The 53021-nt window shown below is 63.1% G+C and carries 64 protein-coding genes and 1 riboswitch (2 of these 65 only partly in view); of the genes, 39 read left to right on the top strand and 25 right to left on the bottom strand.

Annotated features, from left to right (window positions below; translation table 11 throughout):
* The 5 genes from glpK to U3648_RS06725 all read right to left on the bottom strand — a co-directional run.
* A protein-coding gene (glpK, locus tag U3648_RS06745; RefSeq protein WP_420858476.1) for a glycerol kinase GlpK crosses the window boundary here: on the bottom strand, positions 1-533 show its 5' end (the start). The gene continues 952 nt to the left of window position 1, outside the view; the window shows 533 of its 1485 coding nt (coding positions 1-533); its start codon is at positions 531-533; its stop codon lies off the left edge, out of view.
* 83 nt (positions 534-616) lie between these two features.
* A complete protein-coding gene (locus U3648_RS06740) occupies positions 617-1555 on the bottom strand; it encodes a phosphatidate cytidylyltransferase (RefSeq protein ID WP_420858475.1) in 939 nt (312 codons plus the stop codon).
* Positions 1552-2205: a lysophospholipid acyltransferase family protein gene (locus tag U3648_RS06735; RefSeq protein ID WP_420858474.1), complete on the bottom strand. Its 654-nt coding sequence runs from the start codon at positions 2203-2205 to the stop codon at positions 1552-1554. The genes U3648_RS06740 and U3648_RS06735 overlap by 4 nt, the downstream gene beginning before the upstream one ends.
* Positions 2206-2279: 74 nt before the next feature.
* Entirely contained in the window at positions 2280-2567 is a 288-nt protein-coding gene (locus tag U3648_RS06730; protein ID WP_420858473.1) for a hypothetical protein, read from the bottom strand.
* Between the two features lie 12 nt (positions 2568-2579).
* Positions 2580-3263 (bottom strand): PspA/IM30 family protein, encoded by a 684-nt coding sequence (locus U3648_RS06725; RefSeq protein WP_420858472.1) that lies wholly within the window; start codon positions 3261-3263, stop codon positions 2580-2582.
* A gap of 248 nt (positions 3264-3511) precedes the next feature.
* On the opposite strand from U3648_RS06725, the gene U3648_RS06720 reads away from it, so the two are divergent.
* The gene (locus U3648_RS06720; protein ID WP_420858471.1) at positions 3512-3868 is read left to right on the top strand and encodes a hypothetical protein; all 357 of its coding nucleotides are present in this window, start codon (positions 3512-3514) and stop codon (positions 3866-3868) included.
* A 94-nt stretch (positions 3869-3962) separates the two neighbouring features.
* On the opposite strand, the gene U3648_RS06715 is transcribed toward U3648_RS06720, so the two are convergent.
* Together U3648_RS06715 and U3648_RS06710 are read right to left on the bottom strand one after the other, a co-directional pair.
* Positions 3963-4553: a TetR/AcrR family transcriptional regulator gene (locus tag U3648_RS06715; protein WP_129682893.1), complete on the bottom strand. Its 591-nt coding sequence runs from the start codon at positions 4551-4553 to the stop codon at positions 3963-3965.
* A 67-nt stretch (positions 4554-4620) separates the two neighbouring features.
* On the bottom strand, positions 4621-5850 hold the full coding sequence (locus tag U3648_RS06710; protein WP_420858470.1) for a mandelate racemase/muconate lactonizing enzyme family protein: 1230 nt from the start codon (positions 5848-5850) through the stop codon (positions 4621-4623).
* A 28-nt stretch (positions 5851-5878) separates the two neighbouring features.
* Between U3648_RS06710 and U3648_RS06705 the strand changes: the two genes are divergently transcribed.
* The gene (locus tag U3648_RS06705) at positions 5879-6307 is read left to right on the top strand and encodes a GNAT family N-acetyltransferase (RefSeq protein ID WP_420858469.1); all 429 of its coding nucleotides are present in this window, start codon (positions 5879-5881) and stop codon (positions 6305-6307) included.
* A gap of 2 nt (positions 6308-6309) precedes the next feature.
* Here U3648_RS06705 and U3648_RS06700 read toward each other — a convergent pair whose 3' ends face one another.
* From U3648_RS06700 to U3648_RS06665, 8 genes are all read right to left on the bottom strand, one after another.
* A complete protein-coding gene (locus tag U3648_RS06700; protein ID WP_420858468.1) occupies positions 6310-7398 on the bottom strand; it encodes an alcohol dehydrogenase catalytic domain-containing protein in 1089 nt (362 codons plus the stop codon).
* Positions 7399-7496: 98 nt separating this feature from the next.
* Positions 7497-8708, bottom strand: coding sequence for a TCR/Tet family MFS transporter (locus tag U3648_RS06695; protein ID WP_420858467.1), 1212 nt, complete (start codon positions 8706-8708; stop codon positions 7497-7499).
* 75 nt (positions 8709-8783) lie between these two features.
* Positions 8784-9491 (bottom strand): alpha/beta fold hydrolase, encoded by a 708-nt coding sequence (locus U3648_RS06690; protein ID WP_420858466.1) that lies wholly within the window; start codon positions 9489-9491, stop codon positions 8784-8786.
* On the bottom strand, positions 9484-10284 hold the full coding sequence (pcaD, locus tag U3648_RS06685; RefSeq protein ID WP_420858465.1) for a 3-oxoadipate enol-lactonase: 801 nt from the start codon (positions 10282-10284) through the stop codon (positions 9484-9486). Before pcaD ends, U3648_RS06690 begins: the two co-directional genes overlap by 8 nt.
* Positions 10277-11482: an endonuclease/exonuclease/phosphatase family protein gene (locus U3648_RS06680; RefSeq protein WP_420858464.1), complete on the bottom strand. Its 1206-nt coding sequence runs from the start codon at positions 11480-11482 to the stop codon at positions 10277-10279. The genes pcaD and U3648_RS06680 overlap by 8 nt, the downstream gene beginning before the upstream one ends.
* Positions 11483-11557: 75 nt before the next feature.
* Positions 11558-12529, bottom strand: coding sequence for a threonine ammonia-lyase (locus tag U3648_RS06675; protein WP_420858463.1), 972 nt, complete (start codon positions 12527-12529; stop codon positions 11558-11560).
* The gene (locus U3648_RS06670; RefSeq protein ID WP_420858462.1) at positions 12526-13347 is read right to left on the bottom strand and encodes an alpha/beta fold hydrolase; all 822 of its coding nucleotides are present in this window, start codon (positions 13345-13347) and stop codon (positions 12526-12528) included. Before U3648_RS06670 ends, U3648_RS06675 begins: the two co-directional genes overlap by 4 nt.
* Positions 13347-14024 (bottom strand): haloacid dehalogenase type II, encoded by a 678-nt coding sequence (locus U3648_RS06665; RefSeq protein ID WP_420858460.1) that lies wholly within the window; start codon positions 14022-14024, stop codon positions 13347-13349. The genes U3648_RS06670 and U3648_RS06665 overlap by 1 nt, the downstream gene beginning before the upstream one ends.
* 172 nt (positions 14025-14196) lie before the next feature.
* On the opposite strand from U3648_RS06665, the gene U3648_RS06660 reads away from it, so the two are divergent.
* Positions 14197-14631, top strand: a complete 435-nt coding sequence (locus U3648_RS06660; RefSeq protein ID WP_420858459.1) for an FKBP-type peptidyl-prolyl cis-trans isomerase — start codon at positions 14197-14199, stop codon at positions 14629-14631.
* A gap of 215 nt (positions 14632-14846) precedes the next feature.
* On the opposite strand, the gene U3648_RS06655 is transcribed toward U3648_RS06660, so the two are convergent.
* The 4 genes from U3648_RS06655 to fabA all read right to left on the bottom strand — a co-directional run bounded on the left by U3648_RS06655 (position 14847) and on the right by fabA (position 18217).
* Positions 14847-15647, bottom strand: coding sequence for an enoyl-ACP reductase FabI (locus U3648_RS06655; protein ID WP_129682916.1), 801 nt, complete (start codon positions 15645-15647; stop codon positions 14847-14849).
* Between the two features lie 128 nt (positions 15648-15775).
* Positions 15776-17005 carry a beta-ketoacyl-ACP synthase I gene (gene fabB / locus U3648_RS06650; RefSeq protein ID WP_420858458.1) on the bottom strand — a complete coding sequence of 410 codons (1230 nt, stop codon included), beginning with the start codon at positions 17003-17005 and terminating at the stop codon, positions 15776-15778.
* Positions 17006-17127: 122 nt separating this feature from the next.
* On the bottom strand, positions 17128-17703 hold the full coding sequence (locus tag U3648_RS06645) for a YdeI/OmpD-associated family protein (RefSeq protein ID WP_420858457.1): 576 nt from the start codon (positions 17701-17703) through the stop codon (positions 17128-17130).
* A gap of 4 nt (positions 17704-17707) precedes the next feature.
* Entirely contained in the window at positions 17708-18217 is a 510-nt protein-coding gene (fabA, locus tag U3648_RS06640) for a bifunctional 3-hydroxydecanoyl-ACP dehydratase/trans-2-decenoyl-ACP isomerase (protein ID WP_129683707.1), read from the bottom strand.
* Between the two features lie 166 nt (positions 18218-18383).
* Here fabA and irrA point away from each other — a divergent pair, with 166 nt between their 5' ends.
* Positions 18384-18809, top strand: a complete 426-nt coding sequence (gene irrA / locus U3648_RS06635; protein ID WP_420858456.1) for an iron response transcriptional regulator IrrA — start codon at positions 18384-18386, stop codon at positions 18807-18809.
* A gap of 93 nt (positions 18810-18902) precedes the next feature.
* Complete coding sequence (locus U3648_RS06630; protein ID WP_420858455.1) at positions 18903-19460, top strand: REP-associated tyrosine transposase; 558 nt, start codon at positions 18903-18905, stop codon at positions 19458-19460.
* 22 nt (positions 19461-19482) lie between these two features.
* Here the strand turns inward: U3648_RS06630 and U3648_RS06625 are convergent, their stop codons facing one another.
* Positions 19483-20361, bottom strand: a complete 879-nt coding sequence (locus U3648_RS06625) for a hypothetical protein (protein WP_420858454.1) — start codon at positions 20359-20361, stop codon at positions 19483-19485.
* 130 nt (positions 20362-20491) lie between these two features.
* On the opposite strand from U3648_RS06625, the gene miaB reads away from it, so the two are divergent.
* The 10 genes from miaB (at position 20492) to U3648_RS06575 (ending at position 29255) form a co-directional block, all read left to right on the top strand.
* Positions 20492-21829 carry a tRNA (N6-isopentenyl adenosine(37)-C2)-methylthiotransferase MiaB gene (miaB, locus tag U3648_RS06620; protein ID WP_420858453.1) on the top strand — a complete coding sequence of 446 codons (1338 nt, stop codon included), beginning with the start codon at positions 20492-20494 and terminating at the stop codon, positions 21827-21829.
* 234 nt (positions 21830-22063) lie between these two features.
* A complete protein-coding gene (locus U3648_RS06615) occupies positions 22064-22621 on the top strand; it encodes an OmpA family protein (RefSeq protein WP_420858452.1) in 558 nt (185 codons plus the stop codon).
* Between the two features lie 11 nt (positions 22622-22632).
* Positions 22633-22932 carry a hypothetical protein gene (locus U3648_RS06610; RefSeq protein ID WP_420858451.1) on the top strand — a complete coding sequence of 100 codons (300 nt, stop codon included), beginning with the start codon at positions 22633-22635 and terminating at the stop codon, positions 22930-22932.
* Positions 22933-23084: 152 nt separating this feature from the next.
* On the top strand, positions 23085-24107 hold the full coding sequence (locus tag U3648_RS06605) for a PhoH family protein (RefSeq protein WP_420858450.1): 1023 nt from the start codon (positions 23085-23087) through the stop codon (positions 24105-24107).
* Complete coding sequence (gene ybeY / locus U3648_RS06600; RefSeq protein WP_420858449.1) at positions 24104-24613, top strand: rRNA maturation RNase YbeY; 510 nt, start codon at positions 24104-24106, stop codon at positions 24611-24613. Before U3648_RS06605 ends, ybeY begins: the two co-directional genes overlap by 4 nt.
* Before the next feature lie 40 nt (positions 24614-24653).
* The gene (locus tag U3648_RS06595) at positions 24654-25562 is read left to right on the top strand and encodes a hemolysin family protein (RefSeq protein ID WP_420858448.1); all 909 of its coding nucleotides are present in this window, start codon (positions 24654-24656) and stop codon (positions 25560-25562) included.
* A complete protein-coding gene (lnt, locus tag U3648_RS06590) occupies positions 25549-27045 on the top strand; it encodes an apolipoprotein N-acyltransferase (RefSeq protein ID WP_420858447.1) in 1497 nt (498 codons plus the stop codon). The genes U3648_RS06595 and lnt overlap by 14 nt, the downstream gene beginning before the upstream one ends.
* A gap of 19 nt (positions 27046-27064) precedes the next feature.
* Positions 27065-27113, top strand: a riboswitch (SAM-SAH riboswitch).
* A gap of 5 nt (positions 27114-27118) precedes the next feature.
* Positions 27119-28300: a methionine adenosyltransferase gene (gene metK / locus U3648_RS06585; protein ID WP_420858446.1), complete on the top strand. Its 1182-nt coding sequence runs from the start codon at positions 27119-27121 to the stop codon at positions 28298-28300.
* 169 nt (positions 28301-28469) lie between these two features.
* Positions 28470-28802, top strand: a complete 333-nt coding sequence (locus U3648_RS06580) for a hypothetical protein (RefSeq protein WP_420858445.1) — start codon at positions 28470-28472, stop codon at positions 28800-28802.
* Positions 28803-28859: 57 nt separating this feature from the next.
* On the top strand, positions 28860-29255 hold the full coding sequence (locus U3648_RS06575) for a GFA family protein (RefSeq protein WP_420858444.1): 396 nt from the start codon (positions 28860-28862) through the stop codon (positions 29253-29255).
* Between the two features lie 35 nt (positions 29256-29290).
* Here the strand turns inward: U3648_RS06575 and U3648_RS06570 are convergent, their stop codons facing one another.
* Complete coding sequence (locus tag U3648_RS06570; protein ID WP_420858443.1) at positions 29291-29734, bottom strand: DoxX family protein; 444 nt, start codon at positions 29732-29734, stop codon at positions 29291-29293.
* A gap of 158 nt (positions 29735-29892) precedes the next feature.
* Between U3648_RS06570 and trmB the strand changes: the two genes are divergently transcribed.
* From trmB to cmk, 3 genes are all read left to right on the top strand, one after another.
* The gene (gene trmB, locus U3648_RS06565; protein WP_420858442.1) at positions 29893-30612 is read left to right on the top strand and encodes a tRNA (guanosine(46)-N7)-methyltransferase TrmB; all 720 of its coding nucleotides are present in this window, start codon (positions 29893-29895) and stop codon (positions 30610-30612) included.
* A 93-nt stretch (positions 30613-30705) separates the two neighbouring features.
* On the top strand, positions 30706-32058 hold the full coding sequence (gene aroA, locus U3648_RS06560) for a 3-phosphoshikimate 1-carboxyvinyltransferase (protein WP_420858441.1): 1353 nt from the start codon (positions 30706-30708) through the stop codon (positions 32056-32058).
* 121 nt (positions 32059-32179) lie between these two features.
* Positions 32180-32788, top strand: a complete 609-nt coding sequence (gene cmk / locus U3648_RS06555; RefSeq protein WP_420858440.1) for a (d)CMP kinase — start codon at positions 32180-32182, stop codon at positions 32786-32788.
* On the opposite strand, the gene U3648_RS06550 is transcribed toward cmk, so the two are convergent.
* Positions 32778-33677: a LysR family transcriptional regulator gene (locus tag U3648_RS06550; RefSeq protein ID WP_420858439.1), complete on the bottom strand. Its 900-nt coding sequence runs from the start codon at positions 33675-33677 to the stop codon at positions 32778-32780. The two genes, cmk and U3648_RS06550, sit on opposite strands and share 11 nt — an antisense overlap.
* Positions 33678-33766: 89 nt before the next feature.
* On the opposite strand from U3648_RS06550, the gene U3648_RS06545 reads away from it, so the two are divergent.
* From U3648_RS06545 to U3648_RS06510, 8 genes are all read left to right on the top strand, one after another.
* Entirely contained in the window at positions 33767-34186 is a 420-nt protein-coding gene (locus U3648_RS06545; protein ID WP_420858438.1) for a DUF6326 family protein, read from the top strand.
* A gap of 205 nt (positions 34187-34391) precedes the next feature.
* Positions 34392-36071 (top strand): 30S ribosomal protein S1, encoded by a 1680-nt coding sequence (gene rpsA / locus U3648_RS06540; protein WP_420858437.1) that lies wholly within the window; start codon positions 34392-34394, stop codon positions 36069-36071.
* A 293-nt stretch (positions 36072-36364) separates the two neighbouring features.
* The gene (gene ihfB, locus U3648_RS06535) at positions 36365-36646 is read left to right on the top strand and encodes an integration host factor subunit beta (protein ID WP_420858436.1); all 282 of its coding nucleotides are present in this window, start codon (positions 36365-36367) and stop codon (positions 36644-36646) included.
* Positions 36647-36656: 10 nt separating this feature from the next.
* Positions 36657-36998: a lipopolysaccharide assembly protein LapA domain-containing protein gene (locus tag U3648_RS06530; protein ID WP_420858435.1), complete on the top strand. Its 342-nt coding sequence runs from the start codon at positions 36657-36659 to the stop codon at positions 36996-36998.
* On the top strand, positions 36998-37642 hold the full coding sequence (locus tag U3648_RS06525; protein ID WP_420858434.1) for a phosphoribosylanthranilate isomerase: 645 nt from the start codon (positions 36998-37000) through the stop codon (positions 37640-37642). The genes U3648_RS06530 and U3648_RS06525 overlap by 1 nt, the downstream gene beginning before the upstream one ends.
* An 87-nt stretch (positions 37643-37729) precedes the next feature.
* Positions 37730-38977, top strand: coding sequence for a tryptophan synthase subunit beta (trpB, locus tag U3648_RS06520; RefSeq protein WP_420858433.1), 1248 nt, complete (start codon positions 37730-37732; stop codon positions 38975-38977).
* 258 nt (positions 38978-39235) lie between these two features.
* Complete coding sequence (locus U3648_RS06515) at positions 39236-39697, top strand: hypothetical protein (RefSeq protein WP_420858432.1); 462 nt, start codon at positions 39236-39238, stop codon at positions 39695-39697.
* A gap of 73 nt (positions 39698-39770) precedes the next feature.
* Entirely contained in the window at positions 39771-40265 is a 495-nt protein-coding gene (locus tag U3648_RS06510; RefSeq protein ID WP_420858431.1) for a helix-turn-helix transcriptional regulator, read from the top strand.
* Between the two features lie 93 nt (positions 40266-40358).
* Here the strand turns inward: U3648_RS06510 and U3648_RS06505 are convergent, their stop codons facing one another.
* The 3 genes from U3648_RS06505 to pth all read right to left on the bottom strand — a co-directional run bounded on the left by U3648_RS06505 (position 40359) and on the right by pth (position 42691).
* Positions 40359-40733 carry a DUF2237 family protein gene (locus U3648_RS06505; protein WP_420858430.1) on the bottom strand — a complete coding sequence of 125 codons (375 nt, stop codon included), beginning with the start codon at positions 40731-40733 and terminating at the stop codon, positions 40359-40361.
* Between the two features lie 7 nt (positions 40734-40740).
* Positions 40741-41907, bottom strand: coding sequence for a serine hydrolase domain-containing protein (locus tag U3648_RS06500; RefSeq protein WP_420858429.1), 1167 nt, complete (start codon positions 41905-41907; stop codon positions 40741-40743).
* Positions 41908-41986: 79 nt separating this feature from the next.
* Positions 41987-42691: an aminoacyl-tRNA hydrolase gene (pth, locus tag U3648_RS06495; protein ID WP_420858428.1), complete on the bottom strand. Its 705-nt coding sequence runs from the start codon at positions 42689-42691 to the stop codon at positions 41987-41989.
* 118 nt (positions 42692-42809) lie between these two features.
* Here pth and U3648_RS06490 point away from each other — a divergent pair, with 118 nt between their 5' ends.
* From U3648_RS06490 to U3648_RS06430, 13 genes are all read left to right on the top strand, one after another.
* Complete coding sequence (locus tag U3648_RS06490) at positions 42810-44054, top strand: MFS transporter (protein WP_420858427.1); 1245 nt, start codon at positions 42810-42812, stop codon at positions 44052-44054.
* A gap of 76 nt (positions 44055-44130) precedes the next feature.
* Positions 44131-44598: an NUDIX hydrolase gene (locus U3648_RS06485; protein ID WP_420858426.1), complete on the top strand. Its 468-nt coding sequence runs from the start codon at positions 44131-44133 to the stop codon at positions 44596-44598.
* 65 nt (positions 44599-44663) lie between these two features.
* Positions 44664-45071: a DUF1178 family protein gene (locus U3648_RS06480; RefSeq protein WP_420858425.1), complete on the top strand. Its 408-nt coding sequence runs from the start codon at positions 44664-44666 to the stop codon at positions 45069-45071.
* The gene (locus U3648_RS06475; RefSeq protein WP_420858424.1) at positions 45071-45715 is read left to right on the top strand and encodes an SDR family NAD(P)-dependent oxidoreductase; all 645 of its coding nucleotides are present in this window, start codon (positions 45071-45073) and stop codon (positions 45713-45715) included. The genes U3648_RS06480 and U3648_RS06475 overlap by 1 nt, the downstream gene beginning before the upstream one ends.
* Before the next feature lie 101 nt (positions 45716-45816).
* Complete coding sequence (locus U3648_RS06470) at positions 45817-47076, top strand: aspartate kinase (RefSeq protein WP_420858423.1); 1260 nt, start codon at positions 45817-45819, stop codon at positions 47074-47076.
* Positions 47077-47191: 115 nt separating this feature from the next.
* Positions 47192-47680 carry a DUF3291 domain-containing protein gene (locus U3648_RS06465; RefSeq protein WP_420858422.1) on the top strand — a complete coding sequence of 163 codons (489 nt, stop codon included), beginning with the start codon at positions 47192-47194 and terminating at the stop codon, positions 47678-47680.
* A gap of 132 nt (positions 47681-47812) precedes the next feature.
* The gene (locus U3648_RS06460; protein WP_129682978.1) at positions 47813-48223 is read left to right on the top strand and encodes a DUF5333 domain-containing protein; all 411 of its coding nucleotides are present in this window, start codon (positions 47813-47815) and stop codon (positions 48221-48223) included.
* A 185-nt stretch (positions 48224-48408) separates the two neighbouring features.
* Entirely contained in the window at positions 48409-50427 is a 2019-nt protein-coding gene (gene nuoG / locus U3648_RS06455; protein WP_420858421.1) for an NADH-quinone oxidoreductase subunit NuoG, read from the top strand.
* A gap of 3 nt (positions 50428-50430) precedes the next feature.
* Complete coding sequence (locus U3648_RS06450; protein ID WP_420858420.1) at positions 50431-50826, top strand: hypothetical protein; 396 nt, start codon at positions 50431-50433, stop codon at positions 50824-50826.
* Positions 50827-50837: 11 nt separating this feature from the next.
* Complete coding sequence (nuoH, locus tag U3648_RS06445) at positions 50838-51878, top strand: NADH-quinone oxidoreductase subunit NuoH (RefSeq protein WP_420858419.1); 1041 nt, start codon at positions 50838-50840, stop codon at positions 51876-51878.
* A 3-nt stretch (positions 51879-51881) separates the two neighbouring features.
* Positions 51882-52376, top strand: coding sequence for an NADH-quinone oxidoreductase subunit NuoI (gene nuoI / locus U3648_RS06440; RefSeq protein ID WP_129682986.1), 495 nt, complete (start codon positions 51882-51884; stop codon positions 52374-52376).
* Entirely contained in the window at positions 52373-52771 is a 399-nt protein-coding gene (locus U3648_RS06435; RefSeq protein WP_420858418.1) for a carboxymuconolactone decarboxylase family protein, read from the top strand. Before nuoI ends, U3648_RS06435 begins: the two co-directional genes overlap by 4 nt.
* Positions 52768-53021: the beginning of an NADH-quinone oxidoreductase subunit J gene (locus U3648_RS06430; protein WP_420858417.1), read on the top strand. It continues 355 nt past the right edge of the window; the window shows 254 of its 609 coding nt (coding positions 1-254); it begins with the start codon at positions 52768-52770; the stop codon falls past the right edge of the window. Before U3648_RS06435 ends, U3648_RS06430 begins: the two co-directional genes overlap by 4 nt.

Raw genomic sequence — 53021 nt, 5'->3', positions numbered from 1 at the left:
ACATGGGCCGCCCCGCCGGTCAGCTTCCAGATCAGCCAGGTGTCGACAGTGCCGAACAGTAACTCGCCCCGCCGAGCCCTGTCACGCGCGCCTTCGACATAATCGAGAATCCATTTCAGCTTCGTCCCCGAGAAATAGGGATCAGCCAGAAGCCCGGTCTTGGCGGTGATAGCCTTGTTGTGGCCCGCCTCCCGCAGCTCGGCACAAAAGGCCGAGGTGCGCCGGTCTTGCCAGACGATTGCACGGTAGATCGGTTTGCCGGTCGCACGGTCCCAGACCAGCGTGGTTTCGCGCTGGTTGGTAATGCCGATGGCGGCAATGTCGGCAGGGGACAGCCCGGCCTTTTCAATCGCCGCACGGCAGGTGCCCGCGGTGCTGGCCCAGATTTCTTCGGGGTCGTGTTCGACCCAGCCGCTGTCGGGGAAATGCTGGGTGAATTCCTCCTGCGCACTGGCGCTGATCCGCATGTCCCTGTCGAACACGATCGCACGGCTGGATGTGGTCCCCTGGTCGATGGCAAGGATATGGGTCATGCGGGCCTCCGGGATGTCAGTGTTAGCGCAAAACAGGCCGAAAGCGGCGATAAGTCAAGGGCGGTGCCCCGGCAGCCTGCGGATCAGGTCCAGATCAGGTGCGACAGGTGGTAAAAGATCGGCGCGGCGAAGATCACGCTGTCCAGCTGGTCGATCAGCCCGCCCTGTCCTGGGATCAGGTGCGACCAGTCCTTGACGCCGCGGTCCCGCTTGATTGCCGCGAAGACGATATTGCCCGCCATGCCCGATGCCGAAGCCGCCGCCGCCATGCCAACGGCCCCCCAAAGCCCGAAGGGGGTGATCCAGTTCAGCAGGGCGCCAAGGATCACGGCGGTGCCGATCCCGGCCAATGCCCCCTCAAGGGTCTTTGGGCTGATGCCGGGTGCAATCCGCCGGTTGCCGAACCGCCGGCCAAAGTAGATGTCGACCAGATCGCCCGCCTGAACCACGATCACCAGAAAGGCGATCAACAGAACCTCGCGCCCGCCATAACCGTCGATGTTCAGCGTCATCAGCGCCGGAACGTGGCTCAGGCAATAGACGGCGATCATCAGCCCCCATTGGGTTTCGGCCACCCGCATCAGGAACCGGTCGGAATTGCCCCGCAGGGCCGAAATGACGGGCAGGAGAAGGAAGGCATAGACCGGCACAAAGACGGTGAACAGCCCGGCCCAGCCAAAGCCAACGAAGATGAACTGCAGCGGCAGCACCACGAAGAACCCCAGTGCCAGCGCCCAATGATCGGCCCGCGATTTCGTGGTCAGCGTCAGGAATTCGCGCAGGGCGGCAAAACCCGCCACGGCGAACAACAGGCTGACCCCGGTCATCCCCAGCAAGAGCGCCAGCGACAGAAGGATCACCATGGCCCACCAGCTTTGGACCCGCGTCATATAGGTTTCGACCATGACACTGGTGCGCCCCTGCGGCATGCGCAGCCGGGCGGCATCGCCGATCATGGTCATCACGATCAGCACTCCGAAAGCGCCGAGCGTCAGAAGGATCAGTTCGCCGGTCGTGCTCATTCCCGGTCCTCCGGTCTTGCATCAAGAAGCGCCTGTGCCGCGCGGGCAAGAAAGGCATCTTTTTCTTCGTCCGAACCAACGTGGATGGGGGTGCCGAAGGTGACGGTGCAGATCAGCGGCAGCGGCACGACCTCTCCTTTCGGCATGATGTTGTTGAGGTTGGCAACCCACGTGGGCACAAGGTCCACATCGGGGCGTAGCCGCCCGATGTTGTACAGCCCCGCCTTGAACGGCAGCAGGGGGTCGTCGCCCATGTTGCGGTTGCCCTCGGGAAAGATGATCAGGCTCGCGCCCTCGTCAATGGCGGCGATGATCTTGTCCATTGGCTTGTCGTCCACCTCTGGCCGCCGGTCGATCAGGACACAGTTGAACACCTCGGGCCCGATGAAGGCCCGCAGCGGGGTCTTGAGCCAGTAATCGGCGGCGGCCACGGGGCGGGTCTGGCGGCGCAGGGCAGGGGGCAGGACCGACCAGATCATCGGCATGTCGCCGTTTGAGACGTGATTGGCGAAATAGACCCGCTGGCGCGGAACCGGTTCGATGCCTTTCCAGTCGGCGCGGACGGCTGTTGTCAGCCGGGCGAACAGGCGGATGGAATGCCCGACAATGCGGGCGGCGATCCGGCGAAGGGTGGGGTTCTGCGTAGCCATGGGGAAACCTTGGCCCGTCCGGGCCGCCAAGAAAAGGGAAAAGGGGCCGGAGTTCCCCGGCCCCTAGTCTTGGGTCAGACGTCCTCGTCGCGGCCGACATAGTCGGAGAGCAGCTTCTCGTTCCGGGCATCTTCCAGCCGCTGCAGGCGGTCTTCGGACAGGCGTTCATCAAAGCGGTACTTCACGAAGTTCACAAGGCTGAGGGTCAGAAGCAGGATGCCGATCCCCCAGTAGCCCTTGGTCGACAGCGGCACGTCCGGCGACATGTAGAGGGACAGGCCCAGCATGCCGTAGGCGACGATGACGCCCACAAGGTTGAAGTTCATGATGACGGAGTTTTCGTTGCGGGTTGCGTTGAACATGGGATGTCCTCCTTACTTCTTCGTTTTCGCCTTGAGGCGGTTCAGAACGTCATTGGCGGTGGTGCGGTCCGAAGGGCCAAACCCTTCGTCGGCCATCCGGTCGACCAAAGTGTCGCTCGACAGGTCACGGTCGATCTCTCGCAGGATCTCGGACTGTTCGAACGGGTCGTCGCGGCCGAGCACGCGGGAAATCAGTTCCTCTGCCTCGTCCACGGCGGCCGATTGGCCGATGGTGGTGTTCAGCCGGGTCTGGATCTGCTGTTCGCGGCGGACCGCGCGGGCCTGAATCGCGCCCTGCTTCAGGTCGATGATCCGGCGGTGACCGGCTTCGATCGACGATCGCAGGCGCAGGATCTTGTGATCCAGCCGGTCCAGCGTGCCATCGCGGATGGTGCGTTCGTTTTCCATCGTGGCGATGGCGCGGGCGGCTTCCTCGGCCATGTCGTCACGCCCGGCCTCAAGCGCTTCTTCAGCGCGGCGGGTCAGATCCTTGATCCGGGTATTCAGTGTGTCGCGCTGTTTCTGTTCTGCGCGCTGGCGCTGGATCAGGGTGGCCAGCGTCGCCTTGGCGGCCTTCAGACTGGCCTCGGCCTCGCGGATCTTCTGGTCGATCAACTCGATGGCAAAGGCATCGCGGACCCGGTCTTCGGCCCGTGCATTCGCCCCGTTGATCAGGGTTGCAAGTGTCTTGAACATCGTCGCGTCCTTTCGTGAACATCGTTCATAGAGTGGACATAAGAGCGTTGCGCGATTCGTTCAAGGGGAAAATGAACAGCGTTCACAATATCCGTGCGAGGGTTATTCCCGGCGGATCACGGGATCGTATCTAAACCCTGCGTTCGCTACGAAAGAAGCGATCAGCGGCTACGAGCTCTGAATTTATTGTAAGAATGAGTCGACCCCATTGCCGTAGACGGTCTCCGGGATGCAAAATGAGGAAAGCGATGGCCTACGAAGTCCATATCGAACGAAAGACTGGTCAGCCAATAAACCTAGATGAATGGGTGAAAGCGGTCGGGAGCGTTGAAAGTGTTCGGTTGAGTAAGGCCGCGACTACTGTCGTGATCAATCCAGCAACTGGTGAACAGATATCCAACCCACAAATGAAAGGAATGGCCGAACTTTTTGACCTTGGCGGCCAATCTTGGATCGCGATGTTCAGTTGGTTTGATGGGAGGATTTCAGCCCGTGCTTCGCGCGACTTTGATATATTCGAAAGCCACCAAAGATCAGTGATGCGTGCTTTGGCTTCGCAGCTCGGCGCCCAGATTGTAGGTGATGAAGGCGAGATTTACGAATAGGCGAACAGTAGATTGCGCGTGCCCTCCAAGCCAACATTCGCTTCGTCCCGCTAACCGGTCGTTGGCCTAGTTGCAGCGAAAGCTGCTCGGTCCGTCAGGCCGTCATCCGTTCTAGGATCAGCGTGATCATCCGGTCGATCTGTTCCGGGGGAACCCCGGCGCTGGCTTCGTCCAGTCCAAGGGCAACGATCCCGTGGACGGATGAAAACAGCGCACGGGCCAGAAGGTGCCGGTCGTCCACGGCCAGATCTGTGAACAGCACGGCCAGCGGCGCGTCGATATAGGCAAACAGCCGCGCCATCTCGGCCAGATACCAGTCCGGCGCGCTTTGTCCGGCGGGGCGGTCGATATCGAACATGGCCCGCCATGCCGGGCGGTTGGCCTCGGCAAACCGGTGGTAGCCCCGCGACATGGCGATCAGTTGCGCCACGGGTTCGGCGGGGGCCTCTGCCAGCGCCTCGGACACGGTGAGGCCCAGCCGGCGGAAGGTTCGTGCGTTCACCTCCAGAACGAGGTCATTGAGATCGCCAAAGACATTATAGATCGCGCCCAGGGCACAGCCTGCCTCTTTCGCAAGGTCGCGGGCCTTCAGCGCCCCAATCCCGTCCTGACGGATCACCCGCTCGGCGATGTCGATCAGTGTCTCGCGCAGTGCCGCGCGGCGTTCTTCGGTCTTGCGTGCCATGGCTGTCCCTAGTTTTGAACTGCGTTCAATTCTAGGGTCCGCGCCGGGAAAAGGGAATAGGCGCCGGTCAGGCTTTGACCGGCGCGCCCCCTTCGAACACGTTCTCCTCGTGATAACTGACCGGGGCCTGCTGCGCCTCTAGATGCAGGCCATAACCGGTGAACGGATTGGCGCGGGCCAGATCCTCGTCCACCTCGATCCCCAGCCCGGGCGCATCCGGGACGGTGATATAGCCCCCTTCCACCCGGATCGTGTCGCGGATCAGCGCGGCGTGGAAATCGGTTTCGATGGTTTCGGCCAGCAGGATATTCGGGATCGCGGCGGCAAGCTGCACGTTTGCGGCCCATTCGATGGGACCGGCATAAAGATGCGGGGCCATCTGCGCATTCCATGCCTCGGCCAGAACAGCGATTTTGCGGGTTTCCCAGATGCCGCCGGACCGGCCAAGGGCGGGCTGCAGGATTTGGACGCCGGACCGCAGCGCCTCGGCAAATTCACGGGTGGTGGTCAGCCGTTCGCCGGTGGCGACAGGGATCGTTACCGCCTCGGCCACCTTCTGCATCTCGCGCAGGGTGTCGGGCGGGATAGGTTCTTCGTACCAGAGCGGCGAATAGGGGGCGATGGCCGCGCCCATGCGGATCGCGCCGCCGGTCGAAAACTGGCCATGGGTGCCGAACAACAGGTCGGCCTTGTCGCCAACGGCGCCCCGGATCGCCTCGCAGAACTCGATCGACCGGCTGATGTCGCGCATCGACGGCATGTGACCCGACCGGATGGTATAGGGGCCCGCCGGGTCGAATTTCACCGCCGTATAGCCCTTGTCAACCATGTCGGCAGCGCTTTCGGCGGCCATTTGTGCATCGACCCAGAAGGCGGGCAGGCTGTGGGTTTTGCGGGTCGGGTAAAGATAGGTATAGGCGCGGATGCGGTCATTGACCCGTCCGCCGATCAGCGCATGCACCGGGCGGTCCCGGTCCTTGCCCAGAATGTCCCAGCAGGCGATCTCAAGCCCCGACCACGCGCCGATCACCGTCAGGTCCGGCCGCTGTGTGAAGCCCGAGGAATAGACCCGCCGGAACATCAGTTCGACATTTTCCGGGTTCTCGCCAGCCATATGCCGTTCGAATACGTCGCGGATGACATGGGTCATCGCATCCGGCCCAACCGAGGAGGCATAGCATTCGCCCCAGCCGATGACCCCGGTATCGGTCGTGACCTTCACAAGGATCCAGTATCGCCCGCCCCAGCCGGGTGCCGGGGGCGAGGTGACGATGATATCGAGATCAGCTAGTTTCATGGTGACGTCCTTTGGAATTGAGGCCCCGATGGAAATCAGGACATTGCACCCCGACGACCTTGACCTTTTGCTGAATGTGCGGCCGGGTCTGTTCGACAATCCCGTCGATCCGCCACAGGCCCGCGCCTTTTTGGGCAGCGATCTTCACCGCATGGTCGTGGCGATCAAGGGGGGCGATATCGTGGGTTTTGCCAGCGGCACCGTCCTGCTGCACCCCGACAAGGCCCCGTCGATGTTCATCAACGAGGTTGGGACCCGCGAAGAATTTCAGCGGCAGGGCATCGCGACGGCCGTGACCACGGCGCTGATCGACGCGGCGCGGGCGATGGGCTGTGATGGGGTCTGGCTGGGCACGGAGCCGGACAACGATCCGGCCCTCGCCCTGTATCGCAAGCTGAAGGGAACCGAACAGACCATTGCCGGTTTCGCCTGGGATGGTGCCTTTGACCCCGACTGACATCAGCCCGTGAACACAATCACGTTGCGCTTGGCCGATCCGGACTTGGTGTCCTCGATCGCCTCGTTGATCTGGTCAAGGCTCCAGCAGCCGGACACCAGTTCATCCAGCTTCAACCGTCCCTGTTCATACAAGTCGACCATCCACGGAATGTCCCGTTTGATCACCGCGTCGCCCATTTTCGACCCGACCATCGCCTGACCGGCGGCGGCGAAATTGGCGGCCTCGTAGTGACTTTCGGCCCCAGTCGCGGGCATGCCAACCATGATGACCTTGCCGCCCTTGGCGATATAGCGCGGCGCGGCGTCATAGGCCGGGGCGGCGCCCACAGTTACCAGAACCGCATCGGCCCCACGGCCCATCCCATCCTTGGCCAAGCGCCAGGGTTCCGGGTCTGTCGCCAGCACCGTATCGGTCGCGCCGAAATCACGAGCGATGGCAAGCTTCTCTTCAGACATGTCAACGGCGACGATCCGGCGGGCCCCGGCGATCCGCGCACCCTGAATCGCGTTCAGGCCAACGCCGCCCGCGCCGATGACCACCACATCCTGACCGGCGCGCAGGGCGGCGGCATTCACCACGGCCCCGACGCCCGTGATTACGCCGCAGGCCAGAAGCGACGCGGCGACAAGGTCCATGCTGTCGGGCAGGCGCACGACCTGGCTTTGGTCCACGACTACCTTTTCGGCAAAACCGCCGGTCGCCATGGCCTGATGCAGCTTGCCGCCGTCTGTGGTTTTCAGCGGTCCGTGGTCGCCATCATAGGCGGTGTCGCAGATCGTCGGTTTGCCCGACGAACAGGGTGCACAGGTGCCGCAGGACCGGATCAAGGTCACGACGACCGGATCGCCAACCTTGATCCCGCTGACACCCCCGCCGACCGCGCTGACGTGTCCCGCCGCCTCGTGCCCGTAGACCGCCGGAAGCGACCCGCCCCATGCCCCCGAGGCATAGGTGATGTCCGAATGGCAGATCGCGCAGGCGGCAAGGGTCACTTCGACCTCGCCCGCGATGGGCGCCCGAAGCTCCACGTTTTCCACCACGAGCGGTTTGCCGAATTCGTGGCAAACCGCCGCCTTTACCTGTGCCATGCGCCTCTCCCTTGTTCCGCATTTCGGCGCAGGGTGCGCCGATGGCCCTGAGTCGCGCAAGCCCCTGAAACGACAGGCGACGTCGCGGAGGGGACAGGTCAGGCGGGTTGGGTCTGTGGCCTGTCCGCAAGGAAGATCGCGATGCTGCCCGCGACCAGTGCCGCCGACAGAAGAAAGGGTGCGCCGGGCAGGTAGAAGGGGGCGCCGCCGCTGGTGAAATACCAGAAGATCTGCGTCATCAGGAGCGGCGCAATGATCATGCCCACCGCGTTGATCGACGCGAGCGTGCCCTGCAATTCGCCCTGTTGATCGTCGGGCGCGGTGCGCGACATGATCCCTTGCAGCGCCGGGCCAGCGATGGACCCAAGCGCGGTGATCGGGGTCATCGCCAACGCGATCCAGCCGTTTTCAAGGAAACCCAGCGCGACAAAGGCGACCACGTCCAGCCCCAGCCCAAGAACCACGGTCTTGCGTTCCCCCAGCCGGGCGATGATCGGTCGGATCAGCACGGCCTGAACGATCGCAGTAGAAATCCCAAAGACGCCAAGTGACACTCCGATCATCCCCTCCGACCAGCCAAACCGCTCTATCCCGAAAAAGGCCCAGACCGCCGGGTAGACGAAAAACGCGATGCCATAGACAAACGTGATCAACATCAGCCGCTTCAACCCCGGAAGCTTGCCGATATGTTTGAACGCGCCCATCGGGTTTGCGCGCCGCCAGCTAAAGGGGCGGCGGATCGCGTCGGTCACGGTTTCGGGCAGCACCAGCCAGCCGAACACCATATTCGCCGCTGCCAGAACCGCCGCCGCATAGAAGGGCGCGCGGATGTCCCAATTGGCCAGTAGCCCGCCGATGACCGGTCCAAAAACGAACCCAAGTCCGAAGGCCGCGCCGACAAGACCGAAATTGGCAGCCCTTTCTTCGGGTTTCGAGATATCGGCCATAAAAGCGTTCGCGGTCGAATGGGTCGCCGCCGTGATCCCGCCAATCACCCGCCCGATCAGCAACAGCCAGATGGTCCAGGCCACGGCCATCAGGACATAATCGAGCGCCATGAAGAACAGCGAGGTCAGCAGGACAACCCGCCGCCCGTAGCGGTCGGACAGGCTGCCCACGGTGGGGCCGAACAGGAATTGCATGACGGCAAAGGCCGTTGCCAGAACCCCGCCCCAGATCGCGGCATTGCCCACGTCGCCGCCGTGCACCTCTTGAATCAATTTCGGCATGGCTGGAATGATCAGGCTGACCCCCATGGAATCCATCACAACCGTGATCAGGATAAAGGCAATCGCATAGCGGTTGTTCATGGGTCACTCGCACGAGGGTGGCAAAGGCCCTCCCGATCTAAACCGGTTGGTTCGTTTTGCAACCCTCTTGCTGAGTCAGTCCCGCGCGAACCGGTCCAGGATCGCAGCCAGCCCGTCGGGGTCCGACAGGAAGGGCGAATGCGATGTCTGCATCTCTGTCACCGTTTCGGGCGGCCAGTCTTCGGTCATAGTGACCTGAAACTCCGGCGGGATCGTCTGGTCATTCATGCAGCGGATATAGCGGCGGGGCAGGGCGGGGGAATGGCGCAGGTCCACCACGGTTTCCTGTGGCGCGATGGGCTGCGGGCGCAGCTTTGACACGGCCCAAGCCGCAAGCGTTTCATCCATGTCATTGTAGAACTTCGACGCGGCCTTGGCCGGGTCCACGGTAAAGGCAATTCGCCCTGCATCCACGCTGACAGCGTCCATCAGCGGCTGGCTGGGCGCTGAACGCCGCCGGTCGGCAAGGGTCATCCCCGGGACCGGCACATAGGCACAAAGGTAGATCAGCCGGTCGATCCGGTCCGGCACCAGTTCTGCCGCCGCGGTTATCGCATAGCCCCCGGCGGAATGACCGACCAGCACTTCGCCGCCCCTTACGGCGTCGGCGACGGCCTGTGCGTAGCTCGCCAGTGTCACCTGATCATGCGGCGTCGGGTCATCGCCCGCGCCCGGCAGGTCGATGGCGCGGGCGCTGTGTCCCAGCCGTTCCAGCGCTGGAACTACGCGATCCCAGCACCACGCGCCATGGCCCGAGCCGTGCACCAGAAGAAAGTCAGACATGGCCGATCTCTTTCAAAAATCCCGTCAGCAGGGCGGCATAGGCAACGGGGTCTTCGATGCAGGGCACGTGCCCGACCCGCCGCATCAATTCAAACCGCGATCCGGGGATCAGCTCCACAGTCTCGCGGACAAGGTCGGGCGGGGTCGACCCGTCCTCGGACCCGGCGATGCCAAGGGTCGGCAGGCGCAGCCCGCTGGTGGGGGTGTAGAAATCCGTGCCCGCGATGGCGGCGGCGCAGCCGATGTAACCCTCTGCCGGGCAGGCGGCCAGATGGGCACGCCACGGCAGATGCTTGCCTGCCGCGCGGAAGTCGCGGGAAAACCACCGCTCCATCGTCGCATCGGCCAGCGCCTCGACACCGCCCGTGCGGACCGCCTCGGTCCGGTCGCGCCATTGGGCGGGCGACCCGATTTTCGCGGCCGTGTTGGACAGGACCAGCGCCCGGATCATGTCCAGTCGCTTGACCGCAAGCCCCTGCGCAATCATCCCACCAATGGACAGGCCGACAAAGGTACAGTTGCGCACCGCGTGGTAATCGCAGACCGCCTCGGCATCAGAGACAAGCGCCCCCATGGTGTAGGGGGCAGGTGGCACATCCGACCGGCCATGCCCGCGCTTGTCATAGCGGATGATCCGCAGACCGGCGGGCAGGGCGGCCACCACCCCGTCCCAGATCGACAGATCGGTGCCTAGCGAATTGGCAAAGACCACTGTCGGCGCTGCGGGGTCCGAAACCCCATCGACCCGGCTGAACAGGCGGACGCCTGCCCGGTCAACAAAGGTTTCAGTCATCCGCGCCGATCCGCATATGGGCCACGATCTGCCCGTGGTCTGACGCGAGCTTGTTATACGGGGCCTCTGGATGCGACCCGTCGGTCAGGTGATCGTTCAGCACGCTGAAATACTCCATCTCGCCGATCCGTTTCTTGTAATCGGGGTGGAAATGCCGCGACAGGTAGATCTGGTCAATCGATTCAAAGACCCCACCGAAGGCCGAGGTAAAGACCATGTCGCGCAAAGATTTCCGCACGAACAGCTTTTCCGCCGAATGCAGGCGGACCCGTTCGACCATCTCGGTGATCCGTTTGTTTTCGTCCTTGGAATAGCGGTCCGAATAATCCTTGGCATCGTGGCGCAGCATCCAGCTGTAGTTCTTGAACGGCACCTCTCCGGCAATGATTTCCGAGCTGACCGCATGTTCGCCATCGTTGAAATCGCCCATGACCACCACCGGATGGCCCGCGTCCAGTTCTTCGATGATCGCCTCGCGCAGCACCCAGGCTTCGGCCATGCGGCGCAGGCCCGCCCGCAGGCTGCCCATCGCGCGGCCCAGCGGGTCATAGCGGGTCAGCACCTCTTCCGGGGCGAATTCTGCCCCTTTCGGTTTGATGTATTCGCCCAGCTTGGATTTCAGGTGGCAGTTGAAGACGGTAATGACCTCTCCGCCGACGGGAATACGCACCTTCAGGATCGGACGGGACAGGCGGTGCAGACGGAACATGCCGCTGTCGCCATCTTCCAGCCCGCGCAAGGGTTGGAAGGGGATTTCCAGCGGGTCGGGCAGGTCCTGCAGGATCTGCGGGTCTTCGGCGAATCCGAACCGGGACAGGATCGCAACGCCGGGACGCCGCTGGCCCGGTTCGCCGTCGGCGGCATTGGGGGCAAAGGCCAGCGCCGCGCCTGAATAAGGGGTATAGGCCAGTTTCCGGAAGATCGCCTTGCGGTGATACCGCTTGGAGGCGTCGGGGATATTGGCGCTGTTGGCGGCGATGCCGCGCGCGTCCGCTTCGGCAACCACATCGCGCAGCGCCTCTTCCTCGAATATCTCCTGAAGGCCGACGATATCGGCGTCCATCGTCAGCACCTGATCCGCCAACCAATCCTTTTTCCACGCGTATTCCTCGGGCGTGTAGGTCTGGAATTCGTAGTATTCCTTGTCCGGGCCAATCAGGTTTTTGACGTTGAAACTGGCAATCGTGAAACGGGTCATGGGCTGTCCTTCCGGGCGCTATCGCCGCGAATGGTGGGGCGGGGTCGGGGGGATGTCAAATCGCCCCCACACCCATCAGCCGTAGTCGCGCAGCACCCCGGCAAAGAGGTCGGCATCGACATTGCCGCCTGACGCGGTGCAGATGACCGCGTCGCCCTCGATCTGGTCACCGTGGTAAAGGGCGGCGGCAAGCGCCACCGCGCCGCCTGGTTCGATCACTACCCGCAGGTGGTTAAAGGCGGCAGCCATGGCGCGGCGGCAGTCCTCCTCGGGCACGGCGATCCCTGGCCCGCACAGCCGCTGCATGATCGGGAATGTTAGGTCGCCGGGGCGGGGGGTGATGATCGCGTCGCAGATCGACCCGGATTTGCGGGCATTGGTCTGGACCGTGCCGGTCGCAAGCGAGCATTTCACATCGTCGAACCCTTCCGGTTCAACCGGGCGGACGCGCAGGCCGGGCGCATCCGCCGCGCAGGCCAGCGCGATGCCGGAGGTCAGCCCGCCACCGCCGCAGCACACGAGCACATCGGCGGTGTCGATCCCCAGCGCCTTGGCATCCTCGGCAATCTCAAGCCCCGTGGTTCCCTGCCCGGCGATCACCTGCGGTTCGTCAAAGGGTTTGATCAGGGTCAGGCCGCGTTCGGCGGACAGGGCCGCGCCGATCTCGTCCCGGTCCTCGGTCTCGCGGTCGTACAGAACCACCTCGGCCCCCAGACCGCGGGTGTTTTCGATTTTCACTTTGGGCGCGTCGGCGGGCATGATGATCACGGCAGGCGCCCCCATTGCGCAGGCAGCACGGGCCACGCCCTGCGCATGGTTGCCGCTGGAAAAGGCGATGACGCCTGATTTGCGCTGATCGTCCGACAGGGCGGACACGGCGGACCAGCCGCCCCTAAACTTGAAGCTGCCGGTATGTTGCAGGCATTCAGGCTTCAGAAGCACGCGGCGGCCCGCGATCTCATCCAGAAACGGCGAGGACAAAAGCGGCGTGCGCAGGGCATGGCCCTTCAGACGACCGGCAGCGGCGCGGATCATGTCGATGTTCATTGCATCTCCTCCAGCCAGCGATGCAGCGCGGCGACGGATTCGGGTTCGTCCAGAAAGGGCACATGGCCCCGGTCGGGCACGTCGGCCCGGATCAGGCCGGGGTGCCGGCGGGCCATTTCATCGGCGGTTTTGACCGACAGAAGATCCGAATTCGCACCCCTGATCAGGGCCAGCGGCAGGCCGTCGAAGGCATCGAACAGTGGCCACAGGTCCGGCGGGGTTGTGTCAAAGGCCGCAAGAACCGGACCGCGCAGGGCTGGGTCATAGCGGATGACAAGCCCCTTGTCGGTTTCCTCGTAATGCTGCGCGACCTCTTGCAGCCAGCGCGACATCGGCACGTTCTTGAAATGCACCCAGTTGCGGTCTCGGAACTCTGCCGCCTCGGCATAGGTATTTTGCGCCGGGTTGCGGCCGACGTAGTCCTTGATGACCGACAGGCCCCGGTTTTCGATCACCGGGCCGATGTCGTTAAGGGCGACGCCAAGCAGCCGGTCCTTGGCGATCATCGCCAACACCATGGAAATCAGCCCCCCGCGCGAGGTGCCAAGGATCGCGGCCTTTTCCACGCCCAGATGGTCCAGCAGCGCCAGCGCATCCTGCGCTTCTTGCGGGACGGTATAGGTGGCGGGATCGGCCCAGTCAGACCGGCCCCGTCCGCGATAGTCCATGCGGATCAGGCGAACGCCGGGCAGATGCGGCGCGACATGGTCGAAATCGGTGGTGTTGCGGGTCAGCCCGGGGAGGGCAAGCACGGGCAGGCCGCTGCCTGCCTCCTCGTAATACAGGCGGGTGCCGTCGGCGGCGGTGATATGGGGCATCAGATCAGGTCCGGAATCTCGGTCAGGTCGCGCAGGATGCGATGCGGACTGGCCCACAGCCGGTCGGCGGGCAGACCCGCCCGGTTGACCCAGATGGTCGCGAACCCGTATCCGGCGGCCCCGGACACGTCCCAGCCGTTCGACGACACGAAGAGGACCTTGTCCTGCGTTTCGCCGTAATGGTCGAAGACCAGATCATAGACCGCACGGTGCGGCTTGAAGACGCCCACCTCTTCGACCGACAGCACATCGTCCAGCCACTGGCCGATCCCGGCGGACCGGACGGCGGAAACCAGCATCGTGGGCGAACCGTTCGACAGGATCGCGATGTTCATGCCCTTCGCCTTCAGCGCCTCCAGCATGGCGGGCACCTCGGGGTAGGCGGGAAGTTCCTTGTAAACGGCCAAGAGCCGGGCGCGCAGGGCGTTGTCATGCAGCCCCGCCGCATCCATCGCCCAGTCCAGCCCATCCTGCGTGACCTGCCAGAAATCGATATGACGGTCGGCAATGGACCGCAGCCAGCTGTATTCCAGCTGCTTGGCGCGCCAATCGGCCGACAATTTCGGCCAGACCTCGGCCAATTTGTCCTGTCCGGGTTCCTCGGCAACCTGCCGGGCGGCGGCGTTGACGTCGAACAAAGTGCCATAGGCATCGAAGATGCAGGTGGTGATCGTCATGGTGCCCCCGGAAATTTTCTGTTGTTGTCGCAGGTTGGCACGGGACAGGGCGGTTTGGGAAGGCCCGTTTGCATTCCGGGGCAACGATCCGTAGGGTGGCCCCATCATTGCCGAAGCACCTGCGAGAGACGCGGCCTTCGAAATTCGCACCCCAAAACAGATTGGACCTATCATGACGCAAGTCAAAGCGGGCGATACCGTGCGCCTTCACTACACGGGCACCCTGAATACGGGCGAGGTTTTCGACTCCAGCCAGGGCCGTGACCCGCTGGAATTCACTGTGGGGTCCGGGCAGATCATTCCCGGGCTGGACAAGGCCATTCCGGGGATGGCTGTCGGCGACAAGAAAACCGTCGATGTGCCCTGCGCCGAAGCCTATGGCGAGGCCGATCCCGCCGCACGTCAGGCGATCCCGCGCGCCGAGATCCCCGACCACATCCCGACCGATCCGGGCACCATGTTGCAGATGCAGGCCCCGAACGGGCAGGTCGTTCCGGTGACCGTGGTCGAGGCGACTGAGACCGAGGTGGTCCTAGACGCCAATCACCGGCTGGCCGGGCAGGACCTGATTTTCGATATCGAACTGGTAAGCTTCGACGCGGCCTGAGGTTTCGGGGGTGGTGGGTTAAAACCCACCTTACCCGGGGGCGCTTCGCCCCCCGGACCCCCAGAGGATATTTCTGACCCAAAGAAGAAAGAACGCTCAGTCCAGCCCCCTTCTTTGGGTCCATAAATATCCCGGGGTGAATGGCACGGGCACCGGGCCAGAGGGGCAGAGCCCCTCAATCGTAAGGTGGGTTTTAACCCACCACGCCGAAAGGATCAGCCCGGCTGTCCAAGGTTGTCGATATGCGGCATCCCCATCACGTGGTAACCGCCGTCCACCCGGATGATTTCCCCGCTGGTGTGCATCCCCGCGTCCGACGCAAGGTAGACCGCCGTTCCCCCGACCGAGGCAAGGCTGGCGTTCTGGCGTAGGGGCGCGTTTTCCTCGGTATGGCGGAAGGTGCGCCGCGCGCCGCGGATCGCCGCCCCGGCAAGGGTTTTCATCGGGCCGGGGCTGATCGCGTTGACCCGGATCCCCTGCGGGCCCAGATCGTCGGCGAGATAGCGCACGGATGCCTCGAGCGCGGCCTTCGCCACGCCCATGACGTTGTAATAGGGCGTAACCCGGCTGGAACCCTGATAGGTCAGGGTCAGGAGCGTGCCGCCATCGGTCATGATTTCCGCGGCACGGCGGGCCACGTCGATGAAGCTGTAGCAGCTGATCGTCATCGAATTCTGGAAATTGGCCCGGCTGGTGTTGATGAACCGGCCCGTCAGCTCGTCCTTGTCGGAATAGGCGATGGCGTGAACGAGGAAATCGATTTTGCCCCATTTGTCCTTCAGTTCCGCAAAGGCCCGGTCGAGCGAGGCATCGTCCAGCACATCGGCTTCGATCAGAATGTCGGACCCGGCCTCTGCCGCCAGCGGCCCGACCCGCTTTTTCAGGTTTTCGCCCTGATAGCTGAACGCCAGTTCCGCACCGGCCTTGTGCATTTCCCGCGCGATCCCCCATGCGATGGACCGGTCATTGGCCACGCCCATGATCAACCCGCGCTTGCCTTCCATGGAAATGGTCATGCCTAGTCCTCTCGCTTTGCCGCGTTCGATGTGCCGGTTGCAGCCGGTGCTTGCCGTCGCGTTAACCAATTGATTGCTGAAAATCCAAGTAAATCCTAGGGGCGCCGGAAAATACCCGGCTGCGCCCCCTAATCGGAAAGCCGGGACAGAAGCATGGACCCATTGGTGCCGCCAAAGCCAAAGCTGTTGGTCATCACCGTATCAAGGCCCGCGTTTTCAACGAGGCTGGTGGCAATCTCGGCCGGCTTCAATTCCGGGTCCAGCGTTTCGACGTTGATCGACGGGGCGATATAGTCGCCCTGCAGCATCAACAGGCAATAGATCGCTTCCTGCGCGCCGGTCGCGCCCTGGCTGTGCCCCGTCATCGACTTGGTCGAGGAGATCGGCGGGGTGCTACCATCACCGAAGACCCGGCGCACCGCCTGCACCTCGCCCACGTCCCCGACCGGGGTCGAGGTGCCGTGCGCGTTGATGTAGCTGACCTTGCGGCCCTCGGGCAGGGTCCGCAGCGCCTCGCGCATGGCCCGTTCGCCGCCTTCGCCCGACGGCGCGACCATGTCGTGCCCGTCTGAAGTGGCGGCAAAGCCCGTGACTTCGGCGTAAATCTTCGCGCCGCGTGCCTTGGCGTGCTCGTAGTCTTCCAGCACCACGATGGCGCCGCCGCCCGCGATCACGAACCCGTCGCGGCCCGCGTCGAACGCGCGCGACGCCTTTGTTGGCGTGTCGTTATACTTGGACGACATCGCGCCCATGGCATCGAACAGGCAGGACAGGGTCCAGTCCAGTTCCTCGCCCCCGCCGGCGAACATCACGTCCTGTTTGCCCAGCATGATCTGTTCGGCCGCGTTGCCGATGCAATGCAGCGAGGTGGAGCAGGCCGAGGTGATCGAATAGTTGATCCCCTTGATCTTATAGGCAGTCGACAGGTTGGCCGAGATAGTCGAGGACATGCATTTCGGCACCGCGAACGGCCCGATCCGCTTCGGGCTGCCCGAGTTCAGAACCACCTGATGCGCGGCGAACATGGCGCTGGTCGATGGCCCGCCGGATCCGGCAATCAGCCCGGTGCGCGGGTTGGAAACCAAACTTTCGTCTAGACCTGCGTCGGCGATGGCCTGTCCCATCGCGATATGGGCATAGGCGGCACCCGGCCCCATGAACCGCAGGGTCCGTTTGTCCACATGCTCGGCCACGTCGATCTTGAGCGTCCCGGCGATCTGGCTGCGGAACCCGCGCTCTGCCATCTCCGGCACCGCCTCGATCCCCGATTTGCCAGCGCGCAGGGCGGCGTCCACCTCTGCGGCGTTGTTGCCAATCGGCGATACGATCCCAAGTCCTGTTACGACGACACGGCGCATGAACGGCTCCTTTTCAGTCCTTGATCGTGTGTAGGACAGGGGCGGGGAGGGGGCAAGCAATTAGCAGGTGCCGGTTCGGGATTGACCCCCTCGCCGTTGCGCCGGTCCGCGGCCTGTCCCCGTCAATAGAATTTCTTCTGCTGGCCAAGCTGCGCGATGATCTGTTCCATCCGACGGGCACGGGTTTCGGGCTTCTTCGCGGAATGCAGCCGGTGGTAGATCGCGAAAAGGTTTGCCCGGTTGAGTGTCGCGTAAAAAGTCTTGGCCTCTGGGTTTTCGTCTAGCCTGGCCAGGAAATCGGCGGGAATCTCCATGTCGCGCGAACCGGCATAGGCCGCATCCCAGCGGCCATCGACCTTCGCGGCCTCAACCTGTGTAAGACCGGAAGGCATCATCAACCCGTCGCGGATCAACTGTTCGGCATGGGTGCAATTGCGTAGTGACCAATTGGATCGGGGGCGGCGCGGGGTCAGGCGCTGAAAGTAGGAAGCCTCGTCGCACCGTTGCTTGATGCCGTCGATCCAGCCCCAGGCAATCGACTCGATCACGCAGTCATCCCAGGTCACGGATTGCGTGCCCGACCCTTTCTTGAAAATGCGCACCCAAAGCTGTTGGTGCGTTTCGTGGTGCGCGGTGAACCAGCTCCGCAACTCCTGCCGCGTCGGAAACGCGACAGGATCGGTGGGGATCAGGGCCAACCGCTCAGCTCTCGCTCAGCGCGACCTTCATGCCCGTAACCTGATAGATCACCTCGCCATCGGCCTCGACGATACCGTCGGCGACCCCCATGGTCAGGCGGCGGGTCTGCACGGCCTTGGTGAAGTCGACCTTGTAGGTCAGCATCTTGCGGTCCGGTCGGACCATGCCGGTCAGCTTGACCTCGCCCACACCCAGCGCATAGCCGCGCCCCTGCCAGCCGCGCCAGCCAAGGTTGAAGCCGGTCAGCTGCCACAGCCCGTCAAGGCCAAGGCACCCCGGCATGATCGGGTTGCCGGGAAAGTGGCAGTCGAAGAACCACAGGTCGGGGGTAATGTCGAATTCTGCCACCACATGGCCCTTGCCGTGCAGGCCGCCATCACCCGAGATGTCGGTGATGCGGTCCATCATCAGCATCGGCGGGGCCGGAAGCTGCGCGTTGCCGGGGCCGAACAATTCGCCGCGGGCGCATTTCAGCAGGTCATCCTTGTCGAAACTTGTGGGGTATTGGGCCATGCCGGGCGTATCCATTCCTCTGATCCGTTTCAGCCCGTCTATCACCGGGGACCGAAGCAGGGCAAGCGCGGCGCGCGGGACGGCTGCCCTTGCCGGCCCCGTTTTCATTTGAATTCCCGGGGCAAAGCGACATATGTTGATGATCGGATATAGACACGGGGCCGGTATGCGGGAGCTCGACACCCAGATGGAAACGCGCGGCGGCGATTGGCTTGCCGGGGTCGGGCTGCGACCGACCCGCCAGCGGGTCACGCTTGCGGCGCTTCTGGTGGGCGACGGGCAGGACCGGCATGTGACCGCCGAATGGCTGTTCGAGGCCGCGCGCGAGGCGGGCGAGAAGGTTTCGCTGGCGACCGTCTACAACACGTTGCGGGCCTTCTGCGATGCGGGGCTGATGCGCGAGATCACGGTGGATGGGTCGAAAAGCTATTTCGACACGAACACTTCGAACCATCCGCATTTCTATTGGGAAGACAGCGCGGCCCTCACCGACGCGCCCAGCGACCAGTTGGAGATCCGGCGGCTGCCCAAGGCCCCCGATGGGGCAGAGATTGCCGCGGTGGACGTGGTGATCCGGCTGCGGCGCAGCTGACCGGCAGGGTGGGTCAAGACCCACCTTACTTTGCCCCGCTGATGTAAGGTGGGTTTTAACCCACCATTAACCATGCTGCGGCAGGCTGGCCGCATGTCCTGCTATCGTCGCCTTTTCGTGCCCGGGGGCACCTGGTTCTTCACCGTCCGTCTTGCCGACCGCCGGTCAGACCTGCTGCTGCGCGAGGTTGGGCTGTTGCGCGATTGCGTGGCCACCGCCAAGGCCCGCTGGCCCTTCGACATCGACGCGGCTGTGATCCTGCCCGACCATCTGCACATGATCTGGACCCTGCCGGAAGGCGACGCGGATTTCCCAAAGCGCTGGCGGCTGATCAAATCGACCTTCTCGCGCCATCAGCCACCGCCGGATTGCCTGCGTAACAGCCATCGGCGCAAGGGCGACAAGGGCATCTGGCAGCGCAGGTTCTGGGAACATCTGATCCGCGACGACCGTGACATGGACGCACATCGCCGCCTGATCCACGAAGCGCCCGTGCGGGCGGGGCTGGTGCCGCGCTCTGACGCCTGGCCCTATTCCTCGGTCCATCGTGACAGCCGGTTTGGCGGTGCCCCGCACCCGGTCGGGCCGGGGTTTGCCGGTCAGGGTGGGTCAAGACCCACCTTACAGGCAGGGCTGGGAATGCAGGCGTAAGGTGGGTTTTAACCCACCCTGCCTAGAACCACTGCCCCGGCTCCATCAGCCCCAGATCCAGAAGCTGCTGTGAATGCCAGGTGAACGCGGCCGAATTGTGCCAGCGGAAGGTCTGGATGTCATAGGTCGATCCGGGGTTCCGCTTCAGCGCCTTGGCCGTCCGGAAGGAACAGACCGCCGCCGTCAGGTTATGGTGCCAGGGACAGGCGTAGGTATTGTATTCCTCGTCGTTGAACGTGTGGTTGGGCAGGATACGCAGCCCCGGCTTGGTCCGGAACAGTGACACCCTGTCGATCCGCCGCCGCGGGGCCGGGATATGTTCCTCGAACCGCCAACGCAGACCGCCGAAGAAATCCAACTGCCGCTCTTTCGGGTGATTGTGGTTCGTGGGGTCCGGCCGGGCGAGCGCGTAGTAGCCAGATTTGTCCAGATAGGCATCGTCCAGACAGACTGCGGAAGGGTAACTGTCGAGATCCCCGGCATAGAGATCGACCACATAGGTCAGGACCGTATCCCGCCGCTCTTCGGTGTTGAACGCCAGAAGTTCCGCAATATTGCGGTGTTCGCAAAACGGGTGGAACAGGTATTCGGCGTTATAGCTGTAGTAGAGCCACGTTCCCCGCGGTGCCGCCTCGATGCAGCCATTGATCACGGCCTCCATAGCGCCTTCCGCGGACAGATCGTGATCGACCCGCACCATCAGCTCCTCCAGCCCTTTGGGGAAGGGGATGTCCGGCGATCCGAAGGCGATCACGTTCTTGAAGCCCGCGTCGATATTGTGGCGCAAGGTCGACGCAATCTCGACCCCATCCTCGATCAGCAACAGCGCGACCGGCCCCTTCGCCAACGCGGCCTTGCCCAGCCGCAGAAAGGAGGTGAGGCTCGAATAATGCTCTGCCATGTTTACCCTTCCGAATGGACCTGCCCGACACTGCCGCAAGTTCCGTTAAAACCGGGTGCATTGCAAGACTGGGACGCCCGCGCTAGGTAGGCGCGATCCAATCCACGCCTGCCACTGCGGAACCTGCCCGATGTCCGATCCAAAGACCGACGCGCCAAAGAAGCTGTTCATCAAGACCTACGGGTGCCAGATGAACGTCTACGACAGCGAACGCATGGCCGAGGCGCTGGGCGGCAAGGGCTATGTCGAAACGGCGACCCCGGACGATGCGGACATGATCCTGCTGAACACCTGCCACATTCGGGAAAAGGCGGCGGAAAAGGTCTATTCCGAACTGGGCCGGTTTAAGCCGTTGAAAGATGCAAAGCCGGACCTGAAGATCGGTGTCGCGGGCTGTGTGGCGCAGGCCGAGGGTGAAGAGATCATGCTGCGCCAGCCGATGGTTGATCTTGTGGTCGGCCCGCAGTCCTATCATCGGCTGCCGGCGCTGGAAGAGGCGGCTGGCAAAGGGGCAAAGGTTCTCGACACGGAATTCCCCGAGGAAGACAAGTTCGAAACCCTGAAGTCCCGCCCCAAGGCCAAGCGCGGCCCGACCGCCTTTCTGACGGTGCAGGAAGGCTGCGACAAATTCTGTTCCTTCTGCGTGGTCCCCTATACCCGTGGGGCCGAGGTCAGCCGACCGGCAGGCCGTATCTTGCGCGAAGCCCGCGAGCTGGTCGAGGCAGGGGTGCGCGAGATCACCCTGTTGGGCCAGAACGTGAATGCCTACCACGGCCACGACAAGGGTCTTGCGGGGCTGATCTGGGCGCTCTCGGAGATCGACGGGCTGGACCGCATCCGGTTCACCACCTCGCACCCCAACGACATGGACGACGCGCTGATCGAGGCGCATGGCACCTGTGACAAGCTGATGCCCTATCTGCATCTACCGGTGCAGTCCGGGTCCGACAGGATTCTCAAGGCGATGAACCGCAAACACACTGCCGAAAGCTACCTGAAGCTGATCGAACGTATCCGCGCGGCGCGGCCCGATCTGCATTTGTCGGGCGATTTCATCGTCGGCTTCCCGGGCGAGACGGACCAGGATTTCGAAGACACTATGGCGATCGTGCGCGACGCGGGCTATGGCACCGCGTTCTCGTTCAAATATTCGGCCCGCCCCGGCACCCCCGCGGCCGAGAAGGTGGCCAAGATGGTCGACCCCGAGGTCGCCTCTGAGCGGCTGGCCCGGTTGCAGGCGCTGATCACCCAGCAACAACGCGCGCTTCAGGACAGCATGGTCGGGCGCGAGGTGTCGGTCCTGTTCGAAAAGGAAGGCCGCCTGCCGGGCCAGATGGTTGGAAAATCAGAATACCTGCACGCGGTCCATGCACTTGCCCCTGCTGACCTGAAGGGGCGGATCGCAAAGGTCAGAATCAAGGCCAGTGGCCCGAATTCGCTTGCCGGGGAATTGGTCGGGGCAAACTAGCTTGCCGAATGCCTTTGCGCGGATAGCGCGAGTTCAGTCAACACCACCGAACAATCCGCGCCTTTCGGCGGGACTGTATCTGATTGCGATACAATATATGCCCTTTTAAGCTTCCCATACCCCCAAATTTGGTAAGATTGTGGCGGAAGTTCAAGTGCGCGTTCGGTTGTTTCCGGTCGCGCTGAAAGCGTAAAGGGCATCTCTGTGGCAATTGAAATCAAAAGAACCGCACGTATGACCTTCGGAGCGATCACGGCAGTTGCGCTTGGTCTGGCCATGGCGGCCGCACCGGCTTCGGCGCAGGACAGCCGGACCGTCCAGGGGGAACGGTATATCCCCGGTATCTGGATCGATCCCGATGGTTGTGAGCACTGGGTGATGGACGATGGCGCCGAAGGCTACATGTCGCCGCACCGAACCCGTGACGGGCGCCCCGTCTGCCACCGTGCCGAGATTTGCGGCGTTGTCCCGACGGACCAATTGTTCGCGACCGACCGCTACAACATCAACGCGGCCAACCGCCAACGCCTGGCCCAGTTCTTCCAGCAGTCGATGGCGAATGGCACCTTTGCCTTCCTGATCTACGGCCATACCGACAGCCGCGCGTCTGATGAATACAACATGCGCCTGTCCACGAACCGCGCGAATGCGGTTGCGCAGGTTGCGGCCGGCGCTGGTGCCCGGGTCGCGGATGTTCGTGGTTTTGGCGAACGTAGCCCCCGCGCCCCGAACGATACCCCCGAAGGCGGCATGGCTCAGAACCGCCGCGTTGAAATCTACTGCCTGAAGTGAGGATGAGTGAGATGAAAGTATTCAAGAGCATCGCAATCCTCGCCGCTGCCGCATCCGTGTCCGCCTGCGTCGGAGAGGACAAGAGCCAGGACCTCAACTTTGGTGTCGATGGTGGGGACCTGTCCAATATGGTCGCCGGTATCTGGGTTGACCCGAACGGCTGCGACCACTGGATCATCGACGACGGTTGGGAAGGATACCTCTCCGAACGCCTGACCCCCGATGGCCGTCCGGTCTGTTCGGGCGTCGCGCCGCCGGAAACTGCCGTGGGCCCGTTCAAGGATGGGTCCAGCCTGCCGGACATCCTTTGATCTGCCCGGGCAGTATCCCGAATAGCGAAAGGCCGCAGCATCTGCTGCGGCCTTTTTCGTCGCAAAGTTGTGACCTGCGCGCGTCATGCCTTGCGCATGGCAAGCCGAATTGCCACCATCGACCCAAGCCCGCCTAAGAGGAGTCGCGATTTTTGGCCACGAGCATCCTGCCCCCGCTTGAAACCAACCCGGAACTTGCCGAAACCCATTTGGAGTTCCCCGATAATTTCCTGCTGATCGACCTGTGTGGCGAATACGACAGGAACCTGGCCAAGATCGAAAACGACCTGCAAGTGCAGATCCTGCGCCGCGGCAATCACCTTGCCATCGTCGGAGAGGAAGCCCCACGCAAGGCTGCCAGCGACGTGCTTCAGGCCCTCTATGGTCGGCTGGAATCCGGGCGCAGCGTCGAACTGGCCGATGTGGACCGCGAGTTGCGGATGGGGTCGTCCGAGGCCGATACCGGCACGCTTGCCGGCGACCAGATGGAGATGTTCGGCAAGGGCCCGGTCGAGATCAAGACCCGCCGCAAGTTGGTGGAGCCGCGCACCGATGCGCAAAAGGCCTATGTCCGCAACCTGTTCAATCACGAGATGGCCTTCGGCATCGGCCCGGCCGGGACCGGCAAGACCTATCTGGCCGTCGCCGTGGGCGTGAACCTGTTTATCGAAGGCAAGGTTGACCGGATCATCCTGTCCCGCCCGGCAGTCGAAGCCGGGGAAAAGCTGGGCTATCTGCCCGGCGACATGAAGGACAAGGTCGATCCGTTCATGCAGCCGCTTTACGACGCGCTGAATGATTTCCTTCCCGGCAAGCAGACCGCCAAGCTGATCGAGGAAAAGCGCATTGAAATCGCGCCATTGGCCTTCATGCGGGGGCGGACCCTGTCGAATGCCTTCGTGGTGCTGGACGAGGCGCAGAACGCCACCACCATGCAGATGAAAATGTTCCTGACCCGACTTGGCGAAGGCAGCCGCATGGTCATCACCGGCGATCGCAGTCAGGTGGACCTGCCGCGCGGCCAGACGTCGGGACTTGCCGACGCGGAACGGCTCTTGAAGGGGATCGACAAGATCAGCTTCAACTATTTCACAGCCAAGGACGTGGTGCGCCACCCGCTGGTCGCCGCGATTATCGAGGCCTACGACAAGGCGGACAACGGCGGCGTGCTGTGACCGCCGACATCAGTATCGACATTACCGATCCCCGCTGGGCTGACGTTGGAATCGACGATCTTATTGCCACCGCAGCCGAGGCGGTTCTGGGCCACCTTGGTCTGGCCGAGGACTGCGAACTGTCGGTTCTTGCCTGTGACGATGCCCGCATTGCCGAGTTGAACACCGAATTTCGCGGCAAACCGGTTCCGACCAATGTGCTGTCCTGGCCGGCCGAGGAACGCGGCGCCGATGCCCCCGGCGCCCGGCCGGGCCTGCCCGAGCCCGATATGTTCGGCACGGTCGAACTGGGCGATATCGCGATTTCCTATGATACCTGCGCCCGCGAAGCCGCCGAGGCGGGCAAGCCTTTGGCCGATCACACCACGCATCTTGTCGTTCACGGGGTGTTACATCTTCTGGGCTACGATCACATCCGTGACCCGGATGCCACCCTAATGGAAGGATTAGAGGTGGAGATACTTGGCAAACTGGGGGTCCCGGACCCATATTACCGGGAAGACTGAAGGCGCCGGACAGATCCGCGCGCCATGGATACAGGAGAAGATGGGCGATACCGCAGACGGGTCCTCTAGCGCAGCGCATGGCGCGCAACCGGACCAGACAGAGACGACCGAGGCCCAGAGTAGTCAGGGCAAGGGCTTCTTCAGCCGCATTTTCGATGCCTTGACCCCGGTCGAGGACGACAGCGATCCGCACAACGAGACACAGTCCCGCGCCCCCGCGAACGGCAGCCCCGTTCCGGGAATGCTGAACCTGCGTCGTATGCGGGTCGAGGATGTGGCGATCCCCAAGGCGGAAATCGTGGCCGTTTCGGTAACCATCTCCAAGGATGAACTGGTCGAGGTGTTCCGCGAAAGCGGGCTGACCCGGATTCCCGTCTATGAAGGCACGCTCGATACCCCGATCGGGATTGCCAACCTGAAAGATTTCGCTCTGCGCTACGGGTTCAACGGCGACACGTCCGAATTTGACATGCGCGCGATGCTGCGCCCGCTTCTTTACGTGCCCCCCTCCATGCCTATCGGCATCCTGCTGCAAAAGATGCAGGCCGAGCGAATTCACATGGCCCTTGTGATCGACGAATACGGTGGTACCGACGGATTGCTGACCATCGAAGACCTGATCGAACAGGTGGTGGGCGAGATCGAAGACGAACACGACGTGGACGAAGCCGAAAGTTTCTCTTGCGAGAAACCGGGGGTCTACATGGCACAGGCCCGCACCCCGCTGGAGGAGTTCGAGGCCGAGATCGGGATGCCGCTGACCGAGCATGAGGAGATCGACGGTGAAGAGGTCGACACGCTTGGCGGTCTGGTCTTCATGCTGTCCGGCCATGTCCCCGCGCGGGGCGAGGTGATCCGCCACCCGTCCGGCCCCGAATTCGAAGTGGTCGAGGCCGACCCCCGCCGGATCAAGCGGTTGCGCGTGCGCCTGCCACATGCTGCCGAATAGCGGCTGGCGCAGGCTGGCCGCTTTCGCTGTCCTTGGCGCGGTCGCCGCGCTGGGGCAGGCCCCGTGGGGGTTGTGGTGGCTGACCTTACCGGCGCTGGCTGCCGCAGTGGTCTGGATGCGCCCCACGGGATGGGGCGCGGCCTGGGATGGTTGGGCGCTGGGCACCGGGTATTTCGGCACGGCGCTGCATTGGATCGTTTTCCCGTTCTTCGTCGAACCTGACATCCACGGCTGGATGGCCCCTTTTGCCGTGGTGTTCATGGCGGCGGGGCTGGCCCTGTTCTGGGCGCTGGCCAGCGGGATCGCGGCCCGGTTCAGGATGGGACGCGCCGGGGTCCTTGCGCTGCTGGCCGGGGCCGAGGTCTGCCGCGCCTATATTTTCACCGGCTTTCCTTGGGCGAATATCGGGCACATCTGGATCGATACGCCGCTGGCCCAACTGGCCGCCATTGCCGGGCCGCACGGGCTGATCCTGTTGACCACGCTGCTGGTCTGGGGGCTGACCACGCTTTGGGATGGCAGGCGGGTCATCGGTGGTGCGGTCGTCCTAGGCGGGGCTGTTGCCGCATTTGCCCTGTCGCCCGGTGCCGCGCCCGCGCCGGACGCGAGTGCGCCCGTGGTTCGGCTGGTGCAGCCCAACGCGCCACAGGACGAAAAATGGGACCCGGACCTTTTGCCGGTCTTCTACAACCGTCTGATCACCGCCACTGGGCAGGGGCAGCCGCCCGCGCTGGTCGTCTGGCCGGAAACCGCGATCCCCTACCTGATGGAATATGCCGATCCGATCTTTTCCGAAGTGGGCGAGGCGGCCCGAGGCGCCCCCGTGATCCTTGGCCTGAACCGGCGCGACGGAGCCCGGTATTACAACGCCCTTGCGGTGCTGGGGTTGGGGGGCGAGGTCCGGTCGATCTATGACAAGCGCCACCTTGTGCCCTTCGGCGAATACATCCCCTTCGGAGAGGTGATCGGACGGTTCGGGCTGCGCGGGCTGGCCGCGTCGGAAGGGGGCGGGTTTTCGAAAGGGCAAGGGGTGCCGCGCATCCTGCTGCCGGGATTGGGGCAGGCAGTTCCGCTGATCTGTTATGAAGGGATATTCGCCGAAGAAGTTCGCGCGGCAGTTATCGCGGGCGACCGGCCCCGGTTGTTGGTGCTGATCACCAACGACGCGTGGTTCGGCCCCGGCACCGGCCCGCGACAGCATCTGGCTCAGGCCCGGCTGCGCGCCATCGAAACCGGCCTGCCGATGGTCCGGGTCGCCAATACAGGCGTCTCGGCCATGATCGACGGGCGCGGGCGGATCACCGACAGCCTGCCGATGAACGTGGACGGCTGGATTGATGCCCCCTTGCCCGCCGATCTTGGCCCAACGCCCTATCTGAGCTGGGGCGACATCCCGGCGCTCTTGTTGCTTATTCTCGCCATTTCCGGGGTCATTTTGGGGCAGCGTCGCTTTTCGATTGACCCTGTTCAACCCGATCAATAGCCCTACGTTCCGAGCAATAACCCCGTCACAACGGCTTCCTGGCGTGGCGGGAAAAACCCAATGGAGCATCCCCATGACCCGCGCGAACTACACTTTCACCTCGGAATCTGTCTCCGAGGGGCACCCGGACAAGGTTTGTGACCGGATTTCCGATGCCGTCCTTGACGCCTTTATCGCGGAAGAACCCGAGGCGCGGGTCGCCTGCGAAACCTTCGCCACCACCAACCGGGTCGTGATCGGCGGGGAGGTCGGCCTGTCCGATCAGGCGAAGCTGGCCGAATACATGGGCCGGATCGACCAGATCGCGCGCGACTGCATCCGCGACATCGGCTATGAGCAGGACAAGTTCCACTGGCAGACAGTCGAGGTGACGAACCTTCTGCACGAACAATCCGCCCATATTGCCCAAGGCGTCGACGCGGCCGACAACAAGGACGAAGGCGCGGGCGATCAGGGGATCATGTTCGGCTTTGCCACCAACGAAACCCCCGATCTGATGCCCGCCCCGATCCAGTATTCCCACGCGATCCTGCGGCGGCTGGCCGAGGTGCGCAAGAACGGCACCGAACCGACCCTTGGCCCCGACGCCAAATCGCAGCTGTCCGTTCGTTATGAACACGGCAAACCGGTCGGCGTATCCTCCATCGTTCTGTCCACCCAGCACCTTGATGCATCCATGACCTCGGACGACGTGCGCAATGTGGTCGAACCCTACATTCGCGAAGTTCTGCCCGAAGGCTGGATTGACGCCGAGACCGTTTGGCACGTGAACCCGACCGGCAAATTCGTGATCGGTGGCCCCGATGGGGACGCGGGCCTGACTGGACGCAAGATCATCGTCGATACCTACGGCGGCGCGGCCCCGCATGGCGGCGGCGCGTTTTCCGGCAAGGATCCGACCAAGGTGGACCGGTCTGCCGCCTATGCCGCCCGCTATCTTGCCAAGAACGTGGTCGCCGCGGGCATGGCGGAGAAATGCACGATCCAGCTGTCCTATGCCATCGGCGTGGCGCGGCCCCTGTCGATCTATGCCGACACCCATGGCACCGGAGAGGTCGATCCGGCGGCCATCGAACGCGCCATTGACCAGTGCATGGACCTGACCCCGCGCGGCATCCGCACTCATCTGGGTCTGAACCGCCCAATCTACCAGCGCACCGCCGCCTACGGTCACTTCGGCCGCAAGCCCGAGGCCGATGGCGGCTTTAGCTGGGAACGCACCGATCTGGCCGACGCGCTGAAGCGGGCGGTCTGATCCTGCGAGTGTTTCCGGCCGATGAGTGGTCGGGTCTGGCAGCCATTGGGCCAATCGCCAGATTGGCCACGCGCCGACCGCCCCCATGGGCGGCGCGTTCCGCGCCACCCGCGGTCGGTTTGGGCAAAACGGCACCCGTCGTGCCAATTGATGATCACGAGGTGCTGAAATGCCCCACGCAGAGCTGAAATATTCGGCTGACCTGAACATCGACGCCCCCGCGGTCTTGCGGGGGATCGAACAGCTGATCCTGCGCCATGACGCCGGGGCCGGGGCCTGCAAGGGCCGGGCCTATCCGGCGGAAACGTTTCATCACACGCATTGCCTTCTGGATGTCTCGCTTCTGACCAAACCGCACCGCGACCACGCTTTTACCCAAGCCCTTCTGGCGGACCTGCGGGTAGAGGTGGCGCGCCACCTGCACCAACCCTGCGCCTTGTCCGTCGGGGTCCACTATTCCGACGAGGGCTATTGGACCGGGGCGCACATTCCCGAAGGGTGATCGTTGCGCTTTCACTTAGGCGGGCTAGACTGGACCGATGTGTGGAAAGGGACGGTGATGATCGAAGGCAGATGCCATTGCGGCGCGGTTCACTGGCGCTTTGACCGGTTGCCGGAGCGGGCGACCACCTGCAATTGCACCGTCTGCCGCCGCTATGGGTCAATCTGGGCCTATGATTGGGAAGGTGCGGCGATCCACCCATCCGGCGAAACCCATGCCTATCGCCGTGCTGATAGCGGCGATATTGAATTTCATTTCTGCCCCGACTGCGGCTGCCTGATGTGGTGGCGCGGGCATGAACCGGGCGAAGATGGTCGGACCCGGATCGCCGTGAACCTGCGCATGGCGGAACCGGGCGATGTCGCCGCGATTCCGATCTTTCGGTTCAACGGGCTTGAATGGAACGACAACGCCGTGCAGGACGGGCGCTGTGTGGTCGACGTCTGGGCCTGAAGCGGGGGCCGCGCAGACGGCCCCCGCAGGATAGATCAGGCTGCTGCGGCCTTGCGCTGATCCAGCGACAGGGTGCCTGCGCCAAGGGCCACGATCATCAGCATCCCGCCCGCGATCGCCACGTTCTTCATGAACATGATCATCTCGGTCTGGGCGGCCATGCCCTCCATCCCGAACGAGGGCACAAGATGGAACAGGAAGCCGGACAGCAGGCTGAAGCCCGCCAGAAGGAAGGCGATGATGCGGGTTTGCCAGCCGATCAGCAGGGCGATGCCACCGCCAAGTTCGGTCAGGATCACCAGCGGCAGAAGCGCGCCGGGAACGCCCATCATTTCCATGTATTGGGCGGTTCCGGAGTAGCCGGTGATCTTCTGGGCGCCGGCCATGATGAAGATGAAGGCAAGGAAAACGCGGCCCAGCGGGGCGGCATATTGGGTGGAGTTCATATCAAGGGTTCCTCTCGGGGTTGCTGTTGACATGACTTGCCTTGATCTGCGGGCGCCGCACAATTCGGATGATTTGAACATCTTGTGTGGGGTGGCGCACAGTTCCGTCCCTCTTGTGTAAGGTGGGTCTTGACCCACCCCATGTGACCCGCCCCATTGATCCGCCCGCGCCCCCGCGCTAGAGGCCGCGCATGACCGATGACAACACACATCCCACCGGCGCCCCGTGGCGCAACTTCTATGGCCGGCTCAAGGGCAAGGGCCTGCGCAAGTCGCAGGAAGCCTATCTTGACGAAGACCTTGCCGCGCTCTCTCCCGGCGCGGTTGGGTGGGAGGAAAACCCCGACCGCACCCCACTGGACCTTGCCGCCCTGTTTCCGGGGAAACAGGAGATCTGGGTCGAGATCGGCTTTGGCGGGGGCGAACATATGGTCCATATGGCCGCGCGCTATCCGAACGTCGGGATCATCGGCTGCGAGCCCTATATCAACGGGGTCGCCATGCTACTGGGCAAGATCCGCGAGGCCGGGGTGACCAACCTTGCCGTCCATCCGGGCGACGCGCGCGACCTGTTCGATGTGCTGCCCAAGGGGTCGGTGGCCAAGGCCTTTCTGAACTACCCGGACCCCTGGCCCAAGAAACGCCACCACCGGCGGCGGTTCGTGACCCAGGATCACCTCGCGCCCCTGTTCGAGGTGCTGAAACCGGGGGCGGAATTCCGCGTGGCGACCGACATCGAAGACTACGTGCGCCAGACCTTGCAAGAGGTGCCCAAGGCCGGGTTCAAATGGGCAGCCGAAGGGCCCGCTGATTGGCGCGATCCGTGGGACGACTGGATTTCGACCCGCTACGAACAAAAGGCCCTGCGCGAAGGCCGCACACCGCATTACCTGACCTTTCTGCGCCCGTAAGGTGGGTTTCAACCCACCATTGCCGGGCCTTATGGACCCGGCGCGCGCTCTGGTCTATCAGGGCGCTAACATCTGATCACGAAGGACCACCCGATGTCCGGCCACGGCACTCCCATTCCCATGACCTCCCGCAAATGCGGCCCCCTGACGGGCGAGGCCCGCGTTCCCGGCGATAAATCCATCTCGCACCGCTCTTTGATTCTGGGGGCGTTGTCGGTGGGGGAAACCCGGATCAGCGGCCTTCTGGAAGGGCAGGACGTTCTGGACACCGCCAAGGCGATGCGCGCCTTCGGGGCCGAGGTGACGGATCACGGCAATGGCGAATGGACGGTCAATGGCGTCGGTGTCGGCGGCTTTGCCGAACCGGAACAGGTGATCGACTGCGGCAACTCCGGCACCGGGGTCCGGCTGATCATGGGCTGCATGGCGACCTCGCCGATTACCGCGACCTTCACCGGCGACGCTTCGCTCAATTCGCGGCCCATGGGCCGGGTCACCGATCCGCTGGCGCTGTTCGGCGCGCAGGCCTTTGGCCGCACCGGCGGGCGCCTGCCGATGACCATCGTCGGTGCCGCCAACCCTGTCCCTGTGACCTACACGGTGCCGGTCCCCTCGGCGCAGGTGAAATCCGCCGTCCTTCTGGCCGGGTTGAACGCGCCGGGCCAGACCGTCGTGATCGAGAAAGAGGCCACCCGCGACCATACCGAACGGATGCTGGTGGGGTTCGGGGCAGACCTGACCGTCGAAGAGACCGACGCAGGCCGCGTGATCACCCTGACCGGCCAGCCCGAATTGAAACCCCAGACCATCGTCGTCCCACGTGATCCGTCCTCGGCCGCCTTCCCGGTCTGCGCCGCGCTGATCACCGAAGGGTCGGACGTTCTGGTCCCGAATATCGGCCTGAACCCCACCCGCGCTGGCCTCTTCACCACCCTGCGCGAAATGGGCGCCGATCTGGAATATGAGAACTTGCGCGAAGAGGGCGGCGAACCCGTCGCCGACCTGCGCGCGAAATTCAGCCCCAACCTGAAGGGGATCGAGGTTCCGCCGGATCGTGCTGCCAGCATGATCGACGAATATCCCGTCCTGTCCGTGGTTGCCGCCTTTGCCGAGGGCCAGACCGTGATGAAGGGCGTCAAGGAACTGCGGGTCAAGGAATCCGACCGGATCGACGCCATGGCCAAGGGGCTGCGCGCTGCGGGCGTCACAGTGGACGAGGGCGAGGATTGGTGGATCGTCACCGGCCGCGGATTTGGCAATGTGCCGGGCGGCGTGACCGTTGAAAGCCGACTGGATCACCGCATCGCCATGTCCTTCATGGTCATGGGCATGGCCACCGAGAAACCGATGCGCGTCGATGATGGCGGTCCGATTGCCACGTCCTTCCCGATTTTCGAGCCACTGATGGCCAGCCTTGGGGCGCAGGTCAGCCGGGACAACAGCTGATCATGGCGGAGGAGCCGGGGAAACCCAATTGGCGCGGTCGTATTGTTATCGGCGTGATCGTGCTTTTGGGGGCGATCCGGCTGTTTGAAAGCTACGTCGGTACACCACGGGGGTTTTGACCATGGCGTTCACCATCGCAATCGACGGTCCCGCCGCCGCTGGCAAGGGCACGATTTCCAAGGCGGTCGCGGCGCATTTCGGTTTCGCCCATCTGGACACCGGGCTGCTGTATCGCGCCGTCGGGGCCAAGGTTCTGGCCGGGGCCGACCCGGTCGAGGCCGCCCGCGCCCTGCGGGCCGAAGACCTTGAGGCGGACAATCTACGCACCCCGGATGTGGCGCAGGCCGCCAGCAAGGTTGCTGTGATTGCCGACGTCCGCGCGGCGCTTGTGGATTTCCAGCGCGCCTTTGCCCGCCGCGATGGCGGGGCGGTTCTGGACGGGCGCGACATTGGCACCGTGATCTGCCCGGACGCCGAGGCAAAGCTGTTCGTGACCGCCAGTGTCGAGGCCCGCGCCGACCGCCGCTATCGCGAGTTGCTGGGCAATGGGCATGATGTGACGCTTGAAGACGTGGCGGCTGATGTCCGTGCCCGCGATGAGCGTGACCAAAGCCGCGCCGCCGCGCCGCTGAAGCCAGCCGAGGATGCCGTGCTGATCGACACCTCGGACCTGACAATTGAACAGGCAGTCGCCCGCGCCATCGCTGTTGTGGACGCGGTCAGGGGCTGACGCCCGCCTCGGCCTTGAAGGCCTCCGCCAGAAAATCGAACACGTGCCGCACCCGCCGGTTCGACCGCACATCCCGATGCACCAAGAGCCAGACCGGGAAGGGGATCGGCGGCAGATCCGGCAGGACGGGGACAACATCCGGGTCCGCGTCGCCCACCCGCGCGTCACATGGGCCGATGCTCAGCCCGGCCCGCACCATTTCCCACATGACGTTGTGGTCCTCTGTCACATAGGGAAAATTCGCGGCCGTTACCGGAAACCCCATTGACTGGTAGAATTGCAAATACCCCTCGCGGTCGTCGATATTGATGAATTCCGCGCGGGACAGATCGGCCAGCGTGTTGATCGGCCCGATCCGGTCAAGATAGCTGCGCGCGGCATAGAAACGTCCGGTCGCGTCGGGCAGGCGGGTGCCGATCAGTTCCGGTTCGGTGGGGCGGATATTGCGGACCGCGATGTCGGCCTCGCGCGTTTGCAGGTTCTTGTGATCGTTGCCGGGGATCAGGACGATGCTGATCTCGGGCGTCTCCGCCCGCAACCGCGCGATCAGCGGCGGCAGAATGCGCGAGGCGAACAGGCCCGTCGCGGTGATCCGCACCTCGCCCGCAAGAGTCTGTGACATGCCAAAGGCCGACCGGCTGATCGCGCTTGCGGCGCGGTTCATGTCGGCGGCCATCGGCACAAGATCGCGGGCCGCCGGGGTCAGTTCGATCCGCTGGCCGACTCGTTCGAACAGGGTGACGCCCAGCGTCGCCTCAAGCGCGGCGACCTGACGGCTGATGGTCGGCTGCGTTGTGCCAAGTGCCTGCGCGGCGGCGGAAAACGATCCGGCCTCGGCCGTGGCAAGGAAGCTGCGCAGGTGGTTCCAGTCGGGTTTCGGGCTATTCATGCAAATTTGTATGACTTGGCAACAAATTTTGTCAATTCGCATAGCTGGTCTGCGCGTCTATCTGGAGCAAAAGGACCAAGGAGACACCCATGCACCCCGACACCCGAGCCCCCCACAAACTATCCCGGCGCGAGCTTTTGTTCACGCTCTGGGTTTTCGTGATGTTCCTCTATGCCTATTGCGACATCCTCGGGCTGTTCGACCGGACCGTGCTGGAGCAGGTACTGACCGGTACGGTCGGCGGCGTGGAAATGACCCAAGGGTTCCTTGTCGCCGCGGGCGTCCTGATGATGCTGCCGATCTTCATGGTGCTGCTGACCCGGACAATGGCCCATACCTGCGCCCGCTGGTTCAACATCGGGGTGGGGACGATCAAGACGCTGGTGATGATCGCCACCCTGATGACCCCCAGTACCGCCTATTACTGGATGTTCGGCCTGATCGAGATCGCCACGACCGCCACAATTGTCTGGCTTGCCTGGACCTGGACCCCGGAGATGGAGCGCTAACCCATACCGCCCTCTTGTCGACAGGCGCGAAATCCCCTATACGCGCGCCTGTTGAAGCGGCGGCACAGTCGTGAACAGAGATCGGGGCAGGGTCCGAACATTCCGGCCCTCTTTGTTTTCTTCGTTGCTTCGACCAACCGAAACCCAAAGACCGGCGGAGACAACCGCCTGGCCCGAATAGACACACAAAGGAAACGAACCGCATATGTGCGCTAAAAACACCATGGAGGAATTCGAAGCCCTCCTTAACGAAAGCTTCGAAATCGACACCCCCGAAGAAGGTTCCGTTGTCAAAGGCAAGGTCATCGCCATCGAGGCGGGCCAGGCCATCATCGACGTCGGCTACAAGATGGAAGGCCGTGTCGAACTGAAAGAATTCGCAAACCCCGGTGAAGCCCCGGAAATCAGCGTTGGCGACGAAGTCGAGGTTTACCTCCGCGCCGCTGAAAACGCCCGTGGCGAAGCTGTCCTGTCGCGCGAAATGGCGCGCCGCGAGGAAGCCTGGGATCGTCTGGAAAAAGCCTACGCCGACGAAGAGCGTGTTGACGGTGCCATCTTTGGCCGCGTCAAGGGCGGCTTCACCGTCGATCTGGGCGGCGCCGTTGCCTTCCTTCCCGGCAGCCAGGTCGACGTGCGCCCCGTGCGCGACGCCGGCCCGCTGATGGGTCTCAAGCAGCCGTTCCAGATTCTGAAAATGGACCGTCGCCGTGGCAACATCGTTGTGTCGCGTCGCGCCATCCTTGAAGAATCGCGTGCCGAACAGCGCGCCGAGGTCATCGGCAACCTGACCGAAGGCCAGGCTGTTGACGGTGTCGTCAAGAACATCACCGAATACGGCGCCTTCGTCGATCTGGGCGGTGTTGACGGCCTGCTGCACGTCACCGACATGGCATGGCGCCGGGTCAACCACCCGTCCGAAATCCTGTCGATCGGCGAGACCATCAAGGTTCAGGTCATCAAGATCAACAAGGAAACCCACCGCATCAGCCTCGGCATGAAGCAGCTGCAGGACGATCCGTGGGATGCCGTCGAAGCCAAGTATGCGCTGGAAACCGTGCACACCGGCCGCGTGACCAACATCACCGACTACGGCGCGTTCGTGGAACTGGAACCGGGCGTCGAAGGCCTTGTCCACGTTTCCGAAATGTCCTGGACCAAGAAGAACGTCCACCCCGGCAAGATCGTCTCGACCAGCCAGGAAGTGGAAGTCATGGTTCTGGAAATCGACAGCGCCAAGCGTCGCGTTTCCCTTGGTCTCAAGCAGACCATGCGCAACCCGTGGGAAGTCTTTGCCGAAACTCACCCGGAAGGGACCGAGGTCGAAGGCGAAGTCAAGAACATCACCGAATTCGGTCTGTTCATTGGCCTGCCGGGCGAAATCGACGGCATGGTGCACCTGTCCGACCTGTCCTGGGACGAGCGTGGCGAAGACGCCATCCAGTCCTACCGCAAGGGCGACATGGTCAAGGCCAAGGTCACCGAAGTGGACGTCGAGAAAGAGCGCATTTCGCTGTCGATCAAAGCGCTGGACGGTGACCCGTTCGCCGATGCCGTTGGTGGCGTGAAGCGTGGCTCGATCATCACCGTGAACGTGACCGCCATCGAAGACGGCGGGATCGAAGTGGAATACGAAGGCATGAAGTCCTTCATCCGCCGCTCCGATCTGTCGCGTGACCGTGCCGAACAGCGCCCCGAGCGTTTCGGCGTCGGTGACAAGGTCGACGTGCGCGTGACCAACATCGACAGCAAGACCCGCAAGCTGGGTCTGTCGATCAAGGCCCGCGAAATCGCCGAAGAAAAGGAAGCCGTGGAACAGTATGGCTCGTCCGACTCGGGCGCGTCGCTGGGCGACATCCTTGGCGCAGCGCTCAAGGGCGACGACTAAGATCGGATCCGACGGGGCCGCCGCCCTGTTCGGTAGGCAATTCAAGGCTCCGGCGCCACCGCCGGGGCCCTTTTCTTTGCCGAATCATGCGACGTTGCAGACGCGGCCCCAAGCGTTCGCAAAGCAAAGTCCGTCGACACAGGCGGTCCGAAGCCTCGCTGAGACGCAAGAATCGGGTATTTCTGGAAAATTCCCGACGAAAGTCTGTATCGCGGCGGGTTTTTCCGCCTATAGTCCTGTTCGGAGGAGCGGGCCAACCCGCCAAGCGAGAAAAAGTCCCGGGGGGTCAATGAATGATCAGGTCCGAACTGATCCAGAAGATTGCAGACGAAAATCCGCATCTCTATCAGCGTGACGTCGAAAAGATCGTCAATACGATCTTCGAGGAAATCACCGATGCGATGGCGCGGGGCGACCGCGTTGAACTGCGCGGGTTCGGGGCGTTTTCGGTGAAGAAGCGGGATGGCCGCGTGGGGCGCAATCCCCGTACGGGCGAATCTGTCGCAGTCGAAGAGAAGCATGTTCCGTTCTTCAAGACCGGCAAGCTGTTGCGTGACCGGCTGAACGGGGCGTAAACTCCGCCCCATGAAAACCATTCGTTACGCCTTCTGGGCCATTGTCGCGCTGTGCCTGATCCTTGTCGGGCTGGCCAATCGTGAACCGACCGTGCTGCGGGCGATGCCGGATCGGCTGGCCGAGCTTCTGGGTATTTCGCCGGTCATTGAACTGCCGCTGTTCGTGGTTCTGTTCCTTGGCGTCGGTCTTGGCCTCCTGATTGGGTTCTTCTGGGAATGGATCCGCGAGTACCGGCAGCGGGCCGAAGCGCGAGTGCGCGCGCGCGAACTGGAACAGCTTCGGCGCGAGGTGGCCCGCACCCGCGAGACCGAAGGCAAGGATGACATTATCGCCCTTCTGGACGGAAACTGATGCCCGCAGATACGGCGGTAAAGATCTGCGGGCTCAAGACCCGCGATCAGGTCCTTGCGGCGGCAGAGGCCGGGGCCCGATACCTCGGGTTCAATTTTTTCGCCAAGAGCCCAAGATCAGTGACCGTCGAACAGGCCGCTGATCTGATGCTGGACGTGCCGGTCGGCGTTGCCAAGGTGTCGCTTGTCGTGAACATGGATGATGTCGGGATCGCTCGGATTGTCGAACAGACCACTGTGGACATGATCCAGCTGCACGGATCGGAATCACCGGAACGGGTGGCCGAGGTGCGTGCCCGGTTCGGCCTGCCGGTGATCAAGGCGATCGGCATCGCCGGGCCCGAGGACGTGGCCGCCATCGACGTCTATTCCGATGTGGCGGATCAGCTTCTCATCGATGCGAAGCCACCAAAAGGCGCAGAGCTGCCCGGTGGCAACGGATTGCCCTTCGACTGGCGGCTGGTGAACCGGAAATACTGGCGCAAGCCGTGGATGCTGGCGGGTGGGTTGACGGTCGACAACGTGGCCCTCGCGATCCAGATGACTGGCGCAAGGCAGGTCGACGTCGCATCCGGTGTGGAAAGCGCCCCAGGCGTCAAGGATGCCACGCTGATGCAGGCGTTTGTCGCGGCAGCGCAGTCCTAGGCCCAGCAAAAGCAACGGGAGACCGCCAGTCACCCTTTACCGGCTGCGCGCGGGGCGCTAGGTGATTGCGGAACACGGGAGACCAAGATGGCCAACGATCTTTTCAATTCCTTCATGTCCGGTCCTGATGAAAACGGCCGCTTCGGCGATTTCGGCGGGCGGTTCGTGTCGGAAACATTGATGCCGCTGATCCTCGACCTTGAGGCCGAGTATGAGAAAGCGAAAACCGACCCGACCTTCTGGGCCGAAATGGACGACCTGTGGGAAAACTACGTCGGCCGTCCGTCGCCGCTGTATTACGCCGAGCGGCTAACCGAACGGCTGGGCGGGGCCAAGATCTACTTCAAGCGGGACGAGCTGAACCACACCGGCGCGCATAAGATCAACAACGTGCTTGGCCAGATCATCCTTGCCCGCCGCATGGGCAAGACCCGGATCATCGCCGAAACCGGCGCGGGTCAGCACGGGGTGGCCACCGCGACGGTCTGCGCCAAGTTCGGGTTGAAATGCATCGTTTACATGGGCAAGCACGATGTCGAACGTCAGGCGCCCAACGTGTTCCGGATGCGCCTGTTGGGGGCCGAGGTTATCCCGGTGACCTCTGGCCGTGGCACCCTGAAGGACGCAATGAACGACGCGCTGCGCGACTGGGTGACCAACGTCCGCGATACGTTCTATTGCATCGGCACCGTCGCCGGGCCGCACCCCTATCCGGCCATGGTCCGCGATTTCCAGTCCATCATTGGCAAGGAAGCCAAGGAACAGATGATGAAGGCCGAGGGCCGCCTGCCCGATACGATCATTGCCGCTATTGGCGGCGGGTCGAACGCCATGGGTCTGTTCTTCCCCTTCCTCGATGACAAGGACGTGCGGATCATCGGCGTCGAGGCCGGGGGCAAGGGCGTTGACATGAAGATGGAGCACTGCGCCTCGCTGACCGGCGGGCGTCCGGGTGTTCTGCATGGTAACCGCACCTATCTGCTCCAGGACGACGACGGCCAGATCCTCGAAGGTTTCTCGATCTCGGCGGGTTTGGACTATCCCGGGATCGGGCCGGAACATTCCTGGCTGCACGAAGTGGGCCGCGCCGAATATGTCGCGATCACTGACAAGGAGGCGCTGGAGGCGTTCCAGCTGTGCTGCGAGACCGAGGGCATCATCCCCGCGCTGGAACCGTCCCACGCGTTGGCCCATGTGGCCAAGATCGCCCCCGACCTGCCCAAGGATCACATCATCTGCATGAATCTCTGTGGTCGTGGCGACAAGGATATCTTCACCGTCGCCCGGCATCTGGGCTTTGACATGTCCGACACCGAAGGGCGCGACGCCGACTAGGGTAAGGGCATGGGGAACATTGCGGGCCTTCCTGTCGCGGGAGGGCCCGTTTTCGTAGGTAAACTGTGGTTTATGACCGGGAATGGGCCTGCAATCGGGCCGCGTAAACCTCAGCCCAATGGTCACAGCGCAAAGCTTCCCTATTGTTGAGTGTCAGTCGCCCGCACCCCGATGGGTGATTCCAACTGGCCGGGCAATCGGCCGCACACAGACATTCTGCCCGCTTTGCCCGAGGCAGGAGACTTGGTATTAGATGCTATGAAACGGTTTCTGGCCTCCACATTCCTGACCGCCATGCTTGCCCTGCCCGGTGCGGCATGGGCGCAAAGCGTTCAGGATCAGATCATCGCGCAGCTGACCCAGCAGGGGTTCGCCACCTACGAGGTTTCGCGAACCTTCCTTGGCCGGGTGCGCATCGTTGCAATCAGCGGCCGCTTCCGCCGCGAGATCGTCTTTAACCCGACGACCGGCGAGATCCTGCGCGATTTCATTCAGCCCCTGGATGAAGACGACGCAGGTGCAGGCCCCGTATTGTTCGACCCAAACAGCCAAGGCGATGATGACGGCAGCGGTGACCTGCCAGAAGGCTACGACGATGACGGGCCCGAGGACGAAGAAGAAGACGAGGAAGAAGAAGACGAAGAAGAAGAAGACGAAGACGACGAGGAAGAAGACGACGACGACGACGAGGAAGACGACGACGACGAGGAAGACGACTAGTGACCGTGGACTGGATGGGGAAAGTGGGCCGCCGCTCTGTATCCACCGACCGTGACAAGGAGACGTCGCGCCGGTGAAAAATGCTTCTGTTCTTGTTGTTCTGATCGTCGTCCAATTGCTGTGTGCGTTGTTCTTCGTCGGAAATATCCTGACCTCTATCTTGGGTTTTGCCCCGATCAGTTGGCAGATTAGCGAATACATCGAAATCGGTGCCGCGCTTGGTTTGCTGCTGGGCATCGCGGTAGGCGGGATCGCCCTGCGGCGCACATTGGCCCGCAACGCCCAGCTTGACGGTCAGTTGCGCATGGTGTCCGGCGCCTTTGCCGATCTGATGCAGGAACGGTTCGCCGAATGGGGGCTGACCCCCGCGGAACAGGACGTGGCGCTTTTCGCGATCAAGGGGATGTCGCTCGCCGACATCGCGGCGCTACGGTCCACGTCTGAAGGGACCGTAAAGGCCCAGACCAACGCGATCTATCGCAAGGCGGGCGTTTCCGGCCGCCCCCAGCTTCTGTCCCTGTTTATCGAAGACCTGCTGGACGATACCCTGCTTCCGCCGCAATCCTAGAACGTCATGCGGAAGACCTGTATCACCTAACCTTGTCTGAAATCATGGGTTCGAACGCGTTGGGTGATGTTTGATGCTTCTTCGTCAGACGCTCTAGCCGGTCGCATAGCCCCGCAGGATTTCCAACGACACGATGTTCAGTGCCCTTTGGTGCGTCGCGGCCAGATCGACCTGTGGCGCGCACCCTTCGTCATGGGCCTGAAGAAACCGGCTGGCACACAGACACCATCGATCGCCGGGCACCAACCCCGCAAAGCCGAACTCGGGCCGTGGCGTGGATAAGTCGTTGCCCACGTATTTCGAAAAGGCCAGAAACTCTGCCGTCATCACGGCACATACCGTATGGCTGCCAGTGTCTTCGGTGCAGGTATTGCAGGCCCCGTCCCGGTAGAAACCGGTCAGCGGATCCATGGAACAGGCAGTCAGCGGGCCGCCAAGGACGTTTGTGGAAGGGTCTTTCTCGGTCATTGCAGCCTCACAGGTCGCGGGCGATGGTGCGCAGGATCTGGATGTTCTTTTCGTGTACGCCCGGTTCCCGGAACAATCGGTCGGCGGAATTGACCGCGATCACGACGTTCCTTGCCCGATCGATGTAGATGTATTGGCCGTAGATGCCACGGGCAAAAAACTCCTCGCCCGGTGTCGCGCCGACGGGCACCCACCATTGATAGCCATATCCCGTTGCGCCCTCTGCGGTGTTCGCGCTGGGTCGGGTCGAGGCGTCGATCCAATCAGCCGGAACAATCTGCCGACCCTGCCAGTTTCCGCCCTGCGCGATCATCTGTCCGAACCGGGCATAGTCGCGGGTCCGCAGGTTCAACCCGCCCAGAACAAAGGCCACGCCGTAGCCGTCGGTCAGGTATAGCGGGTCCGCTTCCAGCCCCAGCGGCGCAATGATCTTTTCGGACAGCAGGCTGGGAATGTCCCGCCCAGTTGCCCCGCGAACCACCATCCCGATCACATGCGTGTCGATCGAAACATACTGCCAGACCGTGCCGGGGGCGGCGAAGCTTTCGTCCTGTCCGGCGGCAAAGGCATCCATCGACCCGCCAAGCGCCAGAACCCGGCCCATCTTGTTGATGTCGCTGTTGAAATCCAGGTAATCCTCGTCAAACATCACGCCCGAAGACATTTGCAGCACGTCCCGCAGCGTCGTCCCGTCATAGGCCGACCCGGCAAGGGACGGGGCATAGTCCGTGACCTGATCGTCAAGACTGCCGATCGCGCCCTCTTCGACCAGAACACCCACCAAGGCCGACAGGAAGGATTTCGCCACCGACCAGCTGATCCGCAGATCGTCCGCGTCGGTGCCGAGGTAATAGCTTTCGTGCACCATCTGGCCGTCGTGCAGCACGACCAAGCCGGTCACGTTCCTGTCGACGATCCATCGGTCGACATCGGCAGGCAGGTCGTAGGTTGGCCCGGCGGGCAGGGGGCTGACCGGTCCGCCCCCGCGCGGCACCGGAACCGTGTGGAACAACCCATCCATACCCGAGAAGTTGCCCACGATCTTGTCTTCGGAAAACAGGCTGTTGACCGCCAGAAGCCGGGTGATTTCCTCGCGCTTCCATAGCCCAAACACCGCAGCCGCCAGTACCAGTGCCAACAGGATGCGCCCGATCCACCTGATTGCCCGTTTCATGCACAGCCCTCCTCGCCGGTTTCGGGGCGAGCCTGCCTCAAGGGCCGCGCCTTTGGCAAAGGAAACCCGACGGAAGTTTCTATCGAAACTTGTCGGCCAGCCGCTGTAGGGGGCTGCGGGTATCTTCCTTGGTCGCGGGCTCTGGCGCGGGTGGCTTTGCCTTCAGGGGGTCCGGCTTGCCCTCGGCCCGCACCCGTTCGCCCCCCGACGACCGGGGCGGGGCCACCCGTAACGCAACGGCGTTCAGAAACTTCGGCCCGTCGCCCGCCGCCAGCGCGGGCGCGCCATCGCCGATCCCCCGCAGCAGGTCGTCCAGCCAGTCCTGATCCGCCTTGGCGAAATCGGACAGGACATAGCCCGCCACCCGGTCCTTGTGGCCCGGATGTCCGATCCCCAGCCGGACCCGGTCATAGTCCGGCCCGATATGCTGGTGGATCGACCGCAGCCCATTGTGCCCCGCGTGCCCGCCCCCGGTTTTCAGGCGGCATTTGCCCGGGGCAAGGTCCAATTCGTCGTGGAAGACCACCACATCTGCCGGGGTCAGCTTGTGGAACCGCATCGCCTCGCCCACGGACTGACCGGACAGATTCATGAAGGTCTGGGGCTTGAGAAGGATGACCCTTTCCGACCCGATCTTGCCTTCGCTGACCTGCCCCTGAAACTTGGCCCGCCACGGGCCAAACCCGTGGTCGGACGCGATCTGGTCCAGCGCCATGAATCCGATGTTATGGCGGTTCTGCGCGTATTTCGCGCCGGGATTTCCGAGGCCGACAAATAGTTTCATGTAAGCCCTATGCCATGTTCTGGCCGGGCAGGGGAAGAGGCGGGGTATCAGCCCCGGTGATGATCCCTTGCACCAAAGATTATTTGACTTGGCGACGGGTGCGGCGCATCAGTCGGAAATGCAGAAATCCGCGCCCCTCTTCACACCTGTTCTGATAGTTGGATGTGTCGTCATCCTGACGGGCTTTGCCATCCGTGCGTCCTTCGGGGTGTTCCAGATCCCGATTGCCGAAGAGTTTGGCTGGCTTCGGGCCGATTTCAGCCTCGCCATCGCGATCCAGAACCTGTTCTGGGGGATCGGCCAGCCGATCTTTGGGGCGATTGCGGAAAAGATCGGGGATCGCAAGGCGATCATCATGGGGGCGATCGCTTATGCCGCCGGGCTTTTGCTGTCCGCCGGGGCCACGACGCCGCTGGCCCACCAGATGTACGAGGTGCTGGTCGGCTTTGGCATCGCCGGGACCGGGTTCGGCGTGATCCTTGCGGTCGTGGGCCGCGCCTCGAGCCCGGAAAACCGGTCGATGAGCCTTGCCATCGCCACCGCCGCCGGATCGGCCGGGCAGGTCATCGGCGCGCCGCTTGCCGAATACCTGCTGGGCTTCATGACCTGGCAATCGGTGTTCATCACCTTTGCCGCCGCAATCCTTGCGGTCCTGCTGCTGCTGCCCTTCATGCGGTCCCCCGCCCGCCCGGCCACCAAGGCCGAGCTGGAAGAGACCATGGGCCAGATTCTGATGAAGGCCGCCAAGGACCCCTCCTATGCGATGATCTTCCTCGGGTTCTTTTCCTGTGGCTATCAACTGGCCTTTGTCACCGCCCACTTTCCGGCCTTCGTGACCGAAATGTGCGGCCCCATCGACAGTGCCGGCTTCCTTGCGGGCGCCGGGATCACCAGCACATCGGCGCTGGGCGCGGTGGCAATTTCGCTGATCGGGCTTGCGAATATCGCGGGCACGCTGACCGCCGGCTGGTTGGGTAACAGGTTCCCCAAGAAATATCTTCTGTCGGGCATCTACGCGGGGCGGACCATTGTCGCGGCATGGTTCATCCTTATCCCGATGACACCGGTGACGGTCATCGTCTTTTCGCTGGTCATGGGCAGCCTGTGGCTCGCCACCGTGCCGCTGACCAGCGGGCTGGTCGCCCATATCTATGGTATCCGCTACATGGGCACGCTTTATGGCATCGTGTTCTTCAGCCACCAGCTGGGGAGCTTCATGGGCGTCTGGCTGGGCGGCAAGTTCTATGATCTTTACGGCAGCTATACCGCGGTCTGGTGGGTTGGCGTGGGGGTGGGCGCATTCTCGGCCCTGATCCACCTGCCGATCCGGGAACGCCCACACGGAACCCCCGCCGCCGCCTGAGGTTGTCGTTGCAACCCGGCGCTGCCTGCGCCACCTTGGGGATAACAGGCAACACTTCCCAAAAGGGCGATCTGGCGTGACCCTGCCCTCGCAACTTCCGCTGAAACTGCGCGCCGGTCGCAAGACCGACGTGCGCACCCAGTTTGCCGCGCTGCCGTTCCGGGTGGTGGGCGACAAGGTGCAGATCTGCCTGATCACCAGCCGGGGCACCGGGCGCTGGATTCTGCCCAAGGGGTGGCCGATGCATAAGGAAACCCCGGCGCAGGCCGCCGCGACCGAAGCCTGGGAAGAGGCCGGGATTGTCGGCGATCCGATCGACCGGTGCCTTGGGGTCTATTCCTATGTCAAATCCGTGGGCAAATCGGACGCCCCGATCGTAACGCTGGTCTACCCCGTGTCGGTCCGGAAACTGAAATCGGACTGGCCCGAACGGGGCGAGCGTAAGCGCAAGTGGTTTTCCCGCAAGAAGGCCGCGCAAAAGGTGGCCGAACCGGCCCTGAGGGCGATCATCGACGGGTTCGATCCGAAACAGGCGCTGCGCTAGCCCCCTTTGCCTTTGCCCCAAAAGTGCTTACATCTGAATAGTCACCGCAACCGGGTTTGCCACGAATGATCCGCTACACGCTGAAATGCGACCGGGACCACATTTTTGAAAGCTGGTTCCAGTCCGCCGACGCCTTCGACAAACTGGCCAAGGCCGGGATGGTCGCCTGCGCCGAATGCGGATCGTCCAGCGTGGAGAAATCCCTGATGGCCCCTGCGGTCACGACCGACCGGCCCCTGTCGGCCCCCAAAGACCCGCGCGAGGCGGCGCTGGCCAAGATGCGCGAAGAGGTCGAGAAGAATTCGGAATACGTCGGGCTGTCCTTCGCGAAAGAGGCGCGGGCGATGCACGCGGGCGACACGCCCGAACGGTCCATCTACGGCGAAGCGAAGCCGGAAGAAGCCAAGGCCCTGATCGAGGAGGGCGTCCCGGTGCTGCCGCTGCCGTTCAAACCAAGGAAACAGGCGAACTGATGAACATACTTGTGACCGGGGCGAACCGGGGAATCGGTGCGGCCCTGCTGCACGGCTATGCGGCGCGCGGCGACACGGCGCTGGGCACCGCGCGGGCCTCTGAGTCCGGGCTATTGACGCTGGACGTGACCGAACCGGCATCGGTCGCGGCATTGGCGGACCAACTGGCCGGGCAACCGTTGGACCTGCTGGTCTGCAATGCGGGGGTCTACCCGGACAAGGGCCAGACGCTGGACGGCGGCTATCCCGCCGACATGTGGGCCGAGGTATTCGCGGCCAATGTGACGGGCGTGTTCCTGACCATTCAGGCACTGTTGCCGAACATCCGCGCCGCCAAGGGCAAGATCGCGATTATCTCCAGCCAGATGGCCAGCGACACCACCGCGCCGGGCGGCAGCTATATCTATCGGTCGTCCAAGGCCGCCGCGCTGAACCTTGGGCGCAACCTTGCACAGGACCTGCGGCCCGAAGGGATTGCCGTGGGTATCTACCACCCCGGCTGGGTCCGCACCGACATGGGCGGGGCCGACGCAGATATATCCGTGGACGAGGCCGTGAAAGGACTGATCGCGCGGTTCGACGAACTGTCGATCGACACCACCGGTTGCTTCGAAACCTGGGACGGGCGCACGCACCCGTTCTAGGCAACATGCCGCAATCCTGACCGGCTTTTCCGCAACATCGCGCATTGCGCAGGCCGAGCCTTGCAATTAAAGGGGGCGCGACTGTCAATCCGGGGGGTCCAATGCCCATCCTAGTTATGAAATTCGGCGGCACGTCGGTTGCCAACCTCGACCGCATCCAGCGGGCGGCCAAGCGGGTCGCACTGGAAGTGGCCAAAGGCTATGACGTGATCGTCATCGTCTCGGCCATGTCGGGCGAAACCAACAAGCTGGTGGGCTTCGTCAACGAAACCTCGCCGCTGTATGACGCGCGGGAATACGATGCGATCGTGTCTTCGGGCGAAAACGTGACCGCGGGGCTGATGGCGCTGCGGCTTCAGGAAATGGGAATCGCCGCCCGCAGCTGGCAGGGTTGGCAGGTGCCGATCAACACCACCTCGGCCCACGGGGCAGCCCGGTTCATCGACATCCCGCGCGACAACATTGACGGGAAGTTCGCCGAAGGCTTCCAGGTGGCCGTGGTCGCCGGGTTCCAGGGCGTCAGCGCCGAGGGGCGGATCACCACCCTCGGCCGGGGCGGGTCGGACACCACCGCCGTCGCCTTTGCCGCCGCCTTCGAGGCCGAGCGCTGCGATATCTACACCGATGTTGACGGGGTCTATACCACTGACCCGCGGATCAGCTCCAAAGCCCGCAAGCTCGACAAGATAGCCTTCGAGGAAATGCTCGAACTCGCCAGCCTTGGCGCCAAGGTACTGCAAACCCGTTCCGTTGAACTGGCGATGCGTTACAATGTGAAGCTGCGGGTTCTCTCCAGCTTCGAGGAACCTTCAGATGACGCGGGCACCCTTGTCTGCGCGGAGGAAATGATCGTGGAATCCAAAGCAGTTTCCGGTGTCGCCTACAGCCGCGACGAAGCCAAGGTCACGCTGGTGACGGTCGAGGATAAGCCGGGCATCGCCGCGGCGATCTTCGGCCCGCTGGCCGATGCGGGGGTGAACGTCGACATGATCGTTCAGAACATCGCCGAGTCGGGCTACAAGGGCCACGACGGCGGCGTGACCGATATGACCTTCTCTTGCCCGGTAGACCAACTGGCCCGCGCTGAAAAGGCGCTCAACGATGCCAAGGCTGACGGGCGGATCGCCTTTGACCGGCTCGAGGCGGATACGGATGTGGCCAAGGTGTCGGTCGTGGGCATCGGGATGCGGTCGCACGCGGGCGTTGCCGCCAAGATGTTCGAAACCCTGTCCAAGGAAGGGGTGAACATCAAGGTCATCGCCACCTCGGAAATCAAGATCTCGGTCCTGATCGACCGCAAGTATATGGAACTGGCGGTTCAGGCGCTGCACGACGCATTCGAACTGGAAGTCGAAGGCTGATCCAGCCGATCCGACCTGATTGCTGGGGCGCGCCGGGGAAACTCTGGCGCGCCCTTTGCCTTTCCGGGGCGGCTGTGGTCTGACTTCCCGAGCCGATAAGGGAAGGGACGCGCCAATGCAGCAACCGGACGGACACCATCTTGCCGAACTGAATGTCGGGCGTCTGCTGGCGCCGACCGACGACCCCCGCGTGCGCGATTTCATGCAGGCGCTGGATCTGGTCAACGGTTTGGGCAAGCGGATGCCGGGGTTCGTCTGGATGATGGAAGGCAGCGGCGAACCGGGGACCGGCAATACCGAAAACGTCCTGAACGGCGATCCGCAATTCGTGGCCAACCTGACGGTCTGGGCGGATGTCGCCAGCCTTGAGCGGTTTGTCTGGGGCACGATCCACAAGAAATTCTATGACCGCCGGAGCGAATGGTTCGAGGTTTTGGGCGACCAGCATTTCGTGATGTGGTGGATTCCCGAAGGGCATATCCCGACACTGGAGGAAGCCATGGACCGGCTGGCCGACCTGCGGGACAACGGACCATCCGGGCGCGCCTTTGGTTGGGCGGACCTGCCAGCAGCGACCGAGTGGCGGAAAAAGGTCTGCGCCTGACCCCGGGGATTGGCGGCAGACCGCCCGATTTCCCCGTGACGAGGGTGAGTTATTGAATATCACCGGGCAAAGACAGATGTGTTTTGCCGTGGCCGCCGGTTCGGTGGTTTCGCTGAAATGGAGTGCTAGACGATGCCCCGATTTGTTCCCGCCGTTGCCCTGACCGGACTGGCTGCCGTGGCTTTTGCCGGAATGTTGCAGGCGAAACCTGCGCTGCGTGATGTGGACTATGTGCGCGAAGGTCTGATTGCCGCCGGTATCGCCTATGAAATCGGTGACAAATGCGATGGCATTTCGGCCCGGATGCTGCGCGGGGTCCTGTTCCTGCAATCGCTGCAGAACCACGCCCGCGACCTTGGCTATACCGAGGAGGAAATCGACGCCTATGTGAACGACCGGGCCGAGGCGGATCGGCTCAAGGCCGTTGCCTATCAGCGTCTGTGGTCGATGGGCGCGGTCGAAGGCCAGTATGACACCTATTGCGCTGTCGGCCGGGCAGAAATTGCCGCCGGTAGCCAAATTGGCCGCCTGCTGAACGACTGATCTGCGACCGAGGTAAGGGCGGGGTAGGTTGCCCGCCCTGCCGCACCTGCAAAAAAACCCCCCTTTCGGTGCTCTTGTGGCTGGCATCACGCGCCATGCCGCGTTAGAACGCCCGCGACCGGATGCGCGCGGTGCAATGGTATGCCGTGCCCATTTCGCGGAGACAGAGAACCAAAAGGCTGGCCATGTCCGATCTGCGCAAACTCATTATCGATGGAAACGAGCTCGAGGTGCCCGGCACCATGACCCTGATTCAGGCCTGCGAACAGGCCGGGATCGAGGTGCCCCGCTTCTGCTATCACGAGCGACTGTCCATCGCGGGCAACTGCCGGATGTGTCTGGTAGAGGTCGTCGGCGGTCCGCCGAAACCCGCCGCCTCCTGCGCCATGCAGGTCCGCGACCTGCGCCCCGGCCCGGAAGGCCAGCCGCCGGTGGTGAAAACCAATAGCCCTATGGTCAAGAAGGCCCGCGAAGGGGTGATGGAATTCCTTCTGATCAACCACCCGCTGGATTGCCCGATCTGCGATCAGGGCGGCGAGTGCGATCTTCAGGATCAGGCCATGGCCTATGGCGTTGACTTCAGCCGCTACCGCGAGCCCAAGCGCGCCGCGATCGACCTGGATCTTGGTCCGCTGGTCGAAACCCACATGACCCGCTGCATTTCCTGCACCCGCTGCGTGCGCTTCACGACCGAGGTCGCGGGCATCACCCAGATGGGCCAAACCGGACGCGGCGAAGATAGCGAGATCACCAGCTACCTTGGCGAAACGCTTGATTCGAACATGCAGGGCAACATCATCGACCTCTGCCCGGTCGGTGCGCTTGTGTCCAAGCCCTACGCCTTTACCGCCCGCCCGTGGGAGTTGACCAAGACCGAAACCATCGACGTGATGGATGCGCTTGGGTCGAACATCCGGGTCGACACCAAGGGCCGCGAAGTGATGCGCATCCTGCCGCGCAATCATGACGGCGTGAACGAGGAATGGATTTCCGACAAATCCCGCTTTGTCTGGGACGGTCTGCGCCGCCAGCGTCTGGACACCCCCTATATCCGCGAGAACGGCAAACTGCGCAAAGCAGGCTGGGACGAGGCGCTTGCCGCCGCCGCCGCCGCGATGAAGGGCAAGAAGGTTGCCGGCCTGATCGGCGATCTGGTGCCGGTCGAAGCCGCCTTTGCGCTCAAGCAGTTGGTCGAAGGGCTGGGCGGCACTGTCGAATGCCGCACCGACGGGGCGAAACTGCCCGCCGGGAATCGGTCGGCCTATGTTGGCACCGCCAGCATCGAAGACATCGACGAGGCCAAGCATATCCAGTTGATCGGCACCAACCCGCGCGACGAGGCGCCGGTGCTGAACGCCCGCATCCGCAAGGCATGGACACGCGGCGCCAATGTCGGCCTGATCGGCGAAGCCGTTGATCTGACGTATGATTACGTGCACGTCGGCACCGACCGCGCGGCGCTTGATGGCCTGCTGGGCGGCAAGTTCGGCAAGGTTCTGGAAGAGCCGTCAATCGTGATCGTCGGTCAGGGCGCCCTGCAAGAGGCCGATGGCGAGGCCGTTCTCGCCGCCGCCATGCAGCTGGCCGCTGAAACCAAATCCAAGTTCATGGTGCTGCACACCGCCGCCGCCCGCGTGGGCGCGATGGACATCGGCGCCGTGACGACGGGCGGGCTGAAGGCCGCCACCGAAGGGGCCGAGGTGATCTACAGCCTTGGCGCTGACGAGGTGGAAATCGGCGACGGTGCCTTTGTCATCTATCAGGGCAGCCATGGCGACCGTGGGGCACACCGCGCCGACATCATCCTGCCCGGTGCCGCCTATACCGAAGAAAACGGTCTGTTCGTGAACACCGAAGGTCGGCCGCAACTGGCCATGCGGGCGGGCTTTGCCCCCGGCGAGGCCAAGGAAAACTGGGCTATCCTGCGGGCGCTTTCCGCCGAACTGGGCGCGACCCTGCCTTACGACAGCATGGCGCAACTGCGCCACGCCCTGATCGAGGCCGTTCCGCATCTGGCCCGGATCGACGAGGTGGCCGAGAACGAATTTGCCCCGCTGAAGGCCAAGAAACTGGGCAAGGCCAGTTTCCGCAACGCGGTCCGCGATTTCTACCTGACCAACCCGATCGCTCGCGCCAGCGCACTGATGGCCGAACTGTCGGCCGGGGCCAAGGCGCGGCAGGCCACGAAGGTGGCCGCGGAGTAGGTCATGCGGGGGGCGCTTGCCATATCCGCGCTGGCCGCAGCCGCAGCCTGTGCCCCGCAAGAGGGCGCAGAGGTTGGCCGCGCGGCCGCGAACCCGTCTTATCAGGGGGTCGAAACCCGACTTCTGGACGGGGATCTGGTCAATTTCCGGGTGCGGATGGCCGGGGCCAGCGGGCCCGAGGACGTGACCAAATATGCCGAATGCGCGGCCGCCCAATATGCCCTGATCCGGGGCTATGGTTTTGCCCGGCACGTGCGCACAACCACCGCCGAAGAGGGTGGAATCTGGCGCGCGGATGCTGTTTACACCATCTCGCCGGCCCTGCCTGACGGGCTAAGGACAATAGACGCCGAAGTGACCGTGGCCGATTGCGGCCAACGCGGTATCCCAACGGTGTGAGAGGACAGACAATGGTAGAATTCTTCACCACGACAAACCTTGGGATCGTCCTGCTGATCCTTGGCCAATGTCTTCTGGTGCTGGTGCCGCTTCTGGTGGCGCTGGCCTTCCTGATGTACGCCGACCGCAAGATCTGGGCCGCTGTGCAGATGCGCAAGGGGCCGAACATCGTGGGGGTCTTCGGGCTGTTGCAGTCCTTCGCGGACTTCCTCAAGTACATCGTGAAAGAGGTCGTCGTGCCTGCGGGCGCCGACAAGGGCGTGTTCTTCCTTGCGCCGATGATCTCCTTCGTGCTGGCCGTGATCGCATGGGCGGTGATCCCGTTCAACGACGGCTGGGTGATCTCGGACATCAACGTCGCTATCCTCTATGTCTTCGCGGTCTCCTCGCTCGAGGTTTACGGCGTGATCATGGGCGGCTGGGCGTCGAACTCCAAATACCCGTTCCTCGGCTCGCTGCGGTCCGCCGCGCAGATGATTTCCTACGAGGTTTCCATCGGCCTGATCATCATCGGGGTCATCATCTCGACCGGGTCGATGAACTTTGGCGATATCGTGGGCGCGCAGGATACCGACTATGGCATCCTTGGCTGGTACTGGCTGCCGCATTTCCCGATGCTGTTTTTGTTCTTCATCTCGGCGCTGGCCGAAACCAACCGCCCGCCGTTTGACCTTCCCGAAGCGGAATCGGAACTCGTCGCTGGCTATCAGGTCGAATATTCCTCGACCCCGTTCCTGCTGTTCATGATCGGCGAACTGATGGCCGTGGTGCTGATGTGCGCGCTGGTCTCGCTGTTGTTCTTCGGCGGCTGGCTGTCGCCCATTCCGGGGCTGCCCGATGGGGTGTTCTGGATGGTTGCGAAGATGGCGTTCTTCTTCTTCATCTTCTCGATGGTGAAGGCGATCACGCCGCGCTACCGCTATGACCAGCTGATGCGCCTTGGCTGGAAAGTGTTCCTGCCGATGTCGCTGGCCTGGGTGGTCATCGTGGCATTCCTTGCGAAATTCGAAGTGCTTGGCGGCTTCTGGGCCCGCTGGGCGATTGGGGGCTGATCCATGACGCAGATCGATTACGGCCGCGCCGCGAAATATTTCCTCCTGTGGGACTTCGTGAAAGGGTTCCAGCTGGGCCTGAAGTATTTCTTCCGTCCCAAGGCCACGCTGAACTACCCGCATGAAAAGGGCCCGCTGTCGCCGCGGTTCCGGGGTGAACACGCGCTGCGCCGCTACCCGAACGGCGAAGAACGCTGCATCGCCTGCAAATTGTGCGAGGCGATCTGCCCCGCGCAGGCGATCACCATCGACGCCGAACCGCGCGAGGACGGCAGCCGCCGCACCACCCGCTATGACATCGACATGACCAAATGCATCTACTGCGGCTTCTGTCAGGAAGCCTGCCCGGTGGATGCCATCGTCGAAGGGCCGAATTTCGAGTTTTCGACCGAAACCCGGGAAGAGCTGTACTACGACAAGGACAAGCTTCTGGCGAACGGCGAACGCTGGGAAGCCGAGATTGCCCGCAACCTCGAACTCGACGCGCCCTACAGATGACCGACGCACCGAACCCCTTCGAGGCCATGATGAAGGCCGGGCAGGACTGGGCGAAGGCCCTGAATCCTGCCCTTGAGTCCTTCACGCCCAAAGGGTTCGAGGCACTGTTTCCCACCATGTCAAAGGACATGATGGAAAGCTTCTTCGGCAAGGGGATCAACCCCGAGGGGCTTGATGCGAAAACCCGGCTTCTGCTGACCCTGATGGGTCTGACGATCATGGGGGCGCAGGCAGAAAGCCAGATCCGGCTGACCGTGCGCCACGCGATCGAGGCAGGGACCACCAAACAGGAAGTGGCCGAAACCATCGGCCTTGCCGCCATGTTCGGCGGCGTTCCTGCAATGACAAAGGCGATGGAACTCGCCAGCCAAGTGATGGAAGAGGACAACACATGACCGTGGGTGCTTTCATTTTCTACCTCTTCGCCATCAGCACGCTGACCGGCGGGTTGATGACGGTGCTCAGCCGCAACCCCGTCCATTCGGTGCTTTGGCTGATCCTCGCCTTCCTGTCGTCGGCCGGGCTGTTCGTGCTTCTGGGCGCGGAATTCGTCGCCATGCTGCTGATGATCGTTTACGTGGGCGCGGTCGCGGTTCTGTTCCTCTTCGTGGTGATGATGCTGGACATCGACTTTGCCGCGCTCAA

Origin of the sequence: Marivivens marinus (assembly GCF_035969385.1) — a bacterium.
Taxonomy (GTDB): domain Bacteria; phylum Pseudomonadota; class Alphaproteobacteria; order Rhodobacterales; family Rhodobacteraceae; genus SELP01.
The sequence above is the reverse complement of the archived record's forward strand: the minus strand, read 5'-3'. Positions and strand labels throughout refer to the sequence as shown.

What these genes read in the sequence shown, in the direction of transcription:
- U3648_RS06735 (WP_420858474.1), bottom strand. Translation starts at nt 2,205, where the DNA reads ATGGCTACGCAGAACCCCACCCTTCGCCGGATCGCCGCCCGCATTGTC.
- U3648_RS06435 (WP_420858418.1), top strand. Translation starts at nt 52,373, where the DNA reads ATGACCGACGCACCGAACCCCTTCGAGGCCATGATGAAGGCCGGGCAG.
- aroA (WP_420858441.1), top strand. Translation starts at nt 30,706, where the DNA reads ATGTCCGGCCACGGCACTCCCATTCCCATGACCTCCCGCAAATGCGGC.
- U3648_RS06630 (WP_420858455.1), top strand. Translation starts at nt 18,903, where the DNA reads ATGTCCTGCTATCGTCGCCTTTTCGTGCCCGGGGGCACCTGGTTCTTC.
- U3648_RS06675 (WP_420858463.1), bottom strand. Translation starts at nt 12,529, where the DNA reads ATGAACATCGACATGATCCGCGCCGCTGCCGGTCGTCTGAAGGGCCAT.
- nuoG (WP_420858421.1), top strand. Translation starts at nt 48,409, where the DNA reads ATGTCCGATCTGCGCAAACTCATTATCGATGGAAACGAGCTCGAGGTG.
- U3648_RS06730 (WP_420858473.1), bottom strand. Translation starts at nt 2,567, where the DNA reads ATGTTCAACGCAACCCGCAACGAAAACTCCGTCATCATGAACTTCAAC.
- U3648_RS06530 (WP_420858435.1), top strand. Translation starts at nt 36,657, where the DNA reads ATGAAAACCATTCGTTACGCCTTCTGGGCCATTGTCGCGCTGTGCCTG.
- U3648_RS06715 (WP_129682893.1), bottom strand. Translation starts at nt 4,553, where the DNA reads ATGGCACGCAAGACCGAAGAACGCCGCGCGGCACTGCGCGAGACACTG.
- metK (WP_420858446.1), top strand. Translation starts at nt 27,119, where the DNA reads ATGACCCGCGCGAACTACACTTTCACCTCGGAATCTGTCTCCGAGGGG.
- U3648_RS06725 (WP_420858472.1), bottom strand. Translation starts at nt 3,263, where the DNA reads ATGTTCAAGACACTTGCAACCCTGATCAACGGGGCGAATGCACGGGCC.
- trpB (WP_420858433.1), top strand. Translation starts at nt 37,730, where the DNA reads ATGGCCAACGATCTTTTCAATTCCTTCATGTCCGGTCCTGATGAAAAC.
- ihfB (WP_420858436.1), top strand. Translation starts at nt 36,365, where the DNA reads ATGATCAGGTCCGAACTGATCCAGAAGATTGCAGACGAAAATCCGCAT.
- U3648_RS06595 (WP_420858448.1), top strand. Translation starts at nt 24,654, where the DNA reads ATGGGCGATACCGCAGACGGGTCCTCTAGCGCAGCGCATGGCGCGCAA.
- U3648_RS06570 (WP_420858443.1), bottom strand. Translation starts at nt 29,734, where the DNA reads ATGTCAACAGCAACCCCGAGAGGAACCCTTGATATGAACTCCACCCAA.
- lnt (WP_420858447.1), top strand. Translation starts at nt 25,549, where the DNA reads ATGCTGCCGAATAGCGGCTGGCGCAGGCTGGCCGCTTTCGCTGTCCTT.
- nuoH (WP_420858419.1), top strand. Translation starts at nt 50,838, where the DNA reads ATGGTAGAATTCTTCACCACGACAAACCTTGGGATCGTCCTGCTGATC.
- U3648_RS06500 (WP_420858429.1), bottom strand. Translation starts at nt 41,907, where the DNA reads ATGAAACGGGCAATCAGGTGGATCGGGCGCATCCTGTTGGCACTGGTA.
- U3648_RS06705 (WP_420858469.1), top strand. Translation starts at nt 5,879, where the DNA reads ATGGAAATCAGGACATTGCACCCCGACGACCTTGACCTTTTGCTGAAT.
- U3648_RS06545 (WP_420858438.1), top strand. Translation starts at nt 33,767, where the DNA reads ATGCACCCCGACACCCGAGCCCCCCACAAACTATCCCGGCGCGAGCTT.
- miaB (WP_420858453.1), top strand. Translation starts at nt 20,492, where the DNA reads ATGTCCGATCCAAAGACCGACGCGCCAAAGAAGCTGTTCATCAAGACC.
- U3648_RS06680 (WP_420858464.1), bottom strand. Translation starts at nt 11,482, where the DNA reads ATGACCCGTTTCACGATTGCCAGTTTCAACGTCAAAAACCTGATTGGC.
- fabB (WP_420858458.1), bottom strand. Translation starts at nt 17,005, where the DNA reads ATGCGCCGTGTCGTCGTAACAGGACTTGGGATCGTATCGCCGATTGGC.
- U3648_RS06710 (WP_420858470.1), bottom strand. Translation starts at nt 5,850, where the DNA reads ATGAAACTAGCTGATCTCGATATCATCGTCACCTCGCCCCCGGCACCC.
- U3648_RS06670 (WP_420858462.1), bottom strand. Translation starts at nt 13,347, where the DNA reads ATGCCCCATATCACCGCCGCCGACGGCACCCGCCTGTATTACGAGGAG.
- U3648_RS06655 (WP_129682916.1), bottom strand. Translation starts at nt 15,647, where the DNA reads ATGACCATTTCCATGGAAGGCAAGCGCGGGTTGATCATGGGCGTGGCC.
- U3648_RS06480 (WP_420858425.1), top strand. Translation starts at nt 44,664, where the DNA reads ATGATCCGCTACACGCTGAAATGCGACCGGGACCACATTTTTGAAAGC.
- U3648_RS06490 (WP_420858427.1), top strand. Translation starts at nt 42,810, where the DNA reads ATGCAGAAATCCGCGCCCCTCTTCACACCTGTTCTGATAGTTGGATGT.
- U3648_RS06550 (WP_420858439.1), bottom strand. Translation starts at nt 33,677, where the DNA reads ATGAATAGCCCGAAACCCGACTGGAACCACCTGCGCAGCTTCCTTGCC.
- irrA (WP_420858456.1), top strand. Translation starts at nt 18,384, where the DNA reads ATGCGGGAGCTCGACACCCAGATGGAAACGCGCGGCGGCGATTGGCTT.
- U3648_RS06470 (WP_420858423.1), top strand. Translation starts at nt 45,817, where the DNA reads ATGCCCATCCTAGTTATGAAATTCGGCGGCACGTCGGTTGCCAACCTC.
- U3648_RS06700 (WP_420858468.1), bottom strand. Translation starts at nt 7,398, where the DNA reads ATGGCACAGGTAAAGGCGGCGGTTTGCCACGAATTCGGCAAACCGCTC.
- U3648_RS06580 (WP_420858445.1), top strand. Translation starts at nt 28,470, where the DNA reads ATGCCCCACGCAGAGCTGAAATATTCGGCTGACCTGAACATCGACGCC.
- U3648_RS06465 (WP_420858422.1), top strand. Translation starts at nt 47,192, where the DNA reads ATGCAGCAACCGGACGGACACCATCTTGCCGAACTGAATGTCGGGCGT.
- pth (WP_420858428.1), bottom strand. Translation starts at nt 42,691, where the DNA reads ATGAAACTATTTGTCGGCCTCGGAAATCCCGGCGCGAAATACGCGCAG.
- U3648_RS06615 (WP_420858452.1), top strand. Translation starts at nt 22,064, where the DNA reads ATGACCTTCGGAGCGATCACGGCAGTTGCGCTTGGTCTGGCCATGGCG.
- rpsA (WP_420858437.1), top strand. Translation starts at nt 34,392, where the DNA reads ATGTGCGCTAAAAACACCATGGAGGAATTCGAAGCCCTCCTTAACGAA.
- U3648_RS06660 (WP_420858459.1), top strand. Translation starts at nt 14,197, where the DNA reads ATGACGCAAGTCAAAGCGGGCGATACCGTGCGCCTTCACTACACGGGC.
- U3648_RS06625 (WP_420858454.1), bottom strand. Translation starts at nt 20,361, where the DNA reads ATGGCAGAGCATTATTCGAGCCTCACCTCCTTTCTGCGGCTGGGCAAG.
- U3648_RS06450 (WP_420858420.1), top strand. Translation starts at nt 50,431, where the DNA reads ATGCGGGGGGCGCTTGCCATATCCGCGCTGGCCGCAGCCGCAGCCTGT.
- U3648_RS06665 (WP_420858460.1), bottom strand. Translation starts at nt 14,024, where the DNA reads ATGACGATCACCACCTGCATCTTCGATGCCTATGGCACTTTGTTCGAC.
- U3648_RS06610 (WP_420858451.1), top strand. Translation starts at nt 22,633, where the DNA reads ATGAAAGTATTCAAGAGCATCGCAATCCTCGCCGCTGCCGCATCCGTG.
- U3648_RS06740 (WP_420858475.1), bottom strand. Translation starts at nt 1,555, where the DNA reads ATGAGCACGACCGGCGAACTGATCCTTCTGACGCTCGGCGCTTTCGGA.
- U3648_RS06525 (WP_420858434.1), top strand. Translation starts at nt 36,998, where the DNA reads ATGCCCGCAGATACGGCGGTAAAGATCTGCGGGCTCAAGACCCGCGAT.
- pcaD (WP_420858465.1), bottom strand. Translation starts at nt 10,284, where the DNA reads ATGACTGAAACCTTTGTTGACCGGGCAGGCGTCCGCCTGTTCAGCCGG.
- U3648_RS06690 (WP_420858466.1), bottom strand. Translation starts at nt 9,491, where the DNA reads ATGTCTGACTTTCTTCTGGTGCACGGCTCGGGCCATGGCGCGTGGTGC.
- U3648_RS06475 (WP_420858424.1), top strand. Translation starts at nt 45,071, where the DNA reads ATGAACATACTTGTGACCGGGGCGAACCGGGGAATCGGTGCGGCCCTG.
- nuoI (WP_129682986.1), top strand. Translation starts at nt 51,882, where the DNA reads ATGACGCAGATCGATTACGGCCGCGCCGCGAAATATTTCCTCCTGTGG.
- U3648_RS06505 (WP_420858430.1), bottom strand. Translation starts at nt 40,733, where the DNA reads ATGACCGAGAAAGACCCTTCCACAAACGTCCTTGGCGGCCCGCTGACT.
- U3648_RS06575 (WP_420858444.1), top strand. Translation starts at nt 28,860, where the DNA reads ATGATCGAAGGCAGATGCCATTGCGGCGCGGTTCACTGGCGCTTTGAC.
- fabA (WP_129683707.1), bottom strand. Translation starts at nt 18,217, where the DNA reads ATGGCCCAATACCCCACAAGTTTCGACAAGGATGACCTGCTGAAATGC.
- U3648_RS06720 (WP_420858471.1), top strand. Translation starts at nt 3,512, where the DNA reads ATGGCCTACGAAGTCCATATCGAACGAAAGACTGGTCAGCCAATAAAC.
- U3648_RS06460 (WP_129682978.1), top strand. Translation starts at nt 47,813, where the DNA reads ATGCCCCGATTTGTTCCCGCCGTTGCCCTGACCGGACTGGCTGCCGTG.
- trmB (WP_420858442.1), top strand. Translation starts at nt 29,893, where the DNA reads ATGACCGATGACAACACACATCCCACCGGCGCCCCGTGGCGCAACTTC.
- U3648_RS06695 (WP_420858467.1), bottom strand. Translation starts at nt 8,708, where the DNA reads ATGAACAACCGCTATGCGATTGCCTTTATCCTGATCACGGTTGTGATG.
- cmk (WP_420858440.1), top strand. Translation starts at nt 32,180, where the DNA reads ATGGCGTTCACCATCGCAATCGACGGTCCCGCCGCCGCTGGCAAGGGC.
- U3648_RS06515 (WP_420858432.1), top strand. Translation starts at nt 39,236, where the DNA reads ATGAAACGGTTTCTGGCCTCCACATTCCTGACCGCCATGCTTGCCCTG.